We start from the raw sequence: 43,602 nt of genomic DNA, 5'->3' as shown, positions 1-43,602 counted from the left end.
CTTCCGTTATTGGTGCTTGGCAATACAGCAGGATTTCTCAGGTTTGTGGTGGTGGCAGGCCGGAAAAGGTCATCGTGTTTTTGAAATCTGGCGAGCAAGCAAAGCTGGCTCCTCAAACAAATCTCGATAGGCAGTTAGTAGAATTAGCATTCCGCAGAGGTTCTAAACTCAGATTCCAATCCATTGATGGCAAAGATGGGCAGTTCCTTGTAATCGATACTTCGCAAATTGATCATTTGTACGTCGGATCAAGAATTTCCGAGCTATCCGTCAGTACTCCCCCTTAAGATCATATGAGAGAGAAACGGACAAAGGTGGCGTTCCCATTTCGGAACCTTAGCTATTGATTGTTCTACTCAGTGTTTCGAGCGGCATAGGTTCCGGTGACGTACGGAAGAGCCGCATTCGGCAGTCGGCATTCGGCACTCGGCTAAAGCGACAGAAGCTACCGGCTACCAGCTACCGGGTTAGAGGCTTAGGAGCTTAGAATCGCTTGCGGTTTTCTGCCTTATTGCCCTTGCCAGATTTCGGGTTTTGCATCGATCACGCGTACGAGCGCGTCTCGTATGAGATTATCGTCTGCGGTCGATGGATGGTAGTCGCAGCCGGTGAATGACAGGTGCTCGACTGGAACGAAGGCGACGTTTCGATCACCATCTTTCTTCAGTTGCTCTACAACCCTTTGCACCTCTGACCCAATCTCGCCATTGGCCATGTCTGTTGCCCACAGGATGATGTATGCGTTTGGATTTCTGACTCGAAGTGTGTGGATGAAGCGGATGTAGGTTGCTTCGTAGTCGGAGTGGAGTTCGTCTCGGGTCTTCCATTGCTCGCGCGGATTGAGCGGCGTTGAGAAATCGTTCGTTCCCAACGAAATCACAATAAGCTGAGGCTTCCATGTTTCATCGCTGTACTGCTCACTTCTAAGCTGCTGAGCTGCGGCTAACGGGGACATTAAGCTGCCAGCTACCAGCTACCAGCTTCCAGCCAGGACAACGACAAAACCGGGCACGGACTGCACGGACGCCACGGATCACACGGACGAAGGAAGGCCGCGGTCGGCACTCGGCATTCGGCAGGAACAATAAGCTGCGGAGCCACGGAGCCACGAAGCCACGAAGCTCCGAAGCTTCGAGTCAACAGTGAAAGGAAGAACACGAGCTGCAAATACCAAGCTGCGGAGCTACGAAGCCACGGAGCCACGAAGCTTCACGTCAACACCAAGAGCACAAAGGCAGCAATCGGCACTTCGGCACTCAGCAATCGGCTAAAAGCAACACCAACACTGAAGAAGCTGAGCAATCGGCTAAAAGCAACCCCAACACTGAAGAAGCTGCCGGCTGCCAGTTTCCGGCGAAAATAACGACGACGGCAAAACACTTTGGATAGAGCAGCTGCAAGGGATAGGGGAGCAGGAAGCAGATCAAAATCTGCCCGATACGAACCAGGCGATCCGCTTCGGGTTCGTTCTGCCGGCTACCGTTCCTGATCTTGCACCAGCGGCATTTGGGATGAAACTTGCAATTCGAGCATCATGGCGATGCGCCGGTCTAATTGCATGAACGTTGCTGTCTTCTTTCCGTCCAGTATCTTGGCCATGATGGGTACGTACTTCTGACGCAGTTGTGCGAGCTGAATGTCGAAGTCGGCCCATTGGCGGATAAACAACAACGACTGCTCATCGGTTAATCTTCCCCAATTGTCGGCGTAGTCTTGAATCACGGCAAACTTCTTGTCGTTGATGGCAATCAATTCGGTCACATACTGGTCGTAAACCGGCCAGAACTTCGCCGCTTCCGTGTCGGACAGGGTCAGGTTGGCCGCAACCAGTTGTTTTCTTTTCGAACGAAGATCCTGGCGTAACATCTTTAGATCGCGATCGTTGATCACGTGATCGGTGGTGCCTTTGGACGAACTCGTTTGGGCTCGCGCAGTCGCACTGCTGAGTGCCGACAATCCCGCGATCAGTACCACCGCCACCAGTTTGTTCACGCGACAATCCTCCTCGAAAACCTGTAAGTGCCGGAGCGAAAACCTGTGCGCCCGCGAGGCAGAGCCATCGTGACGTTGCTTCTGCGCATGTCTGGAGAATGTGAGGTTCCAGATGCGACGAACAAAGCACAGCGCCACCACAACAAACACTCTAGATAGCGCGTTGAAAGCAAGGCACTAGCAGAAATGACAGCAAAACCTGGACGAGACGGGTGGTGTTTTGCGTCGTTCGCTTCCGGAATGCAGAGAGCAGAGGAACTGTAAGAACGTAAAAACCGGCGCAGTCTTCTGGCGGCGTAGAGGGCTGTCCATTTTACGTGTAGATCATCCAGGGAGCCGGAGTGTACGTAAGAGTGGTCCCGGGCGACTCGTTCTGGGGCTCGTCTGCGCCACATGAAACCGAAAGACATTCAGCGAGGATCTGAACATGACTAACTATCTGAAGGGATTTTCCCATGGGTGGTGGGTGGGCTTCATGCTGGGTTCAGCTCTGGCAACATGGAGTCGCAAGGAGCAGAAGAAGCATCGCACCATCGATTACAAACCCGGCCTCACGCCAGATTTGATTTCGTTCACCGATCTTCCTCAACAACAATCTCAGGCACACGCAGTTAAGACGGCATCGTGAAGCTGCTACTGGCTACTGGCTGCTGGCAAAACGGAAACTAAGCTGCTGAGCTCCTAAGCTGCCAGCTGACGGCAACAGCAACACCGAAGTCGGCAATCGGCACTCGGCGTTCGGCCGAGCGCGGTCACTGTTTGCTTGGCGGGAGCTTGTCAGACTGCTGCCAGTCGGTGGAGAAGAGCACGAAGTCCTCATAGTGGTCGGTCAAGCGGAGGCGGTGGCCGCGATAGTCCATGTAGACCTGCGTGTCTTCGGGCAGCCACAGCTCCGTGTTCTTTTTCGGGAACGCAACCGGACCGTAATCGCCGACTTCGTGCTCGTAAAGCAGATGCGCTTCCCGGAGTGGCTCCAGCAAATCCGCTTCGATATGCAGCACCTGCAGCGATGCTGCCGCGATCCATGCCCGGCCTTTTAGAGCGACTTCGTAGGTTTTCGCATCGATTTTGAATTGCTGCAAGCGTCGGGGGTGGTCAGGCCGCTGCCGGAAATGGATCAACCAGGCCGGCTGTCCTTTCCACTGGCCTAATCCCTCGCATTCCAACTGGTAGTTGCCCTGCAGCGCTGGATGGAAGACAAAGGCCAACCCGAGCAAGCCTTGTGCCTGAAGGCCATCGGTGAAACCGTTCTCGGCGGTGAGATTACGTCGATACTCGTTCAGCTGCAGCCATCCTGGGCGTGGTTGTGCGAGTTCAGCCAGGTAATCGTTCTTGCGCTTGTCGCGGAAGACTGCTTTGCCGGACGCATCGAGAGTTTCATGCACCTGGATCTCGGTCGCAGAGAAGCGCTCCAGATCGTCGGCCAACTCCAGTACGCGTTGGCCGGCACCGGTGAGGATTCGATCGACGGGGCAGCTTACTCCTGAGGCAACAGGGGGCGGTAAGTCATCCACCCCGGGAGGCATCCATGCAGGGGACATCGTGGGCAATGATGTTGGCATGGATACTTCCGAGACATTGAGAGCGACTGGCTCGGCTACGGGCATCGCTGGCCCGGTGCCTTCGAGCATGACAATCATCTTTATGACTGCAGGTGCGTCGGGGCTTTTGGGCGCTTGCTGCAGAAATTTTCGCAGCGCCACAACCGCTTCCTCGTAGCGTCCCAGATTCCCCAGCGCCTCGCCTAGCACGAGCGTGGCGTCCGGCGCAGAGTTTCGGCTGAACTCGACAGCCAGTTGAGCTTCCTTCAGCGCCGGCTCGTATTGCCGTTGCATCAGATGCGTGTTGGCTAGAAGCCAGTGTGGACGCCACTTTCGGGAATTCGCAGCGATCGCGCGTTGTAGAAGACCGGCTGCGCCGGCGTAGTCTTTCTGCTCGAATCGGAGTCCGCCGAGGGCGGTGAGTGCTTGTGCATTTTTTGGATCCAGCGCAAGAACCCGCTGCCAACATTGAGACGCTTCCTCCGGCTGTTTTTCTTTCAGCAGAATGGCGCCCAGGAGATAGTTCAAATGCGCATCGTCCGGTGCTTCCTTCACTGCGCGGCGCAGATTCTTCTCCGCATCTTTGAGATTTCCCGTCTGCAGGGCCAGCAGTCCGCGATCGTTCCATTTTCGTGCTTTGCGGGGGATGTTCTCCCGGGGAGCTTCGTACTCCTCGGCATTCAAATCCTTCTTGAGGACCACCTGGACGGTCTGGGATCCGAAACCAAAGATGTCGAGTCGCGTCGTCGAGGTTTGATAGCCAAGAGCACTTATTTCGACCTCGTAAGGTCCCGATATGAGAGAAGAAAAACTGGCCTCACTGCCAGTACCGGTCGTTTGCCACACGTCGCCGGACCCATCCTGAACATTTCGCAATCGCACCAGAGCCTGCATATTCAGAAACGAATGGTCTTCGCTTAGGACCTGAATAACGAGGCTGGCAAAATTGCTGCCACTTCTTATCGGCGGACCAATCGGCGGACCTGTAACACGTAATTGCGCGAACACTGAACCGGAGATGGCAAGTACCAGGAAGAGCAGTCTTAGCAATGCAGCCGTGGGCGCGTGGGAACCGATGCTGCTCCTGAACTGCCGAGACATGGCGGGAATAAAGTATACAGGGGATCAGAATTCTATCGCTGTCAGGCCAATTTGCGAATCAAGACCGTGGTTCGCCAGTCACCTGCACGTGCTGTTATTCGCGTTTCCGATTGCGACGAAGGCGATGCTTTTCGGCGCGACGGTGAGCTTGCCTGCATGGACTCGCTCCCCGGTGATTTGCGGTAGGTCGTCGTCACTGAGCAAGGCGAGTGGTTTTCCGTTCAGAAGAACTGCTTTGTCCTCGAGGTGCTCGGCTGTAAGCGCGTAGCCTTCCGCATCGCTGGGGAGGTTGAGTTGGTATGAGTGTTGCTGGTCTGCGTTGACGAGCAACAGCGCTACACCTCCGAGATGATCCTGCAGACAGTGCGCGTACGCATAAACACTGTGCGGAGTAGAAAGATGGGCATCGAGGACGGTGCTGCCCATCAATTTCCGCCAGAGGAGGGCTGCCCAGTAATTCGGACGCGGGGTAAAAGTTTTCTCGTCAAGTAATCCGTAGTCGCTGGCGGAGAGCGTGTTGTGCATGATGATCTTCACTCCCATCTGCGCAAGGCGGCCATGTTGGACGAGGTAGCGAAAGGTGTCGAGGAACGTGGATGCCCACGGATTCCCGCCGCATGCGGCGTCGGCGGTTTCGGTGATCCAGATCGGTTTGCCGGGTTCGTATTTGTCGCGCAGCTCGGCATAAAACGTCGCGATTTTTTCCGAGCGCGATAACCACTCGGGCGAGAGCGCGTCTTCGGCGCTGGTTCCGCTGCTGGGGCTGCGCTGAGCGCAGCGTTGTGACACTGCCGCGTACAGGTGATAGTCAAAAACGTCGAATGCCGGACCCGTGGCTGTGAGCAGCGCGTCGGTTGAGAGGAATCCCGGAATGGGACGCGGGGGACGGTCGGGAGTTTCCGCGGTCGAGCCCGGGCCGGTGAGGAGCGTACCGGGAGAGTTCTGTTTCAGGAATGGCTTAAAGACAGCCAAATCGCGGGTGTAAGCAGCGGCGTCATATCCCTTCGGCGCGCCTCCGAAGGTCGGGAGGTTGGGCTCATTCATGAATTCGGCGGCGGCAATTCGTCCGCCAACGGATTTGGTGTACGCCAGCACTTTGCGCGCCTGGTCGGGAGTCCATTGGCCGCCGGGATCGCGCGTTCCCGGGCTGATGGCGAACGACGTGGCGAGTTGCGCGTCGGTGGCACGAGCAAAATCGATGACGCCTTTCCATTGCTTGCGCGTAAGCACAGAGCCAAATCCGGAGGGAGGATTGGCCGGAGCGGCGGCATCAGAATCCTGGAAATAGACGCTGTTTGCCCAGCTTCCACTCACCCGCACATATGCGGGTCCCAACGCTGCCGCGAGTTTCCGCAAACGGGAATTGCTCAGATCGATGGGCGGCCGGTATTCGAAGAGATCGGCGCCGAGTCCCGCGATAGGAGCTGCAGCCTGTTGAGTCGAGAGCGCCTGGCCTGGTGACTTTGTCTGGCTGCTGTACGGCTTCCAGAACCTGCCTCCGGTGACCTCCACCATCTCGATGTTGTAAGACTGAAAACGCTCATCGACGGTCCCGAGACGAGTCATCTTGGCTGGATCAACTGATAGGACCTGGCCGGCCATGATGTTTGCCGATGCGAATGTGAAGGCTAAGATGGCGAGTCGGCGAAGAGTGGAGTTCATGGGAAAGAATAATAAAGCCACGCAGCCACGGAGCCACGAAGCTCAAAACCAAAACACGACACGGAATGCACGAGGCACCGATCATACGGCGGAAGCGGCGGTGTTGGAAGTTCGAAGGCGGTGACCGTGAAAGTCGACCTGGAGCAGCTCAGACGCTGAGCAGCTCAGAAGCTTGTTTATGGTGGAGGCGGCGGGAGTTGACCCCGCGTCCGAAAATGTTACTGGCAAAGAGACTACATGCTTAGTCGCGTTCATGCTCCCGTACTTCTACGGGAACGTTCGCAGCCGACGCTCAGAACGGACAAGAAACGCAAGCTGCTAGTCCGGTGATCTCGCCTCTGGCACTCGGACCGCGCGCCGGAGACCAGCCCGCTAAATGACGTCCACCGGCGGCCCGCGGGCGTGGCTACCTAGGACGGCTACTTAATTAATTAAGCAGCGTATGCCATCTGTTGATTGGCAATTGTTGTTTTGCACTCGATTACGGGTGTGTGCACCCCGGCATGCCTCTCGGCCGCAAGCACTTCCGTCGAAGCCGTGACGCCCCCATTGAAGCTGCAGTCGAGTGGATTGGAACACCTTATTAGATGCCTGGGATATTTTAGCCGATTCAGCGGGAATCGGGTCATCGGGTGAAGAGACAGCAAGAGCAAAACCAAAACACGACGCGGATTGCGCGGATGGGACGCGGATTTCCGCAGAAATTGGAGGGTCTTTTTCTTCAAACTTTCAATAACTTTCTGGAGAAGTGTGCTTTCAGCAAACTCTTCGAACGGTGTGTGTGCTCCGGTGCTTCAGCGGGCTGGTTTTTCACTCAAAAATTCCGCGCGATCCGCGTCCCATCCGCGAAATCCGCGTCGTGTTTTGGTGTTGGTTTCACTTCACCCGATGACCCGATGGCCCGATCACCCAATGCTTTTGATATCTTCTAATCATCATGCCGGTGAAATCCATCCAGCTTGGTCAGGTCTGGCGGAACGACGAGAACGGATCTAACTACTTAGTCACCAAGCTGTATAGCGAGGTCTTCACGCAGTACGCGATTCTGCGCCAGGCCGACGCCAATGCCGCCAATTCCGACACGATCCGCGTAAAGGTGCAGAAGGGAAACGATGGGGCAACTTTGCCCGGCTATACCTACACGCAAGATGCCCAGGACTTCTGATTGATCGAAGGTCTCATTGCCAAGCTGGGGCTGTTCGTCATCTCCGTGATCTCCACGCTGGGATACTTCGGAGTGATGATGCTCATGGCCGTCGAGTCGGCGTGCATTCCGCTGCCCTCGGAAGTGATCATGCCGTTTTCGGGATATCTGGTGCATACCGGCCAATTCAATCTTTGGCTGCTCGCGTTTATGGGAGCGTTAGGTTGCAATCTGGGCTCGCTAGTCGCTTATGAGATCGGGTATTACGGAGGGCGCCCGCTGGTCGAGCGCTACGGATCATGGGTGCTTCTAGGCAAACATGAACTCGACTGGACGGATCGCTTCTTCGCTCGATTCGGCGATGTGACCGTGCTGATCAGTCGCATGTTGCCGGTGGTGCGCACGTTCATCGCTCTGCCTGCAGGCATCGGACGAATGCCGCGACTCCGCTTTCACATCTATACCTTTGTCGGATCGTTTCCCTGGTGCCTCGGCCTCGCCTATTTGGGAATGAAGGCCGGACAGCACTGGGACTATCTCGGGAAATACTTCCATCAGTTCGACAAAGTGATCGGCGCGATTATCTTGATCGGAGTGATCTGGTTTGTGTGGTCGCACTGGCAAAACCGCGTGCGCGCTACGAGTTAATCTGAACGAGCGTGTCTGCCTCTGAACTCTCTTCAAAACCGTCTGTTTCGTTTCGATTCGCCGAAGCGCTCGATGTGGAGCGACTTCTGCCTCTCATTCGCGAATTCTACGTATTTGAACGACTGCCGTTTGATGAAAATCGGCAGCGTCAGCTCGTTTTGCAACTCATTCAGAATCCCGATTTAGGACGTCTGATCGTCTTTGAGCAACGTACAGAACTGCTGGGATATATGGTGCTCGGATTCGGATTTTCGCTGGAATTCCATGGCCGCGATTGTCTGCTCGACGAGTTTTATGTCGTGTCCGAATATCGGTCAAAAGGAGTCGGGCGAGCGGCGGTTGAGTTTGCGATTGCGTTGTGTCGCGAAATAGGAATTCGTGCCGTGCATCTCGAAGCTGACTACGTCAACGTACGTGGTCACGAGTTCTACAAGAGATTGGGATTCAAGGACCATAAGCGTCATCTGATGACGCTCTGGATCTAAACGTGGAGCCGGGCGCCCCCGACCGGGTGTCTTCGCAATTTCGCGATTGTGTGATTTCGTGATTTCGCGATTGAAAACACATAAATCAGGAAATCACGAAATCCTGGCTTAGCGCTGCATGCGCTCCTGGCGCGCGGCAATCACGCGTGCCAGGCCCTCGCGGGCCGTCACATTATCATGGTCAAGACGTAGAACGATTGAATATTCGTAGCGCGCGAGCGCGTACAAACCTGATCCGGCGGCCGAATCGGCTTTGCTCAGCAGGTCGGGAATGTCGGCACGACTGAAGCCTTCCACTCGCGCGTTTTGTTCTTGTTCCAGTCGCTGCTGTCTCATCGCTCTGCGGTTCTGCTTCGGCTGAGAGTCGGTTGGCCCTTGTTGCTCGATAGTGTTGTTCTCAGCTTTCGATTCGGAGGTCGATGCGCTGGCCGCCGCCGGAGATTGACTGATAGTCTGGGCGGGAGTCTGAGTTTTGAAAGGATCTGCCGATGCAGGCGCCGCAGCAGGGATTTGCGGAGGAGTCACCTGCACGGCTGTAGATCCAGGAGCAGTGGACGGATTCCCTTTAGGGTCCTCTATCTGTGCGACCGGCTTTGCAGGAGCAGCGTCGACGGACGGCACGTCTTTCTTGGGAGCCGGGGACGCGGAATCGTCCGGTGCCTCGGTTCCTGTTTCGGGCTGAGCGCTGACCGACGGGGCAGATGTTTCCAGGGTCGGGTTTTGCGACGTTGGAACAGGACTGCTGTCCGGAAATGCCTGGCTAGTGTGCGCGGTCTTATAACCGTATGCGACGGCTTTCTGCAGAGGCGGTGGAAGTGCGCCGGTCTTCTTCTGAACTCTATATGCCCAGACGCCACCACCAACTAACGCCGCAAGGAGAAGGAGCATAAATGCCATTGCTCCCCTTTCGGAACGCTGCTGCCTGTGCGTACCGGTCGTTTTTGTGGCGGCAACGGATCGCGTCGTGATTGGATTAGATAATGGCCGAGCTGATTGGGGAACCACGTGCGTTTGCGGAGCGATGGTAAGGGTAACGGCTTGTGCACGCAGAGCGTCGCGAAGCTCTTCGCAGGTCTGGTAACGATCCTGCGGATTCTTCGCCATCGCCTTGCGGATTACTGCGTTGATTCCGGCGGGAAGCGCCGGATTGACCACGGATGCTGCCGGCGCTTCTTCATGAATCAGTTTATAAAGGACGCTAGGTATATCGCCCTTAAACGGCTTCTCGCGCGTGAAGAGTTCGTAGAAGACCGTTCCCAAACTGAAAATGTCGGAGCGCTGATCGAGCTTGTTTCCTTTGGCCTGCTCCGGCGCCATGTAGGTCGGAGTTCCGACGACCATCCCAGTCTGTGTGAGTGAGGCATCTCCCAGTTTCGCTATGCCGAAGTCCAGAACCTTGACGGTGCCTTCGGCGGTGAGCATGAAGTTCGCAGGCTTCAAGTCGCGGTGAATCACGCCATGCGAATGCGCGTAGCCGACGCCGTTGCAAATCTGTTCTGCATACGAGAGCAGCGTAAGCAACGGCGGAAGCTCGTGACTTGTAAGCAGCGCCGCGAGAGTCTTGCCTTCGACAAACTGCATGCTCAGATAAACAAAATCTTTTTCTTCGCCGACGTCGTAGATGGTGATGATGTTCGGATGATCCAGTCCACCGGCAGCTTTCGCTTCCTGCTTGAGGCGTTCCACCAGTTCGGTTCGATCGGCGAAGTTCCGCTGGATGGAGATGGTCTTGAGTGCGACTGTGCGTCCGATCACCTGATCATGAGCTTTGTAGACGACGCCCATCGCACCGCGTCCTAACTCGGAAAGAATCTGATAGCGGCTCGCTCCTGAGTGCGCGGGTGCAGGTGCTGGTAGCGGTGAAGGCGGAGGCGTCTGAACAACCGCATGGAACTGTCCGGTCTTACGGACATGCGCGTATGTCGATTCGTCGGTCCAAAACAGCTCATACATCGCTTCAGAAAAGCCACGCTCACCGGCCGCGTGTGCCGGCTTGGGATTGAAGGCGAATCCAGGGATGTCCTTGGCTGCTCCGTAGAGTTCTTCGCTGACCAGGATCTGCGCGGAGTCCTGATCGATTAACATCGTGCCCAAGTTAAGGGTCTGGGTGTCGGCCGAGGTGTTCTGTGCGATTCCCTGAACAATGGTTGCTGCTACGGCCTGTCCCGCTGGTGCAGGACGTTGTAACGTGAGCAATCTCACCTGCAGCGATTTGGCCGCCGACAACGCGTTTAACGAATTCCCAAAATGGATCGCGAGCGTGCCGTTCGCGCGGGGCGAGATCTGTCCGTGCGACTCGTTTACCACACTCCTAATTAAATCAGTGATCTGTGTGTCGGCTTGCCAGGACACTTCGTGCAATTTTTCCTGCGGCCCGCGATATTCCCAAATGCGCGCGCAAAGCGCCGCTACACATGCAGGAACCTGGTTTTCCTGCGCCGCATCTTCTTTCTGCGGCATGAAGGGCTCGATTCGCATCGTGTCCATATCGGGTCGTTCCGAATGTGTCGTCCTAATTGCTATTGACACACTTCCAAGAAAATCTTACGTGCACACGTCTGCCAGACAGTGGTTACTTTAGTGTTTCGACATCCAGTTAGTATCGGCCGGGTACTAGTCCCAAAGTTTTACTGAAAAGGTACTTATTTCCCAAGGATTTTGCGAGAGGTATGGTTTTGTCCGGAACGGCAACAAGTGTCAGGCAAGGGCGGAAGATCGGGTGGGAGTGTTCAATAGAGTTTTTTTGGGTGAGATCGCTCTCAGATCGAGCGATACGCTCAACTGGCAACGTCCTGAGTGTGACAAGGAACTTTGCTCAAGAATTCGCGAAGTGTGAAGTCGCGCCTGCTCGGGATGGGCTTAATGCTGGTCGACAATCAGAGGCTCGCAGCCCGCTTCGCGATCCATTCTCCTGTTTCGCGTGTGCCCAGATTTCCGCCGATGTCTTGAGTGGTCTTCTTCTGTCGGACGGCATCGAGGACAGCTCCGTTAATCTTCTGAGCTTCTTTGGTGAGGCCGAGATATTCGAGCATCATCGCTGCCGTCGAGATCGCTCCAATCGGGTTCGCGATGTTCTTTCCTGCAAACGGCGGAGCTGAGCCGTGTACCGGTTCGAACATCGAGGTTCGGCCAGGATGAATATTTCCGCTGGCTGCCATGCCCAGGCCGCCCTGGAGCCCCGCGGCGAGATCGGTGATGATGTCGCCGAACATGTTGTTGGTTACGATCACATCAAATTGCGTAGGGTCGCGGACCATGTGCATACAAAGCGCATCGACGTACATGTGCTGCGATTGAAGGTCGGAGTACTCGCCGGCAATCTGCTTGAAGACGCGCTGCCAGAGGCCATGAGCGTAGGTCATGACGTTTGACTTGTCGGTCATCAAGACTTTCTTGCGGCCATGTTCGCGTGCGTACTCAAAGGCATAGCGAATTACGCGCTCTACGCCTTTCCGCGTGTTTACGTCTTCCTGCACCGCAACTTCGTCGGGCGTGCCTTGCTTGAAGATTCCGCCAACATCGACGTAGGGTCCCTCGGTGTTCTCGCGCACCACCACAAAATCGATCTCCTCAGCGCGACACTTCTTTAGCGGACATAGCGAATCATCCAGGCACTTCACCGGACGAACATTGGCGTACAGGTCCATTTTGAAACGCATGCCCAGAAGAATTTCTTTGGCGTGAATGTTGGAAGGAACGCGCGGGTCTCCCAACGCCCCGACCAGGATTGCGTCAAAGTCGCGGGAGAGCATCGCGAAACCGTCGGCGGGAATGGTTGTACCGTCCTCAAGGTAACGGTCTGCTGACCAATCGAATTCCGTAAACGCCACGTCCGCGCCAGTCGCTTTCACCACGGACACAGCTTGCGCGATTACTTCTTTTCCTATTCCGTCGCCGGGAACGACGGCGATGCGCTTGGTTGCGTTCACGTTAGACACGATAGCAGAGATTGTTTTTCACCACGGGCTCTCCGCCATGTCATTCCGAACCGCCGGAGTTTGGCGGTGAGGAATCCCTATGGACTGCTACAAAGCAAAACGGACACCACTCAACCAACGTTGCCAACAGCTAAATCGCTCGATCCAACTACCTGTGTGGATTTGGTAGGGATTCCTCACCGCCAAAGTCGGGCGGTTCGGAATGACAGTGCGGGAAAATGAACCTTTATAATCAAAGGTTCTGCCATGGCCAAAAGCCCACTTTATGACACGCTCGTGACCTCCGGTGCTCGCATGGGCGAGTACAGCGGAGTGGAGACGGCGCTCTCGTTTGGCGATGTGCGTCGGGAGTTTCGCGAGCTGACGTCCGGTTGCGCTGTGTATGACCTGGGCTGGCGCGCGAAGGTGATGGTTTCCGGCAACGACCGCGTGCGCTGGATGAACGGCATGGTGTCGAACAGCATTAAGAACCTGCAGGTGAATCGCGGGAACTACAACTTTGTTCTGAATCCGCAGGGACGCATTCTCGGCGACCTCTACGCCTACAACCGGGGAGAATATCTCCTGATCGATACCGAACGTTCTCAGCTCGACAACCTGCTGACCCTGTTTCGCCGCTACATCATCATGGACAAAGTTGAGCTCGTCGATAAGAGTACAGATCTGAGCGCGATCGGCGTACAAGGGCCAAAGGCAGCCGAGGTTTTGAAAGCTGTGGGGATTCAGGATTCCGGATTGGAACCAATGCAGCTGGCGGACTTGACCTGGAATGGGGCAACGATCACGCTGACGCGAATGGCGAGCGACGAGTTCGTGACGTATGAAGTCTGGGCGAATGCAGAGACGCTCTCGCAGCTTTGGAAGGCATTGGTCGAAGCTGGAGCGGTTCCAGTGGGCAGCGAGGCATTGGAAAAATTCCGAGTGATGATTGCATTTCCCAAATATGGAATCGATATACGCGATCGCGACCTGCCGCAGGAGACGGGTCAGAACCACGCGCTGAACTTCACCAAGGGCTGCTATATCGGGCAGGAGATTGTCGAGCGCATTCGCTCGCGCGGGAATGTCCATCGCGCATTCACGAAGTTTCGTCTCGAAGGCGAGCTGCCTCCGAGTGGATCCAGGCTTCAGGCAGAGGGCAAGGACGTGGGTGAGATTACCAGCGTCAATCGCGTTCCCACCGAAACCGGCGAGGAGACTCTCGCGCTGGGGTACATAAGGCGCGAGGCCGTCGAGAGCGGAGCAAAGATTATCTATGCCGGAGGCGAGGCCCGACCCGCTGAGTCTCCAGTCACGATGGCGTCGTAAAAGTATGGCGGAAAAAAAACCCGATTTTGTCGTAAGCGACCGGCGCAAGTTCACTGAAGAAGGCGAGCTCCGCACCGACGTGCGCGAAGAGTCACAGCCGAAATCACAAGCATCTCAGCCGGCTCAAACGGCCGCTCCCGCTGCCGAGGAGCAAATGCCGCCTGCGCCTACGCATGCTGAACAACAGGCCCAGCATGATGAATATCGCGCGTCGAACAAGAAACTCGACGACATGCTCGCCGCCGGTGGTCACGGCAAAGCTGAAGACTTCGAGATGACGTTCGACCGCCTCGTCCAGTCGCTTTACGTTACAGCGATGCTCCAGCTCGGCATCATGCATCGCGAAGGCGAGAATCCGCAGCCTGACATCATCGGCGCGCGCCAGACGATCGACACACTCGGAGTTCTCAAAGACAAGACCAAAGGCAATCTCACCAAGCAGGAAGAAAACCTGCTGCAGAACGCGCTGTTCGAATTGCGTATGGCATTTCTCGAGATCACCAACGCGATTACGCGCGCTCCGGCTCCTGGAAGCAAGCCTGTCGCAAAATGAAGGCCACACTCACCGTCCTGGGGAGCGGGACATCCATGGGAGTGCCGACGATCGGGTGCAACTGCAAAGTCTGCACATCGGCTGATGCGCACGATCGGCGCACGCGCCCTTCCATCATGCTGGAGTATGGCGGCCACGCTGTGCTCATCGACAGCACGCCTGACTTTCGCGAGCAGGCACTGCGAGAAAAGATTACCCGGCTCGACGCCGTGCTCTACACGCATGCCCATGCCGATCACATTCTCGGTCTCGACGACTTGCGTCCACTCACGTTTAAGCGCGAGCAGAAATTGCCTCTGTACGCCGACGACAATACGGCAAAGATTATCGAGCGAATGTTCGCGTATGTCTTCGATCCGCACTCGACTTACTCGACGCGGCCACAGGTCACGCTCCATCGGCTGAATGGGGCTCTCGACCTGTTCGGCGCAAGGTTCCAGCCGCTGAAAGTTCTGCATGGAGAGTCAGAGATCACTGCGTACCGTTTTGGAACCGCAGCCTATCTCACCGATTTCAGCACCATCCCGGACGCGACTCTGAATGCGCTGCATGGCCTTGATTTGCTCTTCCTCGATGCTCTCCGGCGGCGTCCGCATCCGACGCACTCCTCGCTCGACGAATCGCTGAAAGTTGTCGAGAAGCTCGCGCCGCAACGTGCGTTCTTCGTACACATGTCCCACGAACTGGGACACGAGGAGACCAATGCCTCTCTCCCATCTCATATTCGACTCGCGCATGATGGCCTGAAGCTGGAGTTTGAAATCTAGCGATGCGCGTCTTTCGCCATCTGGAGGAAATTCCCGCCGACTGGAATGCCACTATAGTCAGCATCGGCAATTTTGATGGTGTGCATTGCGGCCACCAGCACGTGCTTGCGCGAGTGGTCGAACGCGCAAAGCAATCTGGCTCAAGATCGATGGCGGTTACATTCGATCCGCATCCAGTCCGGGTGCTGCGTCCCGAAAGTGCGCCGCTGCTCATTACTCCGCTTGATGAGAAGCTTGCGGGCCTGGCAAAGACGGGTGTGGACGCGACGCTGGTAATCACGTTTGACAAGCAGTTCTCATCCACCACACCTCGCGATTTCGCGCGGAAGATCGTCGCAGGCAGCTTGCGGGCCCGTGAGGTGCATGAGGGCGCGAATTTCCATTTTGGGCATCGCGCCGAGGGAGACTGCGAGAAGCTAAAGGAATTCGGAAAAGAATTCGGCTTTAAGGTTTTCGTCTACCCGGAGATGCGTTTGCGTGGGGAACCTGTCTCAAGCAGCCGCATTCGTCAGCTTTTGTCGGCAGGCGAAGTGAGCAAGGCGCGACATCTGCTAGGTCGGCCGTTTTCCATCATCAGCACTCCCGCCAAAGGACGTGGGTACGGCTCGCGCTATACCGTCCCGACTATCAACCTTGCGCCCTATTCTGAACTTGTCCCGAGAAATGGCGTCTATGTTACGTGCACGAGCGTAGCTCGCGAGACCTTCGAGTCCGTCACTAACGTCGGCATTCGTCCGACGTTCGCAGGCGAGTCGTTCGCAATCGAAACTCATTTGCTGAACTTCCATCCTGTGGATCTGGATGAGAGCACGGAAGTGGAAATCTCTTTCCTGAAATGGCTTCGTCCGGAGATCAAGTGGCCGAATCCTGAGGCGCTGAAAGAACAGATCGGGAAGGATGTAGGGAAGGCGAAGAGATTCTTCGCGCTAAAGCCTCAGACCAGGAGTGCTACATGAAATCATCGGGACCAGGGGTTCACGACGAACACTCCAGCAGCGTTGAAGTGTTCAACGTTTCGGGTCATGACGTGCAGCCCATATTGGCGAGCTGTTGCCGCAATGAGGCCATCGCTTCCTGGTATTGTTTTCCCTTTCTTTTGCGCGCTCGCCGTTAGATCCCCCCAAGTGCGGGATACTTCAACATCGATCCCTAATATTCTGGTCCCGTGATCACGTTCCAACGCCCGCAGCCAAGCCTCAAGGTCGCGCCGACGTTTGCTGTCTTTCAGGAGTGCTATTCCCTTTGAGATTTCTCCAATGGTAATAACGCTCAGAAAGATGTCCTCGCTTTCGAGGGCCTCAATTGCTTGGCTTACCGAAGGATGGCAATCAGGACGACGCAGCTCAGAGACAACACACGTATCCAACAGAACTCTCACAGCTTTACATCCCGCATCGGAGAAGTATCACGCTCGATATCAATGTCCTCTAGACTGGGACCCCTTTGCAGCAGAAATTGTTTGAAGTCTTGCCTGGATCCAGTGAGCTTTTCATAATCTCGCTCTGCAACAACGACAACGGCGTCGTGATGACGACGAACCCGCTGGGGCCCTTCCGACAGAGCCCGGTTTACCAGCTCACTGAACCGATTTTTCGCATCTGCTAACCGCCAATCCATCGACAACCCACATTCTAGCTAGATTGGCTAGATTGTATATTGGCTCAGGATAGGCTGTCAATAGGAGTGACAACGCTCTGTTACCCTCCTACTTCCGTTCCCATGCGCAATCCACTCGCCTTCATCTCTGAAGTCAGCCCGGGCCAACGACATACGTTGATCGCTGCTGCGCTTGGCTGGATGCTCGATTCATTTGACGTAATGCTCTACTCGCTCGTGGTCGCGCATATTATGCAGGATCTCAACATGAGCAAGCAGAGCGCGGGATTGCTGAATACGCTCACGCTGCTTGCGTCTGGAATCGGTGGTGTTCTGTTTGGCTTTATAGCTGATCGCATCGGACGAACTCGTGCTCTGATGCTCAGCATTCTCACGTATTCCGTTTGTTCGTTTGCCAGCGGACTTGCAACTTCGGTTCTTGTGCTGGCCATCATTCGCTTCTTGCTCGGGCTTGGCATGGGTGGCGAGTGGAATACAGGTGCCACGTTGGTGGCCGAGAGCTGGCCAACGTACTTGCGTGCGCGCGCAGTGGCCGTGGTGCAGAGCTCGTGGGCGCTGGGCTATGCGCTTGCCGCAATCGTGGCCGGGATCATGCTTCCGAGAACCGGATGGCGATATGTGTTCTTCGTTGGCGTGCTGCCCGCATTGGTTACGTTCTGGATTCGGAAGGACGTTCCCGAATCAGAACTATGGAAAGAACGTCGAGAAGCAGGCTCGAACGGCACCGTAGGTTCCCAGCTACGTTTCCGCGAGCTCTTCGTCGGACCATATCGTCGAAAGACGCTGACGCTGCTGATCATGAATACGTTCGGCATGTTCGGCTGGTGGGGACTCTTCACCTGGATTCCGCCTTACCTATCACTCCCGGTCGACCAAGGCGGACGCGGCTTTGGAGCGCTGAGCACGACGACGTTGCTCGTCTTCCTCAACATTGTTGGAATGGCTCCCGGATATGCAAGCTATGGATGGGTGGCCGACCGCCTGGGACGTCGTCCAGCCTTCATGCTTTATACAATCTGCGCTGCGCTACTGGTGCCGGCATATGCCGCTGCGCGTCAGCCGGCTGTGCTGCTTGTCCTTGGAGCGGTCGTAGCCTTCTTCGGAACAGGCTTCTTTTCCGGATCGGGAATTATCGGCAGCGAATTGTTTCCCACCAGCGTCCGCGCGCGAGCACTGGGACTTACTTACAATGGCGCGCGTGCTCTCAGCTCCATCGCGCCGTTTACGATCGGCCGCATCGGGCAGCAGCATGGACTGGATTCGGCGTTTTATGTTTGTGCATTGGCATTTTTCATTTCGGGAATGATCGCGATTTTCATACCCGAAACTCGCGGACTTGAGTTGACGTGAACCCCAGTCTACCCTCAAGAGGCGCGGGGACATCCGTGGTCGCAGCGTACCCGGCGTTATCACGCCGGGCTATTTGCAAATGTTTCGTTAAAACGACAGTCCCGCGAAAAGTGAAACGTTAGTCTCCATCCCGAACATATCGCTGATCTGCCGCATGGTTCTATGACAGCGAAAACCTTTTTCAACGAGAGTGGCTCAAAACGTGAGTATGTATTCGATTCGCCTCTTTGTGGTGGTCCTGTTCCTGTCGGGGCTTGGACTCCCACAAGCAGGCGGAATGAAAACCAATGGTCCCGATCAACAGCCAATAGTCGACCAGAAGGTGAGTTCTGCTCAGAAAGACATGCTGTCTGCGATACGGGACGGACGGATAGAAGTGGTCCATCAACTAATCCTTGAGGGAGAGGACCCAAACTTCACAATCACGCTTGGACCGGATTGTTTTACGACTCCTCTGATGGAGGCCGTAGCAGATCAGAGATCCGACATTGTGAGCCTCTTGCTGGACAAGGGTGCAAACATCAACTTCGCATCCAAACAGCGATGTGGAGGGGTACTGGAGGGAGCGGCCTGGAACGGTGACTCTGATATGGTCCAAACGCTTATCGGCAGAGGAGCAGAGGTAGATTCTAGGGACGGGGACGGAATGACTCCGTTGTTAGTCGCGGCATCGAACGCTGGCAATATAGCCACCATTCAGGTGTTAATTAAGGCTGGAGCGGATGTGCACGCAACTGACAACGAGGGCGATACTGCGCTTATGCTTGCAGCCTGGGATATGAACGAGGCTGCGGTCCAACTATTCCTTAAGCTCGGTCTGCGTCGATGCGATCGCAATAAGCTGGGCGAGACGGCCTTCGATCGAGCAAAGATAGTGATCGGAGGAGACCAGAAAAAGAAAGCACGGGTCTTGCAACTTTTGTCTCCTGTCTGCCCTAAAGAAACAGCCAAGTCCAATAATCCTAAGCACGGGCTCCGCTATTCCCAGCTCATGGTCCCTTTGCTCCAATCCAAAGCAAGACGATGAGCGCCCATCGCTACAGGACCCAGCAACCCATCGAAAGGGCTGTCGTTCGGCTGATCGTCAGTGATCGCGATTGTGGCCCCGTGCTGCTCCCAGTCGCCAATTCGGAGAGGCATGGATGCCGTCTGGACCGATGCTCCGCCGAGCAGAGTGTTGCTGCTTGAGTTCAGGCTCCGCTGAGCGGTTCGAATCCTAGAGCGGTAAATCAAGATGCCGTTCAGTCCTGTGTCGAGTTGAAGAACTAGTTTGCGGTCGCCGACCACTACGGGCACAAGGATCAGGTGCCTTCCCTGTATTAATGGCGACGTGTGCGCGAGACGAGGGGCGGCGCCAAAGGTTATGGTCTTCGCTTTGTAGTCGATCAGCAGACTACTGTGCTCAAGCACGTCCATGCCGATGATGATATCGGCATGAACTCCCAACCGGCGCTCGACGAGCGAACCATCTACAGCTATTCCCGACAGTTCGGTGACGTGCACAGGTCCGACAGTGAGGTCCGGAATGGAAACTGCCGAGACCGCTGCCTGACCGGTTCCGAACGTAGCTGTGTCAGCCGTTAATGGCAGACGCAGTCGTTTGGCGAGCTTTGTATCGATGACAGTCTCGGTAGCGCCGGTATCGATAACTGCGACAAGATCCGGCCTGTCCGCAATCGAACACTTGGTCACGATCAAGTAGTTGTTGCGGAGCTTGAAATCAACGCTTTGGGCCGAGGCGGCCAGCGAGAGGGTAACAACAAGAAAAATCCGGTACTTCATGCGAACTCAGCACGCGAGGTGCGAGTCGCAAGTTAGAAAGCTGGAGCGGAGGAAGTCCTGAGCGAGCCGCGAGTTTCGGGCGATTTTGCAGGGAGGCGGTGAGGGCTCACTGTTTCTTCAGAAATTCTTCGGAAACAGATTCACCCTTTCGGAGTCAAAAGTATCAGCAGTTGCGATCATGGTTTCCTAGGCGCGTATGGATCGCGATTTTCAGATCGGAGAGTGGGTCATCTCGCCACGGCTCAACAGCTTGAGCCAAAACGGATACTCCGTCCGCATCGAGCCCAAAGTCATGCAGGTGCTCGTGTGCCTGGCCGAAGAGCGGGACGTTGTTTCCAAAGAAAAACTGATGCAGACGGTCTGGACCGACACGTTCGTGACCGACGACGTCCTTACCCGTTCCATTTCAGAACTTCGGAAGATCTTCGCCGATAATCCCAAAAACCCTCACTTTATCCAGACCATTCCTAAAGGAGGGTATCGGTTGTTGCTTCCGGTAGGCGAGGTAAAGCCGCGAGTGGTCGTAGCCAAGCCGGTAGCACCTCCCGCTCAGCCACTCAGGGCAGGGAAGCGCAGGCTCATTCTGATCCTGACGGCCGTTGGGTTCAGCTTGCTGCTGATTGCTTACGCGATTGGCCGCTATAACTCTTCGGCTGGGGAGCCGAGACGGAAAGTTCTCGCCGTGCTGCCCTTTCAAAATCTCAGCGACGATCCTCAGCAGGAATTCTTTGCTGATGGACTCACAGCCGAAATGATCTCCCAATTCGGGAAGGTGTCGTCGGAGCACCTGGCTGTAATCGCCTGGAGTTCGATGTCCCGGTATAAGCACACCTCCAAGCCGCAGGATCAGATCGCGCAGGAGTTGGGCGCGACCTACTTGCTGGATGGGACGGTGCGTCGCTCAGGCAATCACGTGCGCATTACCGCTGAGCTCGAGCAGACCGGCGTTCGTGCTCACGTCTGGTCGAACACCTATGACGGGAACCTGGAAGATGTACTCTCGCTGCAAAGCCAGGTGGCGCGGGAGATCGCGCAGGAAATCCGCCTTCAACTCACGCCTGAAGATCAGCAGCGGCTGGCAAGCCCATCGCCTATCGACGGTCAAGGATATGAGTACTACTTGAAAGCAAAGTCTGAATCCGAAGCAATGCCGCGGACAGCAGAAGAAAAGGCCGAGCACCTCCGCAGTGCCATACGACTGAATCCGCGATTTGCGCCCGCGTACATCACGTTGGCAATGCTTTATCGCAGCCTGGCCAGTGAGGGATTTGCCGATCCCGGAGTCTCATACGCTGCCTCGCGGGAGGTGCTCGCAAAAGTTCTGGAGATTGATCCGAATTCGTCAGAAGCGCACCGTGAATCAGGCTGGATCTCGTGGCGATATGAGTGGAATTTCCGGCAAGCTGACCGCGAGTTCCGCCGCGCAATTGATCTGAATCCGAACGATGCTCAAGCCCACGAAATTTATTCACTGTTCCTCAAGAGCATGGGGCGGTTCGATGAAGCGCTCGGGCAATCAAACCGGGCAATCGAGCTGAGTCCGATGGAGCCCTACAGCCGTGCCAACGCCGGTTCTCTGCTCGCCTTGATGAAAAATTACGAGGCAGCCATGGGCCAGTTCGAAACTGCGGTCCACCTTAATCCGCAACTCCCGTACGTCTGGCAGCGAATGGGTCCGGTGCTGATCATGCAAGGCAAAGATCAGGAGGCGGTTGCGGCTTTGGAGAAGGCACGAGATTACTCCGGTGGAGAGCAAGACAAAATCGCCTGTCTCGGCTATGCGTACGCAGTTAGCGGTAGAGAGGCCGATGCTCGGAAGATGTTGGAACAGCTCAACGTCATCGCCTCGCGAGGCCAGTATGTTTCTCCGCTTCACGTGGCATTCGTTTACGAAGGCTTAGGGGATCACGACAATGCTCTGGACTGGTTGGAGCGCGCGTATCAACGAAGAGATGAATACCTGGTCTATCTAAAGGTTTATCCGGAGTTTCGAGATCTTCATTCGGATCCCCATTTTCAGAATATTCTCCGCAAGATTGGCTTGATCAGTCAGTAGCTCGAGGCGAGGGCGGTTTAGAACGACGTTGAGTGATACTACGGTGGCCCCCCAACAATTTCTCGCACCGAAGGAATGCCATTGCAGCATCTAATATAGGTACGGGGAGCGAGTTCAGTTCCGAAATCGGAATGACCGTTGGAGACGCTTTCCGGAGATTTCCACCGTTTTTCGCTGTTGTTGTCTTTTATTTCGCTGCTCCGATGGAAATTGCAGAGTGCCGGTTCTTCTTCAATCCACTGATTCAAAAGCGTTTGCCTGAACTGTTAGTCCCGTTCCTCCCACGTTTTCGCGAGTTTTCGCTGTTAATTACGCTGTTAGCAGCGAAGGACAGCGCCGTCTGGGCAGTCGCAATGGGCAAAAACTTTTCTCGAGTATGAACGACGCTATCGCAACCAACAAACCTTGGCGCTGTACAAAAGAGCCGCCAATTTCCAAGTCATCGCCCTCGCCTTCATGAAAGATGTTTCTGGGGAGCGATTGCTCTATCGCTTTTCCAGGCTCACTGCCTCTTCGGCTTGCTCTTCTTCCAGATGCGATTCTTCGCCGAGCTTTCGGAGTGACACGTGCTCGACTCGGGCGAGGATGAGCCCTAGCGGCGTCACTGAAACGAAGGTCACGAGCCAAAGCATCATTCCGCAACTCGTGGCGAGTTCTTGCGGAGTGTTAAACAACGAATAGAGCGCTTTGATAGTCGAAAGCTGCGAGCCGCCGCCGACCACCGGCAGCTGCAGGACGCCTCCGGCAACGCTGAAGGCCATGAGAATAATGCCGTACACAAACGTCATCGTGTATACGGTTTCATCGTTGTAGGACTGCAGCACTGCGTAGTACGCGCACGCGATTAAAGTCCAAATCGCGATGGAAATGAAGGCAATAGCCGCAAACGATCCGAGATCATGGATGGTATGCAGGCCGGCGCTGAAGATCCTGATCTTCGAGGCGATGCGGTGACCCGTGTGCGCGTGGCGCCGCGCCAGCTTACGCTCCAGCCATTGCGCGATCTGCTCGCCGTTTCGCCAGACGCTGAAGGCAAATGCCAGCAGGCCCACAACAATGAAGATGAGCACGGCGCCGAGTGCTCGCATGATGTCGATTTGCTTGTCGGTAAAAGTTTTCAGCGTGCCCGAGAGCAGCAGGTCGGCTGCGACGATGACTGTTACCGCCGATATATCGAAGATGCGCTCGACTGTCCAAACCGCGATCTGCGATGCAAAGGTCAGCCCGGTTCTGTGGGCGATGATCAGCGGACGAATCACCTCTCCCGGACGTCCGAGTAGCGCGAGACCAGCAAAGCCGATGTATTGCGCTGGAATCAGGCTCCACGGTGAGACCTTCTTGACCGGCCGCAAAAAGATTGCCCAGCGAAACGCCCGCAGGCCATCGGCGAGATAGACAAGCCCCACGCCGCCGAGGATCTTCCACCAGTTCAGTTGTTCAAGTGATTCTCCGAAGATCTGCCAGTCAAATTTGCGCCAGGAGTGTACCTGCCAGACGACAAGGACGGCCAGAACGATTACCACAATGGACGTGATGATGAGCCGCTTGCGGTCCACGATCGTCAGTTGCCATCCGAAACTTTAGCGGGTGCGGTCTGGGTTGACTTCGCGGATTTGGCAGCCCGCTCCTCCTCCAGCTTACGGCGATTGAAGTCGCGAATGATCGCGCTAACATAAGCGCGGGTTTCGCGATAGGGCGGTACGCCGTGATATTGCTCCACGCTTCCAGCGCCTGCGTTATAGGCCGCCAGCGCGCGGACAGGGTCATTGTGATAGCGCGCCAGCAACTCGCGAAGGTAGCGCGTTCCGGCGTTAACGTTTTCGACGGGATCAAAACTGTTTTTTACACCCAGCTTCGTTGCCGTTTGCGGCATCAGTTGCATAAGTCCTTGGGCGCCCTTCTGGGAGACGGCCGTTGATTTCCCATTGCTCTCGGCGCGAATCACTGCGTGGATAAAGTCGGGATCAATCTGATTATCATTTGCGGCCTTCTCGACGATCAGCGTTAGAGCAGGTTGTACCCTCGTGGGAGCGTTTGGAATGTTGTTGATCTGCGGCTCCGGCACGTCCACATCCGGCTCGAAGCCAAGGATGTTTTCCGACGGCATATCGACGAACTCGTTTTCCGAAGCGGTGAGAAACAGGCGTGTAACCGAGCCAATCTGGCGATGATGATCATGCGAAATGCTGAAACCGTTGCGCAGCACGGCAGATTCACGCGCGCTGAGAGAACCCGCCAGGAGCAGGACGAGGCCAGTGATCGCGAGTAGCCGCATGGGTTTCATTTCAGGACTCCCGCCAACACGTCTTCCACTGCGGCGGCAACACCGCACGCTTCATTGTCCAAGGTAACTGGCCAACCGTTCCGCTTCAGGTCTTCGGACGCATTTGCCATCACGAAAGGGAATCCCGCGAATTCCAGCATCTCCACGTCATTGTAATTGTCTCCGATCGCCATCACCTCGTTCCGCGGGATGCCGAGATGTGAAGCCCACCGCGCCAGCGCCGATCCTTTCGAGCAACCCTGTCGCAGGACATCGAGAATACATAGATCACGGTGATCGTATTGAGTTTTTAAGACGCTGATCTTGCCATTCATCGTTCCATCTTTCAGGCGAGCCTCCGCAGGCTTCATCTTTTCGATGGTGCCGCAAAACATCGCCTGCACCGGATCGCATACGAGCGCAGCCGTGATCGGCGCCACTTCGGCGATGTACATGCGATTCTTGTCGATCCAGCGTTGGATGTTGCTGCCGAGTTCATGCGTGTGCTCTACCACAATCGCACCCCGCTCTTCTTTGTCGAAGGTCAATACCGTGTTCCCGGCGAATTCTGACATGTGCTGGCATAGCCTGTGCGCAATCGCACGCGGAAGCATGTCGGCATAGTGCAGATGACCCACGGTCGAGCGTGTGATCGCTCCATTGGAACTGATCAGGCAGAACTCGAAGCCGAGCTGTTCGGCAATGGGCAAGGCAAATCGATGCCGCCGGCCCGTGACTAAGACGATGTGCACACCTAACTCGTGAGCGCGTCTCAGAGCTTTCAGGTTTGCAGAGGGGATATCCAGAGTGGAATCAATCAGCGTACCGTCGATGTCCACTGCGATCAGGCGAACAGGGAGTGTCACTTGCATTCCATTTTATCGTGAGCAGCAGGCGCGACCGGCAGAAACTGCGCCTTCGCCATATTTTGCTACCTTCCGTAATCTGTTCCCTGTAACCTCTCCCGTATAACTTAATAACGATGATCGGCATACCAGGATTTTTCGGAATCGGCTTCATCCTGCAGGCGATTGCCATCATTCATTTCATCCGCCGCCGGCCAGATTGGTACTGGCTCTGGATCATCATTCTCGGGAGCGGACTAGGGGCTTTCATTTACATCTGTGTGGAAATGCTGCCGGAAATGGGAATGCTGGCTCGCAGCTTCCAGATATTTCCGCGGCGCAGCCGCATCCGGCGCCTTGAAGCGGTCATTCTGGATAATCCGTCGGCAGGAAACTACGAGGAACTCGGCGACCTTTACCTCGATGATGGTAAATATGCTCGTGCGAGAGAGTGCTACAACCGCGCAATTTCGTCGCGCACTGATTCGCCTGATCCTTTCTATCGGCGCGCGCTCTGCTCACTGAAGCTCGAGGATTTTCCAGCAGCAGTAAGCGATCTTCAGCACGTGGTCTCCAAAGACATTCGCTACGATTATGACCGAGCTGCCGGTCTCCTTGCTCACTGCTTCGCCAAAATCGGGCAGCCGGAAGCTGCGGCGGCAATGTTCGAGCGCGTGGTGCAGGTTTCAACTCTCTCGGAAACACTGGTTAACTACGCAGAGTTTTTGAAGTCGCAGGGCAAAGATGAGGAAGCACGCGAATGGGCCGGGCGAGTGCTATTGAGGAAGCGAACATTGCCACGTTATCTGAAGCGCCGCGAACGGACTTGGTTCAGGAAAGCGGCGGCGCTGGCGAAATAATTTAGGCTAGGAGCCCACGAAGCGCGCGTACAGGCTCCGCGCCACGGCAGGATCGCTGGTTCCTTTGATGATCGCCCTTCCATCGCGAAACAAAGTCATCTCATATGCATCGTGCCAGAATTTCAGAACAAGATCGTTATATCGAACCTGGCCGTGAGCGGATAAACGCGAGCTCATTTCGAGAAAATCTACCAGGCGCTCGCGTTCATGAATTTGTACGGAGTTGCGTCCGCAGAGCGTGATCTGCGGGCGAGCTTTGCCTTCCATGTACTCAAAAATTTTGTGCCCGCAGACCCTGCAGCCTTCTCGCGGTATTGCGGCGGAAATTTCGGAGCGATCGTTAGTCCACACATCGATGGAAAGCAGTGTCCGACGCAGCTGTGCGTGTGCTCCGATCAATATCTTCAGCGCTTCAGTTACTTGAATCGACGCGATAACTGTCGTCGCTGAGTTCAGGATGCCGGCGGTGTCGCAGGTCGCGAAGGTTCCGCGAGGAAGCTCTGGGAATAGACAACTTAGGCATGCGGTTTGGCCAGGAAGGATATTCATGCTCACGGCATATGATCTGACCGCGGCAGCGTAGATCCAAGGACGTTCCGATTTGACCGCAAAATCGTTGATGAGATATCTCGTTTCGAAGTTATCAGTGCAGTCCAGTATCAGATCTACTCCTTCCAGCAATGCGAGAGATTGCGGCGTCAGGTCCTTGTCGTGGGCTTCGACCTTCACGTCTGCGTTGATCTGAGAAATCTTGCGCGCGGCAGCCTGCGCTTTCGGAGTGCTTTGGCGCGCGTCCTCTTCGTCAAAAAGGAGCTGGCGCTGCAGATTGCTTGGCTCCACGTAATCGCGGTCGACAATCCGCAGCGTTCCTACACCGGCACGCGCCAGTAACGTACACGTGGAGGCGCCAATTGCTCCGCAGCCGACTACCGCGACTTTCGATGTGCCGATGCGTTTCTGCCCTTCAGGACCGATGGGGGCAAAAAGGATCTGGCGAGAGTACCGTTCGTCCTTGAGCCAGGTGGACTTAACGTCTGGGAACATTTCGCTGCCGAGAATGCATGAGGGCGTCTGGAGCTGAAGAAATCACCTTTATTATAGGCGTATGCTCCCCCAGAGCTGTGCTTGGAACCCGTGCGTCAGCGCGCGCGAAATCGCTTCAATGGAGAAGGCCTAATCCGTTTCCAGATCGCATCGCGTCAAAACGCCATGCAGCACCTATGCAGAGCAGGGGAGACGAGCTCGACTCATCTTCCTGACGAGGTACTGCAACGCTCTAAGCTTGGGATCTTCGCAGAAGCTTTTATTGTTCTGCTGGTAATGGTTTCCAGTCTCTGGGCGCAATCGAGAACGAGCAGCACTTCAACTGCGACGGACACTCTGCAAAACGGCGCCGCCTACTCCGGTGCAGATGTAAGCAGTCCCGAGCCTCCGAACCAAGCCAGTGATGCATTCGCGCGGTATTCCGGATTTCGCGTTCGCAGTGTCGCGTTCAAGAACTCGCAGCGTATTGACCAGAACGACCTGCTGGAGTTGCTTCCGCTCCAGCCTGGCGCTGCGCTTGACCGCAATACCGTTGAAGCCAGCATCCAGCAATTGTTCGCGACGGGACGATTCCGCACCATCTCGGCCGAAGTAGAGCCGCATCCTGACGGCTCACTCGATCTTGTGTTCGTGGTCGATGAAAAGCTCTTCCTGGGCAGCATCGTCGTTTATGGCGCCCCCGGCCCGCCGACTGCGAACCAGCTGGTGAACGCCAGCAAAATGCAGCTTGGACAGGAATTCGACGAGGATGCCGTGGCAAGCGGCATGGAACGTATGAAGCGTCTGCTGGCGGAATCCGGATATTTTGAGCCCACGATCCGAATGAACTCCGAACTCGATCCTCAGCACCAGCGGATCGGAGTTGATTTCATCATCGATCGCGGTGCACACGCTCATCTTGGCGATGTCATCGTGAAAGGCGATTCGGGCTACTCTCCGGGAAAGATCCGAGGGATTACTAAGCTGCACCCAGGTCAGCCAATTACTGCGGCAAGGCTGAGTCGCGCGTTTACGCGGCTACGGAACAAGTATCAAAAGACCGATCACCTGGAGGCGCAGGTCGCGGTTGTCGATCGGAACTACCATCCCGATACCGACAAGCTCGACTACGTTTTCGAAATCAATCGCGGGCCCATTGTGGATGTGCGCGTCGAGGGTGCCCGCATGCGGAAAGGATTGCTCAAGAAGTATGTTCCCATCTTTGAAGAAGGCGCGGTTGACGAGGATCTGCTCTCCGAAGGACGACGCAATTTGCGGGATTACTTTCAGACGAAAGGCTACTTCGACGCTACGGTAACCTCGAAGCTCACGCAAAAAGATGGACGCCAGCTTGTTATTTTCGATGTCGATCGCGGCGAGCTGCACAAATTCACCGATCTTGTCATTAAGGGGAACAAATACTTCCCCTCCGAAAGCATCCGCGAACGAATGGTGATCCAGCCGGCTGATGTGCTGCAGCGACATGGCATATTCAGCTCAGCGCTGTTAACGCGCGATCTGGGCGTCATAACTGGTTTGTATCAGACCAACGGCTTTCAACAGGCGAGCGTTACAGCGAAAACAAACGACGACTACGAAGGTAAAGCCGGAAGACTGCGCGTGGAAATCGATATCGATGAGGGGCCACAGACGCTGGTCCACGCCGTTCAGATGATAGGAAACCTGCACTTTTCCGACGAGGTTCTGCAGGAACAGTTAAGCACCATTCCGGGACAGCCGTTCTCCTCGTACCAGCTCGCGAACGATCGCGATACTGTCGTCAGCTACTACTACGATCGTGGATTTCCTGATGTGCAGGTCGAGACCAGCAGCCAACCTGCACCGGGCGAGGCGAACCGCCAGGACGTTACCTTCAAGATCAGCGAAGGGCGGCAGGTATTCGTCGATAAGATCCTGATTTCGGGGCTGCGCTTTACCAAACCGTTTGTCGTGACTCGCGAATTCGATATGAACGAGGGTGATCCGCTTAGTCAATCGCAAGTTCTGAAAACGCAGCGAAATCTCTATGACCTAAGTATCTTCAACCAGGTTGATATTGCGACGGCCAATTCCGATGGCAACGTCAGCAAGAAGAACCTTATGGTCCAGATCGAGGAAGCAAAGCGTTACACCTTCGATTACGGAATTGGCTTCCAGGTACAAACAGGCAACGTCAACAGCGATTGCCAGAAGATCCAGTTGAACCCCACGTCCACGCAGGTCTGCAATCCAGGAGGGGGCACCGGATTCAGCCCGCTGGTTACCTTCGGCGTCACGCGAGCGAACTTTCGCGGACGCAACGACACCATCGTTTTTCGAACCAATTTGGGACGACTGCAGCAGCGTGCCTCGCTAACCTATGTGCAGCCCCACTGGATGAATCGAGACGATCTCACTCTCAGCTTCACTGCCCTCTATGACAGCACGCAAAACGTGCTCACCTTCAGTTCACAGCAACTTGCCGGATCGGTGCAGGTTTTACAGCAATGGCGGAAGGGCGAGACTTTTCTTTACAAGTACAGCTATCGGCGCGTGAAAGTCGATCAGAGTACTTTGCAAATCAGTCCTGAACTGATACCGCTGCTGGCGCGTCCTGTACGCGTCGGTATGCCGAGCTTCAGCTATGTACGCGACCATCGGGACGACCCCCTCGACTCCAACAGAGGAACTTACAATGCATTCGACTTCGGAGTAGCCTCCGCCATTTTTGGATCTCAGGCGAACTACACCCGTCTATTTGTCCAGAATTCCAGCTATCATTCGTTCGCGGAAAATAGGAACATCAGCGGGCGCCACTGGGTATTCGCTCGCTCGACGCGGATAGGTGTCGAAAATCCTTTCGGCAACCTGAACGTGACCCAAACCGCGACCGCTGGGACTTCGAACGTCTTAACGTCGATTCCCGGCGTCGTTCCTCTTCCGGAGCGATTGTTTACAGGAGGCAGCAATTCGCATCGCGGTTTCGGGCTGAACCAGGCGGGCCCACGGGATCCCGAAACCGGGTTCCCTCTTGGAGGCAATGGCCTTTTCCTCAATAATCTTGAAATTCGCACGCCTCCGATTGCGCTGCCTTACATCGGCGAGAACCTCAGCGCAGTGCTCTTTCACGATGCGGGCAATGTTTTCGCCTCGGCAGGCGATATCTTCCCGAGCCTGAGCCACTGGTCGCAACCGCACCCGGAAACGTGCGTGCCTCATGAAACCCAGGTAACCTCCACCACCCCATCCTGTGATTTCAACTACATATCGCAAGCGGTAGGATTGGGGGTGCGGTATCGGACGCCGATTGGGCCGGTCCGCGTAGATGTTGGCTACAACCTGAATCCACCATTATTTCCGGTCCGGGATGACCCCACGAAGGGACCATATTTAGATCGTACGAGTCACATAAACGTGTACTTCAGTATTGGGCAGACGTTCTGATGAGGGTGCTGTTTTCCATTCTGTTCTCGATTGCGTTCGCGACGTCGATCTACGCCGGCGAGACACTGGACCGCATTGTCGCCACAGTAGATCGCCATGCCATTACGCGTAGTCAAGTCGAGCAGGAAGCCAAATTCACGCACCTGATCAATGCGGAAAAAAGACCGATAACCAATGAAGACGAGGTTGCGGCGCTCGGCCGGCTCGTAGATCGCAGTCTGGTAAGTAACCAAATTGCTGTCTTTGGCGCCATTCCGATCAGCAGGGAAGACCTAGATACCCGCATCTCTGAGATCCGCAAACAAATTCCTGGTGCCGAAACGAACTTAGGTTGGGTTCGCTTGCTTGGAGAAAACGGACTGACGCAGGAGGACGTAGCCAAACGTCTAGCTCAGGAGATCGAGACGCTTCGCTTCATCGATCTGCGTTTTCGCTCGGAAGTGCGGGTCGGTCCGCGCGCCGTCCAGACGTATTACGACACCAGGTTTGTTCCCGAAATGAAAGCGAAAAACGTTGCACCGCCGCCGCTGGATCAAGTGCAGGACCAGATTGAGGCAATTCTTCGCGAGGAACGCGTAAATGGCTTGATCTCCGACTGGTTGAAGAGTCTGCGTAATCAGAGCCGAATTCAGGGATTTGATCCTTCTCTTCCGCTGACCGGAATCGATAAGAAGACACCCGACGTTTCCGATCTTCACTTCCTTCCATTGCATGTCTCTGGCCCCTCGGAAGCAGCCAAACAGTAATCCACATGACCGCCGATCCGATCACGTCCCCTTCACGCAGACGCCGATGGATCGTGCTCGGAGCGATAGCTGCGATGATCATAGGCGCGATCATCACCGCGCTGAGCTATGTGCACAGCAACTCATTTCGCGAGATGGTTCGCAGCGAAATTGTCGCTCAGCTTGAACGGGTCACGGGCGGAAAGGTTGAGGTCGGCAGCATCACCTGGAGCTTATCCGGGCTGCAGGCCGACGTGAGCAACTTAACCATTTATGGGAAGGAGAAGCCGGGCGACATTCCCTATGCGCATTTCGATCATGCCCATGTCACATTGAAGGTCATCAGCTTCTTTCGCCGGGAGCTAGGGTTGCGTGAACTGGATGTCGAGCATCCGGTGATTCATCTGATCGTCTATCCCGACGGAAGCACGAATCAGCCGCAACCGAAGATCAAACAGACCTCGAATGGCGAACTCGAACAGTTGTTCGCCTTGCGTGCCGATCATCTCCGCATCGTCGATGGAGAGCTTGTGCTGAACGAGAAGCGGATTCCGCTGGACCTCGAGGCGAACGGTATAGCTGCGAGCATGGCGTACGTTGCCGCTCCAGAGAACGGCTATAAGACTCACATTCAATTCGGCCAAGTGCGTTTGCAGCGCGCGGGAGCCGAGCAGGTCCTCTCGCAAGGGCAAACGGATTTCACCATCCAGAAGAACGCGATCCACGTAAGCTCCCTGCAATGGACCAGCGGCAAATCGCGAGTGCAGGCAAGGGGAACTGTGACCGATCTGCGGAATCCGCGGATTGATGCAACGTACAGCGGAACTGTTGAGCTGCGCTCTCTTGGAAACGCTCTCGGCATAGCGGAACTGCGCGACGGCGCCGCCGAGTTCGGTGGGACGCTGCGTTATCGGTCATCTGAAGATTTCTTCAGTTCAGGACACCTCAAACTGACAAACGGCTCCTACTCGGGACCCGAGCTTCGTCTGGCCGACGTCGATGCAACTTCGGACTACACCATCGACGTCGACCGAATAACGATCACGAAATTGAACGGACGAGCACTGGGGGGCAGCTTCAATGGCGGAGCAAGTCTGCTGCACTGGATCAAACTCGCTCCCAAAACGGAAATAGGAACCGGACCGCGCAGAAAACTTGCGACCAAACCAGTGGAAGGATCCGTTCAGCTCGTTGTATCAGGAATGCAGTTGGGGACGGCCTTGCGTGCAGTGCTTCCGGCAAAGAGTCCGGTAAACCGCTTGCAAATCGCCTCTCGGGCGCAAGGTCGTGTCGCCGTTCGCTGGACTGGTTCGCCCAAGCTTGCTGACGCGACTGTGGATCTGAACGCGGAATCGCCGGCGTTTGTACAACCATCCGAGCTACCTTTACGCGGACTGATTCAAGTTACCTATCACGGGCGCGATGAGCGCATCGACGTCACCGGCCTCAGTCTCGCCACTCGTATGACGCGACTGAACGCCACGGGCGCAATCGGAATCGAGTCCCAACTGAAGCTCTCGGTCAACACATCCGATCTCGCCGATCTTGAGCCGGTGATGCACGCTTTCGGCGCTCAAACACAAACGCTGCCTGCCGTTGTACATGGACAAGCTTCGTTCAACGGCACGGCCACAGGAAAGCTGGCCTCGCCTGCGATTCACGGGCACATCCAGGCTGCTGACTTCGACACTCTAGTGCCTTCATATCCCGAGATTCAGGGTGGGGAAAGGACTTCTGCAGCCTCCCGGAATGGACAACTGCTGCGATGGGATTCTTTGGATGCCGACATAAATTATTCGCCGAATTCCATTTCGGCACGCAACATTGTTCTGAAGCACGGAAAGGCTGAAATTCTGGGAACCGCCAGCGCGAATCTGCGCGATGGCTTATTCGCAGCCGACTTACCAATTGAGGCACATTTAAGACTGCTCGACAATGACATTGCCGGCTGGCAGACCATCGTTGGAACCAGCTATCCCATAACGGGGACATTCGCCGCTCAAGTCACATTGTCCGGGACAGAACAGGATCTTCGCGGCCGAGGACATGTGCAAGTCACGGGCGGATCCGTCTACGGAGAGCCGTTTCGGTCGCTTTCTGCCGATGCCCAACTGCGAAACCGGCAGCTCGATTTTCGCAACATATCATTCCAGCAAAACGGTGGACACGTCACCGGTGCAGCCACCTACGATCTCACCTCCCAAAGTTTTACGTTGAATCTGACCGGGAATGACTTCGATCTCGCTCACATCGGGCGATTGCAAAACAAGAAACTGCCGGTGGGCGGCCGCGCTCAATTTACGGTTGCGGGATCAGGAACAATCCACCAGCCGGTACTGAACGCGCAGATTACTGTGAAGAATCTCGTGCTTGGCGGAGAGCAGGAAGGCGACCTCGTAGGCACTGCGGTTACCCGCGGAGCAGACCTTCACGTCGAGGCGCGCGCAAACACTCAGATCGCGTCGGCGAATCTCAAAGGAGACATCACCGTGCGCGGGGACTGGCCGGCTGAGTTGCATCTCGATTTGGCGAAGCTCGATTTTGATCCGCTCCTGAGAGTGTATCTGCCCGGCAAGTTGACCGGGCATTCGTCGATGTCCGGCAAACTCACCCTGCGCGGTCCGTTGAAGCACCCGAATGAAGTTGTCGTCACGGGTGACATCGATCAGTTCGCGACTGACATTCAGAATCTCAGGCTGCGCAATGAGGGGCCTCTGCGATTCTCAATTGGCAATGGGACGGCCAAGATCGATCAACTGCACATCGTGGGAACAGACACCGACATTACCGGATCGGGAAGTGTGGAGCTTACCGGCACGCAGCGGCTCGATTTGCATGGAAACGGTCATCTAAACCTTGCCATCCTCGAAAGCTTCAACTCCAATCTCTCGTCTTCGGGCCAGGTGACATTTACGGTGAACGCCACCGGGAAGGTAGATTCGCCATCGCTCGCCGGCAACGTGCAGATTGCGGACGGAAACGTTTCATTGACCAATCTTCCCAATGGGCTCAGCGCCATTAACGGAACGCTTACCTTCGACACCAATCGCTTGCGCGTGCAGACGCTTACGGCAAAGAGCGGCGGTGGCGATCTAGTGCTTGGTGGCTATATCACTTACGCCAACGGCCTGTTCTTCGACTTAAATGCGACCGGACACGACATTCGCATTCGCTACCCAGAAGGCGTAAGTTCGCAAGCGACGGCGGACCTGCGGCTGGTGGGAACGGCACAGAACTCGGTACTTTCGGGCGATGTCACGATTACCAAGTTCGGACTCACTCCGCAATTTGACCTTGCGACGTATGTACAACGAGCCAAGCAGACGCCTGCTCCTCCCAATCCGAATTCGCTCGTAGATAACATTCGACTTGATGTCCACATAGTTTCTACGCCCGAGCTGCGCGTCGAAACCTCGATGGCGCGGCTCTCAGGAGACGTCGATATTCGGCTGAGAGGCACGGCAGCAAGGCCGTCCGTCATGGGACGGATGAGTATTGCCGAAGGGGATATTACCTTCAACAGTACTACTTACCATCTCGAACGCGGCGACGTGGTGTTTGCTAACCCGGTGCGCATTGAGCCTGTCATCAATGTGGAGGCGTCCGCGCGCGTACGTGATTACGACATTACTCTGGGCTTCCACGGTACCCCCGACAAGCTGAACATTACCTACCGCTCCGAGCCCCCTCTGCCGTCGGAAGACATCATCGCCCTGCTCGCGTTCGGTCGCACGCGGCAGGAAACAGAAGTTCAGGCCGAACAAGGATCTCAAGCGGCAACCGGCGAGACCTTCGCCCAAAGCGCTTCGAGTGCCATTTTGGGAGAAGCATTAAATGCTGCCGTGAGCAGTCGCGTACAAAAGCTGTTCGGAATTAGCCGCATCAAGATTGATCCCAATCTGGGCGGAACAGAAGGGAATCCCAACGCGCGCCTGACCGTCGAGCAGCAGATTTCCAAGGACCTGACCGTGACTTACCTGACAAACCTCGGGCAGTACGCGCAAGAAGTCGTGCAGGTTGAGTACAACATCAACAGAAACGTTTCCCTGGTCGCCGTCCGCGACTACACCGGCGTGCTCGCAATCGATCTGCGCGTTCGGCAGCGAAAGAGATAAGTGAGGGAACAGGTCACAGGTTACAGGAAACAGGGAAACCAATTCGTAACCCTGTTCCCTGTCCCCTGTTCCCTGTAACCTGTCCGCTATGGACTCTCGCGAGCTCATGATCGAGCGCCAGCTCAAGGCGCGCGGAATCGCGAGCGAAGCTGTTCTTGCTGCTATGCGCAAGGTTCCACGTGAAGAATTCGTGGCTCCTGAGCTGCAGGAACATGCTTACGAGGACCGACCGTTGATCATCGGATGTTCGCAAACCATTTCCCAGCCGTATATCGTCGCTTCAATGCTTCAGGCGCTTGAATTGAGGCCTGAAGATCGCGTACTCGAATTGGGAACCGGTTCCGGATACCAGACTGCGCTGCTTTGCGAACTCTCCCAGAGCGTGATCAGCATCGAACGCCACGCTCCGCTCGCCGAATTGGCTCAGCAGCACCTCGCACGCCTCGGCTATAGGAACTTCGAAATCGTCGTTGGCGACGGCACGGTCGGATACTCGCCCGCAGCTCCTTACGATGCAATCATCGTTTCCGCCGCCGCTCCAGAAATCCCTCCAGCTCTCGTCGAGCAGCTTGCAGAACGCGGACGAATGGTTCTGCCAGTGGGAAGCCGAGAACTACAGGATTTAATTCTTGTAAGAAAAAGCGGGGATGGAATTTTTCGTGCTCGCCTCGACGGCTGCGCCTTCGTGCCGCTCATCGGTCAGGAGGGATTTCGCGAGTAAATAACGAGCGGAAATCCGCCTCCTGCTGCAACAAATCTGATTACCCGCAGAGCTAACGACTTAAGGGACTGGCGTCGACAGCTTTTTGCCCATCAGCAGGCCATCGAGACCACCGGGGTAATAGCGCCGCAAGGTCTTTACGACGCTAAAACCGTGCTTTTTATAGAAGCTCAGGCCCGGATGATTGTTTACTGCCACCTCAAGGATTAGAGAGTCGCAGCCCAATGTTGCGAAGCCGGCTTCAAGCTTCTTCATAAGAATTGATCCCAAGCCGCTTCGCTGGACCTGAGGAGCAACGTCGAGGGTTACTACGTGTCCCACGCCTCCACGCTGTTGATGACCCAAAATGAAACCCATCGGCCCGCCGTTTTCTTCAGCCACGAAACACAATGCTCGCGGCGCTCTCAAGTAATACGCAAGCTCGTCACGGGAATATGCGATCTCTCGAGAAAAGCAGGCCTGATCGAGTGCCCAAAGTTGTTCGAAATCGTCGGGCCGATATTGGCGTATTTCGGGCATTGCGAGCCCGCTACGCTGGCTTTCCCTGATGAATGAAAGGAAGCTTCTTAGGATCCGATACGGTCACTTTTCCGTCAGCTCCCAACACATAGGGTTGACCAGTGGGGTCGAGCGGCACTCCGCGAAGAGCGCCAGCTGATATCAACTCTCGCCAGGAAGTCGGATTGCGGCCAAATTTCGCTCTAAAACGATCTACAAGCGATTCCAATTCCGGGACTTCCTGATCGACAAGGAGGCAGGCCAGATGTAACTGCGCGTTGCGCCGTATGTCCTTGTCTGTCGACTGATCATAAATGCTCTGCCACATGAATCGCGCCGTGTCCAGACTGCCTGCATCGGTCAGCATCTTCGCCGCCATCACCTTGAGCGCCGGATGCGCGTGGGGAACATGGGAGCCTTCTTCAAACGTTTTAGCCGCCGCCAAATAGTCGTGCATTCCCTGGTACTGAATGAAGCCGAGGGTCATGTAGAGATGCCAATTATTCGGATTGTTCTCAATCCCTTTGCGTACCAAAGCCACTGCGGCTTCGTCGTCGCCGGCGCCGCTCGGAGGAGGCTGCTGCAGAAACGTCGAGCCCCACTCATAGGCAACGATTAAATGTGGATCGAGAGTGGTTGTGATATCAAGCAGCGGAGCCAGTGCTTTGTATTGCATCGAATTGCGCAGGTGCTTGGCGCCGAAATATTGGACGACGCGCATCCAATAGATATCCGCGAGCAAGCCTGAGTACCCTAAACTCGCGCGTTTCAGAAACTGGGGAGACGAGATAAACAGCACGTCTTCCAACGAAGAACTGGGGTACGACGCCTCTACGCGCTGCAAGACCAAACAGCTCGCAACAAACGACGCGATGAGGAGCAGAGAAGTGACGATTGTGGACTGTCGACTCACTTCAAATTCCTGCGCGAGAAAATTAGCGTGGCCGCGCTTACCGCCACGCACGAGTACAAGAGCGCATAAATGGTGTTGTACCCGACCAGGACTGCTGAAATCTTCTCATCGTGGGCGGCACGCGTGATTACATTCAAACGGTCCAGATTCGGCACGATGTACGAAGCCGCCCAGGAGAACCATCTGGTCACGCCGTGGGCAGCTTCCGCAAACCCGCGCAGATCCTGCGCAAAACTTCCCGCCACAAAGAGCGCCAGAGTAAACAAAGCAGAAAGCAATGGCGACGAGAACGACGAAAACAGCAAAGCCAATCCGATCACAACCAGGAACTGTAAAAGCAGAAAATAAATCGCGATCAGTACATTCGCGTCGGCAGCCGCGACATTCCTCATAATCAGAAATAGCACGAGATAGAAACCCACGGTCATCGCCAACGTGTTCACGGCAAGCGTGCCGGCCAGTCCAAAATATTTGCCGACGATGAATTCTCCGCGTCCGATGGGACGAGCCAAGACGGGATACAGCGTCTTCCGCTCGATCTCCTTCGACACGAGGCTGATTCCAACAAAAATTGAGATTACAGTTCCAAAAATGGAAATCGCTGTCAAACTCAGATTGATCAGCAGAACGCGCTGAACTCCAACCGAGATCTCACTGATAAGCGGTGCGCACGCAACTAGCAAGAGCGCAAACAGAATGAGGTTGTAAAGAACGCGGTCGCGCACGGCCTCGCGAAAGGTATTGAAAGCTACTGCTCGAAGACGGCTGCTCACGGGCGCGCCTCCGGTCGGTCTGCAACACGCTCCAGAAAAAATTCTTCGAGAGAGCCTCCAACAGGATTCACCGAGATGAGGCGAGCATGAGGGGCGCGCACGATGTTGAGCACATCCTGCAGCTTCGCCTCTTCAACGGTGGCGCGAATGGTATCCCCAGCCGCGTGACAACTCACGCCGATGGCTTCCAATTTGGGAGTCACCGCAGCGACCTGCTTCGGGTCAGTACCGTTCGCGGTAGCGGGCGGGTTAGCGATGTCCCAGATCACGTCAAATCGCTTTCGCGCTTTGCCCAGAAGCTCCGCCACGACGCCGACTCCGCGCAATTCCCCACGGTTCAACACCGATACGCGATGACAAAGCGCCTGCGCGTCCGCCAGGATGTGCGTTGAGAAGAAGACGGTCTTGCCTTCCTGATTAAGCGCCTGAATGAATTCGCGAATTTCGCGCCGACCGACTGGATCGAGTCCAGACATGGGCTCATCAAGAAACACCACTTCAGGCTCATGCAAAACCGCCTGGGCGATGCCGACGCGCTGCAGCATCCCTTTGGAAAACTTTCGCAGTTGGACTCGAGCGTGTTCCGCGAGCCCTACACGTTCCAGCAGCTTAGGAATGCGAATGCGTAGGTCGGCAGCCGATACCCCCGACAGCGTGCCGTAGTAATCGAGCAATTCGGTCGGGGTGAGGTAATCGTAGAAGTAAGGCTGCTCAGGCAGGAATCCGATGCGCGCACGAATAGCCGGATCGCGCCAGTCGCGCCCAAGAATGCGTGCGGCCCCCGCCGTAGGAAAGGTCAGCCCCATCAGGAGCTTGAGAGTAGTGGTCTTTCCAGCTCCATTCGGTCCAAGAAAACCAAAAACTTCTCCGGCCGGAACTTCCAAATGAAATGGCTTAAGCCCAACCTTTTTGGTCTTCCGCCAAAAGCCAACCGTGTATGTTTTTTCTAGTTCGAGGATCTCGAGGGCAAGCATAGCTTCGCTACAAAACACCTAGCACAGCGATATCAATTCCGCAACGCAGGGTATGAGTTGATGCAAAGGTTTGTTGTTACCCTAGCAAACACCTGGAACGGCATCACATCAACATCGTCGCCGATCACCAATCACATCTGCAAACGATGATCTAGCGCGGCACGAATTCAGTAACCGTCATTCCGTCGTATGTCCCCAACTCTCTCGTCCGGTAGCTCGTCGCCGTTTCACTCGTGATCCATTTAGTGGTTTGTTCAGATTCAGTATGACCGACGACCAGGAATCGCTCGCGATTGGGAATAGCGGTCGCAAGAAAACTTGTCACTTGCCGTTTCGTTTCCTGATTAAAGTCGCGTGGAAGGGGCACCACTGGCGCATGGACTTTGTAGTAGCTGAGGGGTGCGAATAAGTCACTCTGCGCAATGTCCGTGGTAGGCATCGGACGAAAACTCGATTCGCGCAGCCCGCTACAGATCAACAGGGGAGCATGAGTTGTGGCAGCGCTGGCATCCGCAACATTCAACGCGTCTTTCCATGAAAACCCGTGGCTCTTCCAAGTTTTGCCGGGGAACTCATTAAACGTGAATGCAATCAATGCAAGGCAGAATATGGTTCGCACAACCCTCGAATTGAGACGACTGACCAGCAATCCCCAACAGAGCGCGACTCCGGGTAAAGCGACGAGTCTGTAGCGCTCCGCGAAGATGTGCACCGGCGTGTATAAACTGACTGCGTACAAAGACAAAAGGGGGACTAGCCCCAACACCAAGCAAGCAGGAATCGTGGCTCGGTGCTCATGTTCCGGTGCTCCTAACTTCCCAACAATCACAGCGATGAATACGGCACCTACAAATACCGAACCAACATTGCCAGGAACTACTGTTATGAATAGATCCGCGGGCCGCGGAAGCCCGAGGTAGACATGCGACTGCGTCGTCTGGGCTATCCATAGAACGCGAGGAATGACTGGCAACATCATCACGCCAAAGGGTAGCATTGAGATCGCGAAGTTACGCTGGTAACTGTTCCACTCTCTTCGTTTGAATACGACAAAAACGATCGCGAGAGCACCCAGGATGACACTGAAGAGATAGTGAAAGTAGAAGACGCTGCCAAGCGCGATTCCGAAAGTAGTCGCTCTCGCTGTGGTATTTCTCTCCATCCATCGCAGCAGAGCCAGGATAGAGCAGTTGACTGCGAGCGTCGCGAATGCATATGGCCGCGCGTCAATTGCGGCAAACGACACAAATGGATGAACGCAGAAAATGACGGTTACGATTCCGGCTACGTCCCACTCGAAGAATCTTCTCGCGATGCAATACAAGACGTACGCCGCAGAAATCATCGCGAAGACTGAAGGCAGCCTCAGCACGACTTCAGAGGACCCGAATAGAGTCTTAGTGAACCAGAGAACGTACGTGTAAATAGGAAAGGCGAGGCCCTGGTGCGCCCAGATCTTTCCAAAGCCCTGACTTATGGACCAGTAGGAGTTTGTTTCATCGAGCCACAGCGGAGATCGGATCCCCGAAAACCAATCGGTGACGGAGAAAGCTAGTGCAAACGTTAAAGCGATGCGTGCGACGGTTTGAGTGACTTGCTCCACCCTGCTTCGATCAAGTGCAGCGACAGATGAGCTCCGTTTGCCTTCGATCGTGCCGAAGGTCGCCGCGAAAATTTCCTTAGCTGTCGTGCTGGACATGTGGATTTTCTTCATTATGCCTTGGAAATTAGGGTGCCGTTGAGATCCGCTTGGTCCGAAAGAGCAAGTACCGTCGTAACCATATAGGTGCTCGGGATCGTACTCAGTTAAGGGGCAGCCTGTCGTAGACTCGGCATCAACGTCCTCTCCGGGACCAACTCCGAATCGTTGCAGCTCCGGGTCCATGAATTCCACAGTTGATGAAGTCCAATATCGGCTTCGGGTTCCGCTCTCCGCGGATCGAGACGCCCGACCCCAATTATCAATTGTGTTTCCCTGCCTGAATGAAGCCGAAACTGTAGGAAATTGCGTCCGAAAGGCGACTGAGGCGCTGCGCAAATATCATGTTCGCGGGGAAGTGATTGTTGCTGACAACGGTTCTACCGATGGGTCCAAGGACATTGCGTCAAGCGAAGGGGCTCGCATCGTCGAAGTAGCGGAACGAGGCTACGGGAGCGCTCTGCGCGCAGGTATTCGCTCCGCTCGCGCGGATTACATCCTCATGGCTGACTGCGATGATAGCTACGACGTCACTCATTTCGATCATTTTCTTCAGCCATTGCACGCTGGTGCTGATCTCGTTATGGGCAATCGCTTCCGCGGCGAGATTCGGCCGGGAGCTATGCCGTTCCTTCACCGCTATCTTGGAAACCCAGTTCTAACCTGGGTAGGACGACTCTTCTTCCGATCCCAATGTGGCGATTTCCACTGCGGAATACGCGCCTTTCGCAAGGAAGCTGTCGAGCGCATGGATCTTCGTTCCACCGGAATGGAATTCGCCAGCGAGATGGTAGTGAAGGCAAGCCTTCTCGGAATGAACGTTGCCGAAGTACCAACTACACTATCTCGCGATGGGCGGAGCCGCCCACCTCATCTGCGTACGTGGAGAGATGGCTGGCGACATCTGCGATTTCTTCTGATGTACAGCCCTCGGTGGCTCTTTCTATATCCAGGTATCTTGCTTGTGGCTGCCGGACTTATAGGCTGTGCATTGTTACTCCCAGGACCCCGCGTGTTTCACGGCATCGGCTTCGATGTACACACCCTGCTGTACGCCTTCATTTCTGTACTTTTGGGATTTCAGCTGATCACTTTCGCGACTTTCACGAAAGTATTCGCAATCACGGAAGGGTTGCTGCCTAAGGATCCGCGGCTTACGCGTGCATTTCGCTGGATCAATTTAGAGTCTGGCTTGGTAGTCGGCGGGTTTCTGATAGCAATAGGTCTGAGCGCCTCCATCTGGGCAATGTCTCACTGGGTTCGGGAAAGTTTCGGCGCCTTGAATCCGGTTCAAATGATGAGAGTCGTCATGCCTGCCGTGTTTTGTCTGACTTTCGGAACCCAGATCGTCTTCAGCAGCTTTTTCCTAAGCATCCTTGGACTTAGGCGGCGATAAGACCAAATGGGAAATCGCAAGCAGCTCTTAGCCGAGTTCATGATGCAAGCTCCCAGCCAACCTGCAACCAATTATTGGCGAGCTGTTGAAATCGAAGAGGTCATTCGATACGGATTGCCATGCGGGATCGGTTTAGATCTTGGCTGCGGTGATGGGCACTTGACGTCTATTCTGATCGGCCACGTTGGTTCACGTAATTTAGTTGGAATTGATATTGATGCGAAGGAGAGCTCAATTGCGAGAAAGCGGGGTATTTATCGCCAAGTATTGACGGGCACAGCCAACAGCCTACCTTTTGAAAATAGCACTTTTGATTTTGTGTTTTCGAATTCAGTTCTCGAACACCTAGAGAACATCCATCTCTCCTTGTCGGAGATTGCGCGTGTACTTCGGTGTGGCGGTCGTTTCCTATTCACCGTTCCGGGGCCGGATTTTCACGACTGTCTAAAAGGACCCCTATTTGGAAAACGCGAATCATACCTCCGTGACACTGACGAGCGGTGTGCCCATTTGCGATATTGGGGCATAGGAGACTGGTCTGACCATTTGGGATCGAGGGGATTAAACATAATCCACCACCACGGTTATTTAAGTCGAGACCAATTGCGTAGATGGGAATTGATCGCGCGCCTTACCAGTGGGATTCTCTATCAGTTCGTGCGGAAGAGGAAACAGCCGATCGAACTGCAGAGGAGACTCGGTATCCGTAATTCTGCGCTGACACTACCACGTGTAATCGCAAAATCCGTTGCGGCCGTCATGGATTTCGGTTTCAAGAGCACCAACTCTGTTTGTGGCTGTTTGCTAATCGAGGCAACAAAGGGCACAGATGCTCATACAGACAACTAGTGCTGTTCGCGCGAACCTGCTTCGGCAAAGTATTCAGAATCGTCTGAGGACGCTGTGCCTCTAAAAAAGATACGGGTAGCAGCAGTTGGCTTGGGATGGGTGGCGCTCCACAGGCATTTGCCGGTACTGGATCGGAGCGAAGACTTTGAAGTCATTGGTGTCATTGATCACACACCTGGCATTGCGAAGAGGGTGGCGGATCGCAGAGGCTACCCAAGATTTGCAGAGACATCTGTCCTGAGCGACATCGATTGGTTATCAGAAGTCGATGTCATTACTGTGGCGACTGCACCGATGAGTCATTTTTCAGTTGTAACCGAGGCCTTGCAGCTCAGGAAACACATCTTGACCGAAAAGCCGTTTGCCATGTCGGTGGCTGAGGGTGAGCAAATGGTGAGCCTAGCGGCTAAGCAGGATCGAAGGCTTGCGATCGTTCATAACTTTCAATTCGCCCGCTCTACTCGCCGCCTTTGTTTGGAGCTTGAGCAGGGAAAAATGGGAGAGATCCTGGCGATCAACGCAGTCCAGTTTAGCAACCCTAGACGGCGACTTCCAAAATGGTACGATGACCTTCCCTTAGG

General features: G+C 55.2%; 36 protein-coding genes and 1 other RNA gene. 19 read left to right on the top strand and 18 right to left on the bottom strand.

Features of this window, described 5'->3' with window-relative positions; all coding sequences use genetic code 11:
- A partial coding sequence (locus VFU50_15600; GenBank protein ID HEU5234286.1) for a hypothetical protein occupies positions 1 to 287 on the top strand: 287 nt, incomplete at its 5' end.
- Between the two features lie 221 nt (positions 288 to 508).
- Here the strand turns inward: VFU50_15600 and VFU50_15595 are convergent.
- Together VFU50_15595 and VFU50_15590 are read right to left on the bottom strand one after the other, a co-directional pair.
- Positions 509 to 955 carry an SGNH/GDSL hydrolase family protein gene (locus tag VFU50_15595; protein HEU5234285.1) on the bottom strand — a complete coding sequence of 149 codons (447 nt, stop codon included), beginning with the start codon at positions 953 to 955 and terminating at the stop codon, positions 509 to 511.
- Positions 956 to 1,476: 521 nt separating this feature from the next.
- Positions 1,477 to 1,992 (bottom strand): hypothetical protein, encoded by a 516-nt coding sequence (locus tag VFU50_15590; protein HEU5234284.1) that lies wholly within the window; start codon positions 1,990 to 1,992, stop codon positions 1,477 to 1,479.
- Between the two features lie 427 nt (positions 1,993 to 2,419).
- Here VFU50_15590 and VFU50_15585 point away from each other — a divergent pair, with 427 nt between their 5' ends.
- Positions 2,420 to 2,620, top strand: coding sequence for a hypothetical protein (locus VFU50_15585; protein HEU5234283.1), 201 nt, complete (start codon positions 2,420 to 2,422; stop codon positions 2,618 to 2,620).
- Between the two features lie 124 nt (positions 2,621 to 2,744).
- Here the strand turns inward: VFU50_15585 and VFU50_15580 are convergent, their stop codons facing one another.
- The 3 genes from VFU50_15580 to ssrA form a co-directional block, all read right to left on the bottom strand.
- Positions 2,745 to 4,634 (bottom strand): tetratricopeptide repeat protein, encoded by a 1,890-nt coding sequence (locus VFU50_15580; GenBank protein ID HEU5234282.1) that lies wholly within the window; start codon positions 4,632 to 4,634, stop codon positions 2,745 to 2,747.
- Positions 4,635 to 4,712: 78 nt separating this feature from the next.
- Entirely contained in the window at positions 4,713 to 6,296 is a 1,584-nt protein-coding gene (locus tag VFU50_15575; protein HEU5234281.1) for a hypothetical protein, read from the bottom strand.
- A 179-nt stretch (positions 6,297 to 6,475) separates the two neighbouring features.
- Positions 6,476 to 6,844: a transfer-messenger RNA gene (gene ssrA, locus VFU50_15570) on the bottom strand.
- Between the two features lie 389 nt (positions 6,845 to 7,233).
- On the opposite strand from ssrA, the gene VFU50_15565 reads away from it, so the two are divergent.
- The 3 genes from VFU50_15565 to VFU50_15555 are packed head-to-tail and all read left to right on the top strand — an operon-like array spanning position 7,234 to position 8,573.
- Complete coding sequence (locus VFU50_15565) at positions 7,234 to 7,461, top strand: hypothetical protein (GenBank protein HEU5234280.1); 228 nt, start codon at positions 7,234 to 7,236, stop codon at positions 7,459 to 7,461.
- Complete coding sequence (locus VFU50_15560; protein HEU5234279.1) at positions 7,462 to 8,088, top strand: DedA family protein; 627 nt, start codon at positions 7,462 to 7,464, stop codon at positions 8,086 to 8,088. It abuts the gene before it with no gap.
- Between the two features lie 11 nt (positions 8,089 to 8,099).
- A complete protein-coding gene (locus VFU50_15555) occupies positions 8,100 to 8,573 on the top strand; it encodes a GNAT family N-acetyltransferase (GenBank protein ID HEU5234278.1) in 474 nt (157 codons plus the stop codon).
- Between the two features lie 108 nt (positions 8,574 to 8,681).
- Here VFU50_15555 and VFU50_15550 read toward each other — a convergent pair whose 3' ends face one another.
- The gene (locus VFU50_15550) at positions 8,682 to 11,060 is read right to left on the bottom strand and encodes a protein kinase (GenBank protein HEU5234277.1); all 2,379 of its coding nucleotides are present in this window, start codon (positions 11,058 to 11,060) and stop codon (positions 8,682 to 8,684) included.
- Positions 11,061 to 11,449: 389 nt separating this feature from the next.
- On the bottom strand, positions 11,450 to 12,511 hold the full coding sequence (locus VFU50_15545; protein ID HEU5234276.1) for a 3-isopropylmalate dehydrogenase: 1,062 nt from the start codon (positions 12,509 to 12,511) through the stop codon (positions 11,450 to 11,452).
- 246 nt (positions 12,512 to 12,757) lie between these two features.
- Between VFU50_15545 and VFU50_15540 the strand changes: the two genes are divergently transcribed.
- The 6 genes from VFU50_15540 to VFU50_15515 all read left to right on the top strand — a co-directional run bounded on the left by VFU50_15540 (position 12,758) and on the right by VFU50_15515 (position 19,133).
- Positions 12,758 to 13,819, top strand: coding sequence for a folate-binding protein (locus VFU50_15540; protein ID HEU5234275.1), 1,062 nt, complete (start codon positions 12,758 to 12,760; stop codon positions 13,817 to 13,819).
- Positions 13,820 to 13,823: 4 nt separating this feature from the next.
- The gene (locus VFU50_15535; GenBank protein HEU5234274.1) at positions 13,824 to 14,372 is read left to right on the top strand and encodes a DUF1844 domain-containing protein; all 549 of its coding nucleotides are present in this window, start codon (positions 13,824 to 13,826) and stop codon (positions 14,370 to 14,372) included.
- A complete protein-coding gene (locus VFU50_15530; protein HEU5234273.1) occupies positions 14,369 to 15,139 on the top strand; it encodes an MBL fold metallo-hydrolase in 771 nt (256 codons plus the stop codon). The genes VFU50_15535 and VFU50_15530 overlap by 4 nt, the downstream gene beginning before the upstream one ends.
- Before the next feature lie 2 nt (positions 15,140 to 15,141).
- Entirely contained in the window at positions 15,142 to 16,095 is a 954-nt protein-coding gene (locus VFU50_15525) for a bifunctional riboflavin kinase/FAD synthetase (protein ID HEU5234272.1), read from the top strand.
- Positions 16,096 to 16,858: 763 nt separating this feature from the next.
- Positions 16,859 to 18,106, top strand: a complete 1,248-nt coding sequence (locus VFU50_15520) for an MFS transporter (GenBank protein ID HEU5234271.1) — start codon at positions 16,859 to 16,861, stop codon at positions 18,104 to 18,106.
- 208 nt (positions 18,107 to 18,314) lie between these two features.
- Positions 18,315 to 19,133 (top strand): ankyrin repeat domain-containing protein, encoded by an 819-nt coding sequence (locus VFU50_15515; protein HEU5234270.1) that lies wholly within the window; start codon positions 18,315 to 18,317, stop codon positions 19,131 to 19,133.
- Here the strand turns inward: VFU50_15515 and VFU50_15510 are convergent.
- Positions 19,085 to 19,888, bottom strand: a complete 804-nt coding sequence (locus tag VFU50_15510) for an aspartyl protease family protein (protein HEU5234269.1) — start codon at positions 19,886 to 19,888, stop codon at positions 19,085 to 19,087. The two genes, VFU50_15515 and VFU50_15510, sit on opposite strands and share 49 nt — an antisense overlap.
- A 196-nt stretch (positions 19,889 to 20,084) precedes the next feature.
- Here VFU50_15510 and VFU50_15505 point away from each other — a divergent pair, with 196 nt between their 5' ends.
- Positions 20,085 to 21,944: a winged helix-turn-helix domain-containing protein gene (locus VFU50_15505; protein HEU5234268.1), complete on the top strand. Its 1,860-nt coding sequence runs from the start codon at positions 20,085 to 20,087 to the stop codon at positions 21,942 to 21,944.
- A 485-nt stretch (positions 21,945 to 22,429) separates the two neighbouring features.
- On the opposite strand, the gene VFU50_15500 is transcribed toward VFU50_15505, so the two are convergent.
- From VFU50_15500 to VFU50_15490, 3 genes are read right to left on the bottom strand one after another with little or no spacing between them, the layout of a single operon-like run.
- On the bottom strand, positions 22,430 to 23,500 hold the full coding sequence (locus tag VFU50_15500) for a lysylphosphatidylglycerol synthase transmembrane domain-containing protein (protein HEU5234267.1): 1,071 nt from the start codon (positions 23,498 to 23,500) through the stop codon (positions 22,430 to 22,432).
- Positions 23,501 to 23,505: 5 nt separating this feature from the next.
- Entirely contained in the window at positions 23,506 to 24,228 is a 723-nt protein-coding gene (locus VFU50_15495) for a lytic transglycosylase domain-containing protein (GenBank protein HEU5234266.1), read from the bottom strand.
- The gene (locus VFU50_15490) at positions 24,225 to 25,079 is read right to left on the bottom strand and encodes a Cof-type HAD-IIB family hydrolase (GenBank protein ID HEU5234265.1); all 855 of its coding nucleotides are present in this window, start codon (positions 25,077 to 25,079) and stop codon (positions 24,225 to 24,227) included. The genes VFU50_15495 and VFU50_15490 overlap by 4 nt, the downstream gene beginning before the upstream one ends.
- Positions 25,080 to 25,189: 110 nt before the next feature.
- On the opposite strand from VFU50_15490, the gene VFU50_15485 reads away from it, so the two are divergent.
- The gene (locus VFU50_15485) at positions 25,190 to 25,912 is read left to right on the top strand and encodes a tetratricopeptide repeat protein (GenBank protein HEU5234264.1); all 723 of its coding nucleotides are present in this window, start codon (positions 25,190 to 25,192) and stop codon (positions 25,910 to 25,912) included.
- A 6-nt stretch (positions 25,913 to 25,918) separates the two neighbouring features.
- Here the strand turns inward: VFU50_15485 and VFU50_15480 are convergent, their stop codons facing one another.
- Positions 25,919 to 26,956, bottom strand: coding sequence for a ThiF family adenylyltransferase (locus VFU50_15480; GenBank protein ID HEU5234263.1), 1,038 nt, complete (start codon positions 26,954 to 26,956; stop codon positions 25,919 to 25,921).
- 165 nt (positions 26,957 to 27,121) lie between these two features.
- On the opposite strand from VFU50_15480, the gene VFU50_15475 reads away from it, so the two are divergent.
- The 4 genes from VFU50_15475 (at position 27,122) to VFU50_15460 (ending at position 35,919) form a co-directional block, all read left to right on the top strand.
- Positions 27,122 to 30,358 (top strand): POTRA domain-containing protein, encoded by a 3,237-nt coding sequence (locus VFU50_15475; protein HEU5234262.1) that lies wholly within the window; start codon positions 27,122 to 27,124, stop codon positions 30,356 to 30,358.
- On the top strand, positions 30,358 to 31,104 hold the full coding sequence (locus VFU50_15470) for a hypothetical protein (protein HEU5234261.1): 747 nt from the start codon (positions 30,358 to 30,360) through the stop codon (positions 31,102 to 31,104). Before VFU50_15475 ends, VFU50_15470 begins: the two co-directional genes overlap by 1 nt.
- Before the next feature lie 5 nt (positions 31,105 to 31,109).
- A complete protein-coding gene (locus VFU50_15465; protein HEU5234260.1) occupies positions 31,110 to 35,198 on the top strand; it encodes a translocation/assembly module TamB in 4,089 nt (1,362 codons plus the stop codon).
- Between the two features lie 88 nt (positions 35,199 to 35,286).
- A complete protein-coding gene (locus VFU50_15460) occupies positions 35,287 to 35,919 on the top strand; it encodes a protein-L-isoaspartate(D-aspartate) O-methyltransferase (protein ID HEU5234259.1) in 633 nt (210 codons plus the stop codon).
- Positions 35,920 to 35,979: 60 nt separating this feature from the next.
- On the opposite strand, the gene VFU50_15455 is transcribed toward VFU50_15460, so the two are convergent.
- The 6 genes from VFU50_15455 to VFU50_15430 all read right to left on the bottom strand — a co-directional run bounded on the left by VFU50_15455 (position 35,980) and on the right by VFU50_15430 (position 41,413).
- On the bottom strand, positions 35,980 to 36,438 hold the full coding sequence (locus tag VFU50_15455) for an N-acetyltransferase (GenBank protein HEU5234258.1): 459 nt from the start codon (positions 36,436 to 36,438) through the stop codon (positions 35,980 to 35,982).
- 10 nt (positions 36,439 to 36,448) lie between these two features.
- Positions 36,449 to 37,330, bottom strand: coding sequence for a hypothetical protein (locus VFU50_15450; GenBank protein ID HEU5234257.1), 882 nt, complete (start codon positions 37,328 to 37,330; stop codon positions 36,449 to 36,451).
- Complete coding sequence (locus tag VFU50_15445; protein HEU5234256.1) at positions 37,327 to 38,103, bottom strand: ABC transporter permease subunit; 777 nt, start codon at positions 38,101 to 38,103, stop codon at positions 37,327 to 37,329. The genes VFU50_15450 and VFU50_15445 overlap by 4 nt, the downstream gene beginning before the upstream one ends.
- Entirely contained in the window at positions 38,100 to 39,077 is a 978-nt protein-coding gene (locus tag VFU50_15440) for an ABC transporter ATP-binding protein (GenBank protein HEU5234255.1), read from the bottom strand. The genes VFU50_15445 and VFU50_15440 overlap by 4 nt, the downstream gene beginning before the upstream one ends.
- Before the next feature lie 151 nt (positions 39,078 to 39,228).
- Positions 39,229 to 40,776 (bottom strand): glycosyltransferase family 39 protein, encoded by a 1,548-nt coding sequence (locus VFU50_15435; protein HEU5234254.1) that lies wholly within the window; start codon positions 40,774 to 40,776, stop codon positions 39,229 to 39,231.
- A 406-nt stretch (positions 40,777 to 41,182) separates the two neighbouring features.
- Positions 41,183 to 41,413 carry a hypothetical protein gene (locus VFU50_15430; GenBank protein ID HEU5234253.1) on the bottom strand — a complete coding sequence of 77 codons (231 nt, stop codon included), beginning with the start codon at positions 41,411 to 41,413 and terminating at the stop codon, positions 41,183 to 41,185.
- A gap of 765 nt (positions 41,414 to 42,178) precedes the next feature.
- Between VFU50_15430 and VFU50_15425 the strand changes: the two genes are divergently transcribed.
- On the top strand, positions 42,179 to 43,021 hold the full coding sequence (locus VFU50_15425) for a class I SAM-dependent methyltransferase (GenBank protein HEU5234252.1): 843 nt from the start codon (positions 42,179 to 42,181) through the stop codon (positions 43,019 to 43,021).
- 54 nt (positions 43,022 to 43,075) lie between these two features.
- A partial coding sequence (locus VFU50_15420) for a Gfo/Idh/MocA family oxidoreductase (protein HEU5234251.1) occupies positions 43,076 to 43,602 on the top strand: 527 nt, incomplete at its 3' end.

The organism is Terriglobales bacterium (assembly GCA_035764005.1).
Classification (GTDB): Bacteria; Acidobacteriota; Terriglobia; order Terriglobales; family Acidobacteriaceae; genus Gp1-AA112.
This window is presented reverse-complemented; position numbering and strand designations above follow the sequence as displayed.

Coding starts and splice junctions, on each gene's coding strand:
- VFU50_15595 (HEU5234285.1), bottom strand. CDS start 955: ATGTCCCCGTTAGCCGCAGCTCAGCAGCTTAGAAGTGAGCAGTACAGC.
- VFU50_15585 (HEU5234283.1), top strand. CDS start 2,420: ATGACTAACTATCTGAAGGGATTTTCCCATGGGTGGTGGGTGGGCTTC.
- VFU50_15580 (HEU5234282.1), bottom strand. CDS start 4,634: ATGTCTCGGCAGTTCAGGAGCAGCATCGGTTCCCACGCGCCCACGGCT.
- VFU50_15575 (HEU5234281.1), bottom strand. CDS start 6,296: ATGAACTCCACTCTTCGCCGACTCGCCATCTTAGCCTTCACATTCGCA.
- VFU50_15565 (HEU5234280.1), top strand. CDS start 7,234: ATGCCGGTGAAATCCATCCAGCTTGGTCAGGTCTGGCGGAACGACGAG.
- VFU50_15550 (HEU5234277.1), bottom strand. CDS start 11,060: ATGGACACGATGCGAATCGAGCCCTTCATGCCGCAGAAAGAAGATGCG.
- VFU50_15540 (HEU5234275.1), top strand. CDS start 12,758: ATGGCCAAAAGCCCACTTTATGACACGCTCGTGACCTCCGGTGCTCGC.
- VFU50_15535 (HEU5234274.1), top strand. CDS start 13,824: ATGGCGGAAAAAAAACCCGATTTTGTCGTAAGCGACCGGCGCAAGTTC.
- VFU50_15530 (HEU5234273.1), top strand. CDS start 14,369: ATGAAGGCCACACTCACCGTCCTGGGGAGCGGGACATCCATGGGAGTG.
- VFU50_15525 (HEU5234272.1), top strand. CDS start 15,142: ATGCGCGTCTTTCGCCATCTGGAGGAAATTCCCGCCGACTGGAATGCC.
- VFU50_15520 (HEU5234271.1), top strand. CDS start 16,859: ATGCGCAATCCACTCGCCTTCATCTCTGAAGTCAGCCCGGGCCAACGA.
- VFU50_15515 (HEU5234270.1), top strand. CDS start 18,315: ATGTATTCGATTCGCCTCTTTGTGGTGGTCCTGTTCCTGTCGGGGCTT.
- VFU50_15510 (HEU5234269.1), bottom strand. CDS start 19,888: ATGAAGTACCGGATTTTTCTTGTTGTTACCCTCTCGCTGGCCGCCTCG.
- VFU50_15505 (HEU5234268.1), top strand. CDS start 20,085: ATGGATCGCGATTTTCAGATCGGAGAGTGGGTCATCTCGCCACGGCTC.
- VFU50_15495 (HEU5234266.1), bottom strand. CDS start 24,228: ATGAAACCCATGCGGCTACTCGCGATCACTGGCCTCGTCCTGCTCCTG.
- VFU50_15490 (HEU5234265.1), bottom strand. CDS start 25,079: ATGCAAGTGACACTCCCTGTTCGCCTGATCGCAGTGGACATCGACGGT.
- VFU50_15485 (HEU5234264.1), top strand. CDS start 25,190: ATGATCGGCATACCAGGATTTTTCGGAATCGGCTTCATCCTGCAGGCG.
- VFU50_15480 (HEU5234263.1), bottom strand. CDS start 26,956: ATGTTCCCAGACGTTAAGTCCACCTGGCTCAAGGACGAACGGTACTCT.
- VFU50_15475 (HEU5234262.1), top strand. CDS start 27,122: ATGCAGCACCTATGCAGAGCAGGGGAGACGAGCTCGACTCATCTTCCT.
- VFU50_15470 (HEU5234261.1), top strand. CDS start 30,358: ATGAGGGTGCTGTTTTCCATTCTGTTCTCGATTGCGTTCGCGACGTCG.
- VFU50_15465 (HEU5234260.1), top strand. CDS start 31,110: ATGACCGCCGATCCGATCACGTCCCCTTCACGCAGACGCCGATGGATC.
- VFU50_15460 (HEU5234259.1), top strand. CDS start 35,287: ATGGACTCTCGCGAGCTCATGATCGAGCGCCAGCTCAAGGCGCGCGGA.
- VFU50_15455 (HEU5234258.1), bottom strand. CDS start 36,438: ATGCCCGAAATACGCCAATATCGGCCCGACGATTTCGAACAACTTTGG.
- VFU50_15440 (HEU5234255.1), bottom strand. CDS start 39,077: ATGCTTGCCCTCGAGATCCTCGAACTAGAAAAAACATACACGGTTGGC.
- VFU50_15435 (HEU5234254.1), bottom strand. CDS start 40,776: ATGTCCAGCACGACAGCTAAGGAAATTTTCGCGGCGACCTTCGGCACG.
- VFU50_15425 (HEU5234252.1), top strand. CDS start 42,179: ATGGGAAATCGCAAGCAGCTCTTAGCCGAGTTCATGATGCAAGCTCCC.